57 protein-coding genes and 1 pseudogene (1 of these 58 running past the window's edge) are annotated in these 57671 nt (G+C 40.2%); 51 read left to right on the forward strand and 7 right to left on the reverse strand.

Translation table 11 applies throughout. From position 1 onward, the window contains the following. Positions 1-649: 649 nt before the first annotated feature. Both ABD985_RS14780 and ABD985_RS14785 read left to right on the forward strand, forming a co-directional pair. The gene (locus ABD985_RS14780) at positions 650-1339 is read left to right on the forward strand and encodes a Crp/Fnr family transcriptional regulator (RefSeq protein ID WP_345373010.1); all 690 of its coding nucleotides are present in this window, start codon (positions 650-652) and stop codon (positions 1337-1339) included. A gap of 301 nt (positions 1340-1640) precedes the next feature. After that, complete coding sequence (locus ABD985_RS14785; protein WP_345373012.1) at positions 1641-2915, forward strand: serine hydroxymethyltransferase; 1275 nt, start codon at positions 1641-1643, stop codon at positions 2913-2915. A gap of 61 nt (positions 2916-2976) precedes the next feature. Here the strand turns inward: ABD985_RS14785 and ABD985_RS14790 are convergent, their stop codons facing one another. The 3 genes from ABD985_RS14790 to clpB all read right to left on the reverse strand — a co-directional run bounded on the left by ABD985_RS14790 (position 2977) and on the right by clpB (position 7306). Beyond that, a complete protein-coding gene (locus ABD985_RS14790; RefSeq protein WP_345373014.1) occupies positions 2977-3546 on the reverse strand; it encodes a Crp/Fnr family transcriptional regulator in 570 nt (189 codons plus the stop codon). A gap of 133 nt (positions 3547-3679) precedes the next feature. Beyond that, on the reverse strand, positions 3680-4426 hold the full coding sequence (locus ABD985_RS14795) for a type 1 glutamine amidotransferase domain-containing protein (protein WP_345373016.1): 747 nt from the start codon (positions 4424-4426) through the stop codon (positions 3680-3682). Positions 4427-4690: 264 nt separating this feature from the next. Further along, entirely contained in the window at positions 4691-7306 is a 2616-nt protein-coding gene (gene clpB / locus ABD985_RS14800) for an ATP-dependent chaperone ClpB (protein ID WP_345373018.1), read from the reverse strand. Positions 7307-8062: 756 nt separating this feature from the next. Between clpB and ABD985_RS14805 the strand changes: the two genes are divergently transcribed. The 9 genes and pseudogenes from ABD985_RS14805 to ABD985_RS14840 all read left to right on the forward strand — a co-directional run bounded on the left by ABD985_RS14805 (position 8063) and on the right by ABD985_RS14840 (position 12387). Beyond that, complete coding sequence (locus ABD985_RS14805; RefSeq protein ID WP_345373020.1) at positions 8063-8203, forward strand: tyrosine-type recombinase/integrase; 141 nt, start codon at positions 8063-8065, stop codon at positions 8201-8203. A 106-nt stretch (positions 8204-8309) separates the two neighbouring features. Then, entirely contained in the window at positions 8310-8726 is a 417-nt protein-coding gene (locus tag ABD985_RS14810; RefSeq protein ID WP_345373022.1) for a hypothetical protein, read from the forward strand. Between the two features lie 45 nt (positions 8727-8771). Beyond that, entirely contained in the window at positions 8772-9164 is a 393-nt protein-coding gene (locus ABD985_RS14815; RefSeq protein ID WP_345373024.1) for a DUF1493 family protein, read from the forward strand. A gap of 44 nt (positions 9165-9208) precedes the next feature. Further along, complete coding sequence (locus ABD985_RS14820; RefSeq protein WP_345373026.1) at positions 9209-9679, forward strand: hypothetical protein; 471 nt, start codon at positions 9209-9211, stop codon at positions 9677-9679. A 139-nt stretch (positions 9680-9818) separates the two neighbouring features. Further along, entirely contained in the window at positions 9819-9971 is a 153-nt protein-coding gene (locus ABD985_RS14825; RefSeq protein WP_345373028.1) for a hypothetical protein, read from the forward strand. A gap of 23 nt (positions 9972-9994) precedes the next feature. Next, positions 9995-10717, forward strand: coding sequence for a virulence RhuM family protein (locus ABD985_RS14830; RefSeq protein WP_345373030.1), 723 nt, complete (start codon positions 9995-9997; stop codon positions 10715-10717). Positions 10718-10771: 54 nt separating this feature from the next. Then, positions 10772-10855, forward strand: a pseudogene (locus ABD985_RS21290) (Fic family protein); the annotation flags it as partial. Between the two features lie 225 nt (positions 10856-11080). Further along, complete coding sequence (locus tag ABD985_RS14835; protein ID WP_345373032.1) at positions 11081-11809, forward strand: YoaK family protein; 729 nt, start codon at positions 11081-11083, stop codon at positions 11807-11809. 59 nt (positions 11810-11868) lie between these two features. Next, on the forward strand, positions 11869-12387 hold the full coding sequence (locus tag ABD985_RS14840; protein WP_345373034.1) for a DUF6155 family protein: 519 nt from the start codon (positions 11869-11871) through the stop codon (positions 12385-12387). A 120-nt stretch (positions 12388-12507) separates the two neighbouring features. Here the strand turns inward: ABD985_RS14840 and ABD985_RS14845 are convergent, their stop codons facing one another. Continuing rightward, a complete protein-coding gene (locus tag ABD985_RS14845) occupies positions 12508-13044 on the reverse strand; it encodes a GNAT family N-acetyltransferase (protein WP_345373036.1) in 537 nt (178 codons plus the stop codon). A 291-nt stretch (positions 13045-13335) separates the two neighbouring features. Between ABD985_RS14845 and ABD985_RS14850 the strand changes: the two genes are divergently transcribed. The 27 genes from ABD985_RS14850 (at position 13336) to ABD985_RS14980 (ending at position 37216) form a co-directional block, all read left to right on the forward strand. Beyond that, complete coding sequence (locus ABD985_RS14850) at positions 13336-15606, forward strand: TonB-dependent receptor (RefSeq protein WP_345373038.1); 2271 nt, start codon at positions 13336-13338, stop codon at positions 15604-15606. 11 nt (positions 15607-15617) lie between these two features. Then, the gene (locus ABD985_RS14855; RefSeq protein ID WP_345373040.1) at positions 15618-16001 is read left to right on the forward strand and encodes a hypothetical protein; all 384 of its coding nucleotides are present in this window, start codon (positions 15618-15620) and stop codon (positions 15999-16001) included. Between the two features lie 152 nt (positions 16002-16153). Continuing rightward, positions 16154-16993, forward strand: coding sequence for a DUF4625 domain-containing protein (locus ABD985_RS14860; RefSeq protein ID WP_345373042.1), 840 nt, complete (start codon positions 16154-16156; stop codon positions 16991-16993). Between the two features lie 292 nt (positions 16994-17285). Next, positions 17286-17780: a hypothetical protein gene (locus ABD985_RS14865; RefSeq protein ID WP_345373044.1), complete on the forward strand. Its 495-nt coding sequence runs from the start codon at positions 17286-17288 to the stop codon at positions 17778-17780. A gap of 46 nt (positions 17781-17826) precedes the next feature. Next, on the forward strand, positions 17827-18420 hold the full coding sequence (locus ABD985_RS14870; protein WP_345373046.1) for a Tll0287-like domain-containing protein: 594 nt from the start codon (positions 17827-17829) through the stop codon (positions 18418-18420). 26 nt (positions 18421-18446) lie between these two features. Continuing rightward, positions 18447-18815 (forward strand): DUF2200 domain-containing protein, encoded by a 369-nt coding sequence (locus tag ABD985_RS14875; protein WP_345373047.1) that lies wholly within the window; start codon positions 18447-18449, stop codon positions 18813-18815. A 16-nt stretch (positions 18816-18831) separates the two neighbouring features. Continuing rightward, positions 18832-19716: a LysR substrate-binding domain-containing protein gene (locus ABD985_RS14880; RefSeq protein WP_345373049.1), complete on the forward strand. Its 885-nt coding sequence runs from the start codon at positions 18832-18834 to the stop codon at positions 19714-19716. 76 nt (positions 19717-19792) lie between these two features. Next, positions 19793-20719, forward strand: a complete 927-nt coding sequence (locus tag ABD985_RS14885; RefSeq protein WP_345373050.1) for a YeiH family protein — start codon at positions 19793-19795, stop codon at positions 20717-20719. A 21-nt stretch (positions 20720-20740) separates the two neighbouring features. After that, a complete protein-coding gene (locus ABD985_RS14890) occupies positions 20741-21472 on the forward strand; it encodes a hypothetical protein (protein WP_345373052.1) in 732 nt (243 codons plus the stop codon). Between the two features lie 173 nt (positions 21473-21645). Beyond that, complete coding sequence (locus ABD985_RS14895; RefSeq protein WP_345373054.1) at positions 21646-22104, forward strand: YehS family protein; 459 nt, start codon at positions 21646-21648, stop codon at positions 22102-22104. 316 nt (positions 22105-22420) lie between these two features. After that, a complete protein-coding gene (locus ABD985_RS14900; RefSeq protein WP_345373056.1) occupies positions 22421-23467 on the forward strand; it encodes a serine hydrolase domain-containing protein in 1047 nt (348 codons plus the stop codon). Between the two features lie 57 nt (positions 23468-23524). Continuing rightward, positions 23525-23962 carry a cupin domain-containing protein gene (locus ABD985_RS14905; protein WP_345373058.1) on the forward strand — a complete coding sequence of 146 codons (438 nt, stop codon included), beginning with the start codon at positions 23525-23527 and terminating at the stop codon, positions 23960-23962. 87 nt (positions 23963-24049) lie between these two features. Continuing rightward, the gene (locus ABD985_RS14910; RefSeq protein ID WP_345373060.1) at positions 24050-24733 is read left to right on the forward strand and encodes a haloacid dehalogenase type II; all 684 of its coding nucleotides are present in this window, start codon (positions 24050-24052) and stop codon (positions 24731-24733) included. 53 nt (positions 24734-24786) lie between these two features. Next, entirely contained in the window at positions 24787-25929 is a 1143-nt protein-coding gene (locus ABD985_RS14915; RefSeq protein WP_345373061.1) for a serine hydrolase domain-containing protein, read from the forward strand. A 356-nt stretch (positions 25930-26285) separates the two neighbouring features. Next, a complete protein-coding gene (locus tag ABD985_RS14920) occupies positions 26286-27392 on the forward strand; it encodes a DUF1254 domain-containing protein (RefSeq protein ID WP_345373063.1) in 1107 nt (368 codons plus the stop codon). Positions 27393-27398: 6 nt separating this feature from the next. Continuing rightward, positions 27399-28193, forward strand: coding sequence for a LolA-like protein (locus ABD985_RS14925; RefSeq protein ID WP_345373064.1), 795 nt, complete (start codon positions 27399-27401; stop codon positions 28191-28193). Positions 28194-28196: 3 nt separating this feature from the next. Further along, entirely contained in the window at positions 28197-28658 is a 462-nt protein-coding gene (locus ABD985_RS14930; protein WP_345373066.1) for a GNAT family N-acetyltransferase, read from the forward strand. A gap of 122 nt (positions 28659-28780) precedes the next feature. Next, the gene (gene ppk2, locus ABD985_RS14935) at positions 28781-29569 is read left to right on the forward strand and encodes a polyphosphate kinase 2 (RefSeq protein WP_345373067.1); all 789 of its coding nucleotides are present in this window, start codon (positions 28781-28783) and stop codon (positions 29567-29569) included. Beyond that, positions 29559-30140 (forward strand): methylated-DNA--[protein]-cysteine S-methyltransferase, encoded by a 582-nt coding sequence (locus ABD985_RS14940; RefSeq protein WP_345373069.1) that lies wholly within the window; start codon positions 29559-29561, stop codon positions 30138-30140. The genes ppk2 and ABD985_RS14940 overlap by 11 nt, the downstream gene beginning before the upstream one ends. A 166-nt stretch (positions 30141-30306) precedes the next feature. Next, on the forward strand, positions 30307-30762 hold the full coding sequence (locus tag ABD985_RS14945; protein WP_345373071.1) for a GNAT family N-acetyltransferase: 456 nt from the start codon (positions 30307-30309) through the stop codon (positions 30760-30762). Between the two features lie 16 nt (positions 30763-30778). Continuing rightward, complete coding sequence (locus tag ABD985_RS14950; RefSeq protein ID WP_345373073.1) at positions 30779-31255, forward strand: cupin domain-containing protein; 477 nt, start codon at positions 30779-30781, stop codon at positions 31253-31255. 34 nt (positions 31256-31289) lie between these two features. Then, positions 31290-31781, forward strand: coding sequence for a hypothetical protein (locus tag ABD985_RS14955; protein ID WP_345373075.1), 492 nt, complete (start codon positions 31290-31292; stop codon positions 31779-31781). A gap of 6 nt (positions 31782-31787) precedes the next feature. Beyond that, entirely contained in the window at positions 31788-32105 is a 318-nt protein-coding gene (locus tag ABD985_RS14960; protein WP_345373077.1) for an antibiotic biosynthesis monooxygenase family protein, read from the forward strand. Between the two features lie 51 nt (positions 32106-32156). After that, the gene (locus ABD985_RS14965) at positions 32157-32618 is read left to right on the forward strand and encodes an RNA methyltransferase (protein ID WP_345373079.1); all 462 of its coding nucleotides are present in this window, start codon (positions 32157-32159) and stop codon (positions 32616-32618) included. 174 nt (positions 32619-32792) lie between these two features. Then, positions 32793-33164, forward strand: a complete 372-nt coding sequence (locus ABD985_RS14970; RefSeq protein ID WP_345373081.1) for a MazG nucleotide pyrophosphohydrolase domain-containing protein — start codon at positions 32793-32795, stop codon at positions 33162-33164. 324 nt (positions 33165-33488) lie between these two features. Beyond that, positions 33489-35768 carry a catalase/peroxidase HPI gene (katG, locus tag ABD985_RS14975; RefSeq protein ID WP_345373083.1) on the forward strand — a complete coding sequence of 760 codons (2280 nt, stop codon included), beginning with the start codon at positions 33489-33491 and terminating at the stop codon, positions 35766-35768. Positions 35769-35983: 215 nt separating this feature from the next. Continuing rightward, complete coding sequence (locus ABD985_RS14980) at positions 35984-37216, forward strand: MFS transporter (protein ID WP_345373085.1); 1233 nt, start codon at positions 35984-35986, stop codon at positions 37214-37216. A gap of 36 nt (positions 37217-37252) precedes the next feature. Here ABD985_RS14980 and ABD985_RS14985 read toward each other — a convergent pair whose 3' ends face one another. Next, positions 37253-38890: an ABC-F family ATP-binding cassette domain-containing protein gene (locus tag ABD985_RS14985; protein WP_345373087.1), complete on the reverse strand. Its 1638-nt coding sequence runs from the start codon at positions 38888-38890 to the stop codon at positions 37253-37255. A 134-nt stretch (positions 38891-39024) separates the two neighbouring features. Then, positions 39025-39282 carry a DUF2492 family protein gene (locus ABD985_RS14990; protein ID WP_345373089.1) on the reverse strand — a complete coding sequence of 86 codons (258 nt, stop codon included), beginning with the start codon at positions 39280-39282 and terminating at the stop codon, positions 39025-39027. A 237-nt stretch (positions 39283-39519) separates the two neighbouring features. On the opposite strand from ABD985_RS14990, the gene ABD985_RS14995 reads away from it, so the two are divergent. From ABD985_RS14995 to ABD985_RS15055, 13 genes are all read left to right on the forward strand, one after another. Beyond that, positions 39520-40077 (forward strand): TrmH family RNA methyltransferase, encoded by a 558-nt coding sequence (locus ABD985_RS14995; RefSeq protein ID WP_345373091.1) that lies wholly within the window; start codon positions 39520-39522, stop codon positions 40075-40077. 374 nt (positions 40078-40451) lie between these two features. After that, the gene (locus tag ABD985_RS15000; protein WP_345373093.1) at positions 40452-41207 is read left to right on the forward strand and encodes a DUF1835 domain-containing protein; all 756 of its coding nucleotides are present in this window, start codon (positions 40452-40454) and stop codon (positions 41205-41207) included. Positions 41208-41212: 5 nt separating this feature from the next. After that, complete coding sequence (locus tag ABD985_RS15005; protein ID WP_345373095.1) at positions 41213-41620, forward strand: GNAT family N-acetyltransferase; 408 nt, start codon at positions 41213-41215, stop codon at positions 41618-41620. A gap of 107 nt (positions 41621-41727) precedes the next feature. Further along, complete coding sequence (locus tag ABD985_RS15010; protein ID WP_345373097.1) at positions 41728-43287, forward strand: arylsulfatase; 1560 nt, start codon at positions 41728-41730, stop codon at positions 43285-43287. 567 nt (positions 43288-43854) lie between these two features. Then, positions 43855-48762, forward strand: a complete 4908-nt coding sequence (locus tag ABD985_RS15015) for a 2-oxoacid:acceptor oxidoreductase family protein (RefSeq protein ID WP_345373099.1) — start codon at positions 43855-43857, stop codon at positions 48760-48762. 8 nt (positions 48763-48770) lie between these two features. After that, positions 48771-50120, forward strand: coding sequence for an electron transport complex subunit RsxC (gene rsxC, locus ABD985_RS15020; protein ID WP_345373101.1), 1350 nt, complete (start codon positions 48771-48773; stop codon positions 50118-50120). Then, the gene (locus ABD985_RS15025) at positions 50110-51126 is read left to right on the forward strand and encodes an RnfABCDGE type electron transport complex subunit D (RefSeq protein WP_345373103.1); all 1017 of its coding nucleotides are present in this window, start codon (positions 50110-50112) and stop codon (positions 51124-51126) included. The genes rsxC and ABD985_RS15025 overlap by 11 nt, the downstream gene beginning before the upstream one ends. Next, positions 51123-51824, forward strand: coding sequence for an RnfABCDGE type electron transport complex subunit G (locus ABD985_RS15030; protein ID WP_345373105.1), 702 nt, complete (start codon positions 51123-51125; stop codon positions 51822-51824). Before ABD985_RS15025 ends, ABD985_RS15030 begins: the two co-directional genes overlap by 4 nt. Continuing rightward, the gene (gene rsxE / locus ABD985_RS15035; RefSeq protein WP_345373107.1) at positions 51808-52482 is read left to right on the forward strand and encodes an electron transport complex subunit RsxE; all 675 of its coding nucleotides are present in this window, start codon (positions 51808-51810) and stop codon (positions 52480-52482) included. Before ABD985_RS15030 ends, rsxE begins: the two co-directional genes overlap by 17 nt. Next, positions 52482-53054 (forward strand): electron transport complex protein RnfA, encoded by a 573-nt coding sequence (locus tag ABD985_RS15040; RefSeq protein WP_345373109.1) that lies wholly within the window; start codon positions 52482-52484, stop codon positions 53052-53054. The genes rsxE and ABD985_RS15040 overlap by 1 nt, the downstream gene beginning before the upstream one ends. Before the next feature lie 12 nt (positions 53055-53066). Then, entirely contained in the window at positions 53067-53267 is a 201-nt protein-coding gene (locus tag ABD985_RS15045) for a hypothetical protein (RefSeq protein WP_345373111.1), read from the forward strand. A 34-nt stretch (positions 53268-53301) separates the two neighbouring features. Continuing rightward, on the forward strand, positions 53302-54159 hold the full coding sequence (locus tag ABD985_RS15050; RefSeq protein ID WP_345373113.1) for a ferredoxin reductase domain-containing protein: 858 nt from the start codon (positions 53302-53304) through the stop codon (positions 54157-54159). 340 nt (positions 54160-54499) lie between these two features. Then, entirely contained in the window at positions 54500-55363 is an 864-nt protein-coding gene (locus ABD985_RS15055) for an RnfABCDGE type electron transport complex subunit B (protein WP_345373115.1), read from the forward strand. A gap of 147 nt (positions 55364-55510) precedes the next feature. Here the strand turns inward: ABD985_RS15055 and ABD985_RS15060 are convergent, their stop codons facing one another. Further along, positions 55511-57671 carry the 3' portion of a DUF6923 family protein gene (locus tag ABD985_RS15060; protein ID WP_345373118.1) on the reverse strand. 1463 nt of this gene lie beyond the right edge of the window, so 2161 of the gene's 3624 nt are visible here — the last part of the coding sequence; its start codon lies beyond the right edge, outside the window — the gene reads right to left on this strand; it ends in the stop codon at positions 55511-55513.

The raw sequence follows: 57671 nt of genomic DNA on the forward strand, positions 1-57671 counted from the left end.
GCCACTCCTTATAAATTTAAAGCCTTATTCAGCACGAGATGTTGGATAAGGCTTTTTTTGTGTGAAATAATGAAACTTATGACTGCTCGCTTTACAGTAACATGAGATCATGTAAGGTTTTAGATCGATTTGAGCATTTATTTTCAATAAGGAAGTTTAGGTAAATGATTAAATAGTCATGCAAGGTTTGTTATTATTGTGTAAGTAAAATAGGGTAGATTATTCTCTTAATTCAATTACTTCTTGTTGAGATTATATTTTGTGGTTGAGAAGTCCTTCATGAGAGAAAATTTTATGGATACCCTTAGTAATAGGATTATTTAAGTAAATAATTGGAGACTAAATGAGGGAAGTCATATCCTATAAAGACTTTTGTCATATTTATAACTTAAATTCCTTAATAGCTTTGTCGCAGATAATTCTGATAATAATTTAAACACGGTCAAAGGCATGTTACTCTGGCTGTGTTTTTTCATTGAGGACTATTTTTCTAGCTATAATACTATTTCTCAGCGATAAGAGAATAAATAGGTATGCAAGCATACTTTATAATTCTGAATAAACGTAAAAATGTAAGAAATGGCTTTTGAAGAGTCTTATTGGATAGCTATTTTTAGAATATTATCAGAATCTATCCATACAAAAGACTATGAAATTAACACAATCTACTTGTAAGATTTGCAAGGGTAGTGAAAGTTCTTTGTTTTCTTGTTGTACACCTGAAGAAATCGAGAATTTAAACCTTGCAACTAACTGTAGTTTCTACAAAAAAGGTCAACCCGTATTCCAAGAAGATTCTATGCCAGTAGGCCTCTACTGTGTCAGTGAAGGTCTTGTTAAGGTAACCAAGCTCGGAAGTAATGGAAAAGAGCAAATTCTCAGAATTGCTAAGCCCGGAGATTTAGTGGGCTATAAGTCTTTAATCATGAGTATGAGATATAAGGCTTCAGCAATTGCAATTGAGGATTCATCGATTTGTTTAATTCCCAAATCCCAGTTTCAGGAACTTCTAAATTCAAACAGAGCATTTTATGATGGCATCATGCAACTGCTTTGTGAAGAAATCGATAGTGCAGAGACTAAAATTACAGATATTGCCTATAAACCGGTAAGAGGACGAATAGCAGAAGCATTGCTTTTGTTAAATAGTTCATTTGTCGATAAAGAACAGATTACCCTCACTAGAGAGGATCTGGCAGGTTTAGTAGGAACTGTAAAAGAAACGGCTATTCGAATTATTTCTGAATTTAAGAATGAAAATCTCATCGAGATTAACAAGCGGAGTATTAAGATTATTAATGAGCAAGGACTCAAAAAAATAAGTCACTTGTACGATTAAAGAATAGTACTAAAGTAAATAAAAAGGGAGTGGAAGTCTATAAATGATTTTCACTCCCTTTTTTTAGTTAATAACCTCCCTTAAAATGATTGAAACGTACTTGTAAACAGTGAGATGATTATAAAAAGTAAAAGAGTATGATAGAGATATTATTACTTTTCTTAGTTTTGTGCTGGATTTTAAGAATATTTACTAATTAGAGAGAAATAAGATTTTCTCTCACTGGGATATTCTAGTTAAGCAGATAGGGCAGAGGAGAGTTACACATATTGTTTAATAGTTATATTACAGCAGCTCGATTATGAAAAGAGACGAAAGAGTTTTTGACTTGATCGAAAGAGAAAGAAACAGACAAGTTTCAGGTATTGAATTGATTGCATCAGAGAACTTCACCTCTCCACAGGTAATGGAGGCTATGGGAAGTGTATTGACAAACAAATATGCAGAAGGCCTTCCAGGAAAAAGATACTACGGTGGTTGTGAAGTAGTAGATGAGGTAGAGACACTAGCTATCGAGAGAGTAAAAGAACTTTTTGGGGCAGAGTGGGCAAACGTACAACCTCACTCCGGAGCTCAAGCGAATGCTGCGGTGATGTTGGCTACTTTGAAGCCAGGAGATAAAATCTTAGGTTTTGACCTTTCTCACGGTGGACACTTAACACACGGTTCTCCAGTAAACTATTCTGGTAAATTCTACAATCCAGTATTCTACGGAGTAGAACAAGAGACAGGAGTAATCGATTGGGATAAAGTAGTTGATCAAGCAAGAAAGGAAAAGCCACAAATGATTATCTGTGGAGCTTCTGCTTACTCTAGAGAGTGGAATTACCAAGCTTTAAGAGAGGTTGCTGACGAAATCGGCGCAATCCTTTTGGCGGATATCTCTCACCCATCAGGGCTTATTGCTAAAGGCCTTTTGAATGATCCTTTGAAGTATTGTCACGTAGTAACTTCTACTACGCACAAAACGTTGAGAGGACCTAGAGGTGGTGTAATCATGATGGGACAAGATTTCGAAAATCCATGGGGATTGAAAACTCCAAAGGGTAAAACAAGAATGATGTCTTCTCTATTGGACTCAGGCGTATTCCCAGGTACACAGGGTGGACCTTTGGAGCACGTGATTGGTGCAAAAGCAGTAGCATTTGGTGAAGCATTGACAGATGAGTACTTGAACTATGTGAAGCAAGTACAGAAAAATGCGAAGACAATGGCAGAGCACTTCTTGGCAAAAGGATATGATATCATTTCGGGTGGTACAGATAACCACATGATGTTGATTGACCTTAGATCAAAAGGGTTAACGGGTAAGATCGCTGAGAATACTTTGATCAAAGCAGATATTACTATTAATAAAAACATGGTTCCATTTGATGACAAGTCTCCATTTGTTACTTCAGGTATGCGTATCGGTACGGCTGCTGTAACGACAAGAGGTTTAATTGAGTCAGATATGGGACGTATTGTAGAGTATATTGACCGTGTCTTGATGAACCACGAGAACGAAGGTGAGATCGTGGCAGTGAAGAACGAAATCAACGAGTGGATGCCTCAGTATCCTTTGTTTGCTCAATAAGCATATCAAATCGTTGATAATAATAAGAGGGAAGGCTAAATGTCTTCCCTTTTTTATTGTTCTATGAATTGTTGGAGTAAAGTCTACTAAGCGTTTCCCTTGAAACACCCAGATAAGCGGCTATGTATTTTTTTGGAATACGATCTTTCAAGGTTGGATAGAGACGAATAAATTCTTCATAACGCTCCTGAGGATTATTGGATAGGAGTGATAAAATTCGTTTTTGAAGAGCAACGTATCCATTGGTAATTTTTTGACGGAAGAAATATTCCATTTTATGTAAGTCTGTACATAGCTTTTCCCGATTGGCTAAGGAAATCTGAAGTATTTCACAGGGTTCCATGCAATCGACATTGATTGTAGCTTGTAGTGTATTGAAGTAGGCATCGTAATCAGCAACCCACCAATCTTCTATGGCAAACTGCAAGATATGTTCTTTGCCATCAGAATTGGTATAGAAGGCTTTGAGACAGCCTTTGATTACCCAATTATCATATTTATCATACTCTCCTTCTTGAACTAAATATTGGTGCTTTCGGAGGGACTTGTGTTCGAAGTGGGATAGTACATGTTCAAATTCAGTATCACTTAATGAGATGATTTTCTCTATGTGTTGTCGTAATGGGTGCATAAAGCATACGGTTGAGCATTAAACAAACATTAGACAAAAGTGAGGATAATATTTTGATCTATTATAGCTGAGTACAAAAAAAGCGACAGATATGTCTATCTGCCGCTATACTATTTGAATAAGAACAATCTTATTACTTGTTCTCTTGAAGTGTTTCTACAATTTTCTCCCCCAATAAGTGTGCTGAAGCAGGGTTTTGTCCGGTGATCAATCGACCATCCACAGATACTTTTTCTTCCCAGTTAGCAGCTTTATCTACTTTAGCTCCTCTTTCGATCAGTTTTGTTTCCAAGGCAAAAGGAACTACGTTATCTAGTTTCATCGCTTCTTCTTCCTCGTTGGTGAAGGTACTGATGGTCTTACCATCCACTAGATAGCTTCCGTCATTTAATTTGATGTTTACCAATCCTGCTGGTCCATGACATACGGCACTAACAACTCCTCCTTGCTCGTAAATATCAGCAGCGATATTCGCTAGTTTCTTATTTTTAGGAAAGTCCCACATTGTTCCGTGTCCTCCTGCATAGTGGATTACTTGATAGTCAGACACCTCAACTTGCTTTGGCTTAAGCGTATTATTGATCTTTTGCTGAAAAGTTTCGTCTTCCCATACTTTTTTGTTGATAGGATCTTCTAAGTCAAATCCATCTACAGGCACTTTGCCACCTTTAGGACTTACAAAGTCAATCTCGTAACCTGCTTTGGTAAGTACATCCCACGGGTGTGCTACTTCACTTAGGTAGTACCCTGTTTCTTTGCCAGTATTTCCTAGTTCTCCGTGACTAGTAACAACGAACAAAATTTTCCCTTTTGAATCTTGAGCTTGTACCCCAGTAAGCGCCCAAATACTTAGGATAAAAAATAAGAATAACTGTTTCATAATAATTATAGGTTTAATCCAATGATCTATTTCTATTTATAATCAGAGAAACACAAGGACAGTTCCTTACTTGTAGAGCTGCTGTATTTCCCTTTTGTTGACGATACAAAGGTCTATAAAATTTAAAGGGAGGGGAAGGAAGCTACGCACAAAAAAAATGTGATTTGGATCACACCAAATGATATGGTTCCAAACAAGCTCTTAATAAAAAAGGGAAGACTAGATGCTAGCCTTCCCCGTTGGTATTTGATGATAGGGCGTATCTTATAATGCCTCGTTTCTGAATACTATCTTATTATTGTCTACGTCAACGACCACTTTTTGTTCGTTATTGATGTCTCCATTTAGAATAGATTTGGAAAGATCATTCAATAAGTAGCGTTGAATCACCCTTTTGATTGGTCTTGCACCAAACTGAGGATCGTAACCAATATCCGATAGATAGTCCAATGCCTTGTCAGTCGCTTCAATATGGATATTATTCTGTAGCATACGCTTTTGAATATCCTTGAACTGAATACCGGCAATGATACGCATCTCTGCTTTTTCCAGTGGCTTGAACATGATCAGTTCATCGATACGGTTCAGGAACTCCGGACGTACTGACTTTTTCAGTAGGTCGAATACTCGCTCCTTGGTAGCCTCCAGGAAGAGTTGTTTCTCGTCTTCCTCCATCTCACGATTCTTGATATGCTCAAAGTCTTCCATAATCATATCTGACCCTATATTGGAGGTCATAATGATAATGGCATTCTTGAAGTCGGCAATGCGACCTTTGTTATCGGTTAAGCGACCGTCGTCCAGTACTTGTAGGAGAATATTGAAAACATCCGGATGGGCTTTTTCAATCTCATCCAACAGGATCACTGCATAAGGACGCTTTCTTACCGCTTCGGTCAACTGTCCTCCCTCATCGTACCCTACGTAGCCCGGAGGAGCTCCAATCAGACGGCTTACCGAATGACGTTCCTGATACTCGGACATATCGATACGAACCATCGCTTTCTCATCGTCGAAGAGATACTCCGCCAATGCCTTTGCCAACTCTGTTTTACCTACCCCAGTGGTACCTAGGAAGAGGAATGAACCGATTGGACGTCGAGGGTCTTGCAATCCGGCACGACTCCTACGTACAGCGTCAGACACCGCCGTAATCGCCATCCCTTGACCGGCAACACGCATCTTGATCTGGTCTTCCATATGCAAGAGTTTCTCACGTTCAGACTGCAACATCTTGCTGACAGGAATTCCCGTCCATTTGGCAACCACTTCAGCGATCTCCTCGGAGGTCACTTCTTGTTTTAATAGGCTATGACCTTCTTCATTGCCTTTACTAACAATTTCCTGCTGTGTTTCCAATTTTTGTTCCAACTCAGGGATTTTACCGTACTCTAACTCGGCAGCCAATCCAAGGTTACCTTCCCTTTTTGCTCTTTCGGCATCCCTTTTAGCATCCTCAATTCCTGACTTTAAGGACTTTAATTCCTCAATACTATCTTTCTCCTGTCTCCACTTGGCTTTCAGGTCTTGTAGTTTTCCATTGAGGTCTGCAATGGATTTGCTTAAATCTTCTTCCTTGAGGGTGTCCCCTTCCTTACGAATAGCTTCCCGCTCAATTTCCAACTGCATCACCTTACGCTGAATTTCGTCGATCTCTTCCGGCATGGAGTCAATCTGAATTCTCAGACGGGAGGCCGCCTCATCCATTAAGTCAATAGCCTTATCCGGCAATTGACGATCGGTGATATAGCGGTTGGATAATTCTGCCGCAGAAATAATCGCATCGTCCTTAATACGTACCCCGTGGTGCACTTCATACTTCTCTTTGATCCCCCTTAGGATAGAGATGGTATCCTCTACCGTAGGTTCATCGATATATACGGTCTGGAATCGTCTTTCCAGCGCCTTATCTTTTTCTACATACTTCTGGTATTCTTTCAGGGTAGTGGCACCAATTGAACGCAACTCACCCCTTGCCAAAGCAGGTTTCAGTAGGTTCGCCGCATCCATTGCGCCTTCTCCACCACCGGCACCCACTAGTGTATGGATCTCGTCAATAAATAGTACAATCTGTCCTTCTGCATCCACAACCTCCTTGATGACTGCTTTCAGTCTTTCCTCAAACTCTCCTTTGTACTTGGCACCTGCCACTAGCGCACCCATATCTAAGGCTGCTAACGTAATGTCCTTTAAGTTTTCCGGAACATCCCCTGAAGCAATACGTTGCGCCAGTCCTTCGGCAATGGCCGTTTTACCTACCCCAGGTTCTCCAATCAACATTGGATTGTTTTTGGTTCTTCTGGACAGGATTTGCAAAACCCTTCTAATTTCCTCGTCACGACCGATCACTGGGTCCAACTTCCCTTGCTTGGCAAGTTCCGTTAGGTTTTGTGAATAACGTTCCAAAGAGCGGTACTTATTTTCCGCATTCTGGTCGGTCACTTTACTATCTCCTCTCACTTCTTTTATCGCTGCTTTTAAATCTTTCTCATTATATCCTACTTCCTTCAGAATGGAAGCCGTTTTATCTTTTCCCTTGAATATCCCGATCAGTATATGCTCTACGGCAACAAACTCATCCTTCATATCCCGCATGATATGCTCCGCTTGCTGTACTGCTTGAATAGCATCATTGGAGAAATACGGATTTTGTCCCGAAGACTTCGGATAAGTCAGGATCAGGTCCGATATCTTTTGCGTTAACGTATTTTGATTCACCCCTAACTTCTTATTGATAAAAGAAATCAGGTTCTGATCATTTTCTATAATTCCTTTTAAGATATGCCCGGTCTCTATAATCTGCTGTTGGTTGCCTTGGGCAATGGAGGCAGCCTTCTGTATCGCTTCTTGCGATTTGATGGTTAGCTTGTCGAAATTCATATGAGTTATTTTTTAGGGGCGCGATGAATCGTGCCCGTACTATCCTTTATCTTTATTTATCTGCAATCATTATTGATCAAAAGGAGGGCCAATGGGATTTTTGCTGTCAAAGTAGCTTATGATGCGTGAGTTAATAGATTTTTGGCTGTCATTTTGACTTATTGTTTTCATATTCAGGGTTTTAGTAGGACTTTTTGTCATTTTATGGTTAAGTATTTTACTATCGACTTTCATAGGACAAGCTGTAAAAATATACCCTACTCTAAGAGTTCAGATTTTATCTTTTAGAGGAGTTAATAGTAAACACTACTGTAAGGTGATAAAATCGCTCTTAGAGTTTAGGTGTCCTTAGACCTTAATATTCTATATGGTCAAAGAGCGATTTTATCGGTGAGACCTCATTTTTTCGTTTATGGTGTAGTATCCGATAAAATCTGAATTCTTTGACCAGTGTAGATCTTGTATAACGTGTTTGACAAGAAGTGATAATTAAGGTATAAAAAATATATAGGGTCTGCTTATAAAAAGCAGGTTTCTATTTAATAAGCTGAATGTAGGCCCTTGCGTCACGCAAGGGTTTGCGTAACAATAGTGTTTCTAATAGCTGAGACACTCATATTTTCACAAACTTCTTTAGCAGAAGGAAAGGGAGTTCTTGGAGATTAAAGCGTTTATGCAGGCGTTAGTCGAAAAGCACAAAGGGATTTTTACTTTAATCAGAAGGCTAATGGTATTCGTTTTTTATGTGGAGGACTTTTGGCCATAGACTTATTGGAAGAAAGAACTGACCTTCGATATATACAAACTTTTTTGGGACATAGCTCCAAAAAAACAACAGAGATCTATCGGCATGTAGTGACAAAGAAATTGAATAATATCAAGAATTTACTAGATTAGAGATGAGAAGGGGATAAAAGCCATATTCTTTTATTTCCAATTATTTCAGGATAAAAGTGATCAGTGGCTTTTTTAAATTGTTGTGCTTCATTAAAATAATAATCGAATGATTGAAGAAATTTGGAGAAATAGATGGCTTTCATGTATTAATGAATTGACTTCGTTAAGACTCCAAAGAGAATCTTGGCTTGATAAGACTAACTCAAATCCACATTGGTCATTTGTAGAGTTCATGTGCTCCTATTTTGATGATTTAGGAATCGACAATAATTATGCGCATCAATTAAATAATGACTTGATTTCAAACAAAGAATTTGAAATAATAAAACCTTGGCATGAATTACTTGATAAATACAATTCGCCAAAAAATGATGATTATGATGTTGAAAAAATCCTTGAGGATAAGGAATGGCAACTGATCGTTGAGAAAGGAGTAAAAGTAAAAATTGAGTTGAGCAATTGTTTAAATGAAGCTGAAAATCAAATCTTGAATGAAGAAATAGACTATAGAAAATACAAGTAGTCAATTGTAATAAAAACAAAAGCACAACATTCAGTATCGAATTATATGAGTTGGCTTAATGAAATAAGGAATTTTCTAGAAGACTATTCAGGAGTGTATCCGGAAAATCCAGACATAGATATATGGAAAGATATGGGAATAGTTGGAGATGACTTTCATGAAATGATGGGTAAATACTCCAAGCAATATGATGTGGATTTAAGTAACTACCTGTGGTATTTTCATACTAACGAAGAGGGGCAGAATATTGGAGGATTGTTCTTCACTCCACCTAACGAAAGAGTTCAAAGAATCCCGGTAACGCCTCAACTATTAGCCAAATTCATTGAAACTAAAAAATGGGAAATTGATTATCCCGATCATAAGCTTCCAAAAACACGGATTGACTTGATCATTAACCTGTCCCTATTTGTGATTATAATTTGGATATTAAAATAAAAACTGCACACAACAATGGCAAAAAATCATAACCACCCTGGGGGATGACTATGATTTTTATCCTAATCGTTGTAGTCAATGTAAAGATGACACGGATAATTGACATAATACTTGCGATCATTGTAATCGGTGGACTATCATTAACCTTGCTTGTCGAGATAGCCAACCTAATTGGCTTTGGGACACAAGAATATTATTTACAGCACCCTGATTATCCAGAAGGATCAGAATTCAAAAAAGACCTCAAAAGCGGCTTTGCACAGTTGATATTTTGGACAATAATAACGGCAGGACTACTGACATTGAGCATTTATTCAAGAATTAAAAAGAAGAAAGGATTACTCAATCGGACAGCTTTAGCGACATTCATATTTGCGACTTACCTTCCCATACTGACAATATTGAACGGTCTGACAATAAGAGGGCTGATTATGGGAACTGTGACACTTGGACTCGCTGGACTAACACTGATAAAAATGATAAAAGAAAAAAGCATCGGCAAAAACACTATGTAAAAATGCATTAAAACGCATTTTACACTAAACGTTATGCTTAAAAATGATGAATACTAAAGCAATAATTGTTGGTAAATTTGATCTCGGATACATAGTAAAGCTCCCAAATCGAATAATAGCCCAACTGAGAGTTAACCACATGAAAGGAGAAGAGTTGGTATGCCATCTTGCTTCTGAAGAGGTTAAATTGTTTGATAAGGAAATAGAAGTTGATATAATCTATCAAGATGAAGAGCAAGTATATGTAAGTCAGTTATTTGATTTAGAGAGAGTTAAAAGGAAGGATCAATAGTTAAAGCTTAGAGAAAGTAATTCATGAATGAATCATCAGAGATAATCATTTTTACCCCTTCTTCTGGAGAGATTGAATTTAAAGTAGTTCTTGATCAAGAAGAAGACACAGTGTGGGTTTCTGAGCAACAAATGATAGACCTTTTTGGAAAAGCAAGAAGAACTATCGGTGAGCATATCAAAAACATCTATAAAGAAGGTGAATTAGATCGGGAATCAACTTGGCGGGAATTCCGCCAAGTTCGTCAGGAAGGAAATCGACAGGTGTCACGGGCAGTATCTGTCTATAATCTTGATATGGTTATCTCTGTAGGCTTTAGAGTCAAATCAAAAGTCGGGATAGAATTTAGACGATGGGCGCTTCAAAAATTGAAAGAATACCTAATCAAGGGTTATTCCTTGAACGAACAATTGCTAAATCAACAAAGGGATCGAATGCATAGATTAGAGTTTGAGATAGCTCAACTCAATCAAAAACTCCTCGACAATCAAAAAGAAATCACCACGGGTTTTCTGGAAATCATCTCTAACTATACCAGATCGTTCGAACTACTCAGCAAATACGATAACGAAGAGTTAACGACTTCAGGGCTAAATGAAGAAATTATCTATGTTATCAATTACGAAGATGTTAAGGGAGCCATTAAAGCATTGAAGGCAGGCTTGATGGAAAAAGGTGAAGCCAGTGAATTATTTGGTAATGAAAAAGATGACTCTTTCCAGGGAATATTAGGGAGTGTATCTTAAACAGTTTTTGGGCAATTAGCCTACCCAAGTATTGAAGAGTAAGCAGCTCAGTTACTTTATTCCGTTATCAAAGGTCATGTGTTTAGTGATGGGAATAAACGAATAGGTTCCTTTTTGTTCGTGTGGTTTTTGGAATAGAATGACTTTCATCTTAGAACTGATGGTCAAAAGAAAATTACAGACAATACGCTGGTAGCATTAGCCTTAGCTGTGGCGCAGAGTTTACCAGAACAGAGAGAGTTAATCATTAAACTAATAATCAACTTAATAAAAGCATAACATGGGCTATAAAATCAGGCTTGCTTTGCATCGCCCGATTTCTAGCCATATCGTTGACCATGAAAAAGCAACTAAGAAATAAAAATGTTTAGACATCAAGGCAAAAGGAGAACATTAAAACACAACCTGCAGATTGCAATGGTGCTATCATTGGTTGCCGGAATTGTGAATGTGACGGGTTTTTTGGAGTTTAACCGACTCACCACCAATGTGACGGGACATTTTGCCTTTTTTATCAATGATGTCTCCAATGTTGAGTATTGGAGGGGGATGGTGTATTTTCTTTATATTTTTTCATTTCTCTTTGGCTCATTTTCTTCGAGTTTGTTGATTGAGAAATTTAGAGAAAACAAAAAATTAAATGTGTTTGTCATACCCACGATGTTGGAGGTATTTATATTGATTTCAATCCCTATAGTCTATAATCTTTATCAAATAAAGTACCCTGATATCATTGTGTGTTCGCTGCTATTTGCCATGGGACTTCAAAACTCCTTTGTGACCAAGCTATCGGACGCTGTCGTGAGAACGACGCATTTAACGGGTTTATTTACAGATTTAGGAATTGAGCTGTCGCAATTATTTTTCCCAAAAACGCATTCACATCAAGCCAAGCTCAAAGCGACGATCAAGCTACGTATCTACATTGTTTCGTTTTTCTTCCTGGGGGGCTTAATCGGTGGTTTTTTATACTCGAGAATGGAGCTTAAACTTAATACGCTGATTTTTCCAGCATTGGTTTTGGTCATGAGTTTGTTGTATGATGATTTTAGGTTTAAAATTATCAAAGTAATAAGAAGATATAGGCGATGACAAAGCTCTTGTAGGTAGAGAGTTATAAGAATTTAAAAATCAATTAATCCATTTAAATCATGGGCCTTAGGGAACTAAAAAAAGAACTTAATAAACTCGACAAAAAACAACTTATTGATCTTGTCGCTGATCTGTATAAAAAGAATAAAGGAGCCAAGGAGTATCTTGATTTTTATGTTACCCCTAATGAAACGGAACTATTTGAGAAGTATAGGGACAAGGTTTTTGATGCATTTTATCCGAAGCGAGGAGGTCATTATTTGAATCTCAGGGAGGGTAAGAAAGCGATTAATGACTTTAAGAAATTGGCACCTTCGGCAGCCTTAGTTGCTGATCTTATGCTGTTTTATGTGGAAACAGGAGTGCAATTTACCTTAGAGTTTGGAGATATTGACGAAGCATTTTATTCCAGTATGACGTCTACTTATAGTGCTGCATTGACACTGATGGCCAAGGAAGATTTATTGGAGCAGTTTGCGGATCGGGCTGCACAAGTGGTTCAGGATACCCTTGATAAGGGTTGGGGTTTTCATGATACTTTATATAGTATTCATTGGGAGTTTTATCCTGAGCACTAGTGGAGCATTTTTAGTGATTAGTGGTTGGTGATTGGTTTTACTGAATATCTATACTAGTCACTAATCACGTATTTAATAATCGTAACTCCTTCTTCCTTAATCTCTTAGTGACCCATCCACTTACCAAAGCTCCGGATTATTCAGCGCTGCTACACAATAGGATTTTCCTTGGATGGATGTGATTGTATCTCCTTCCAACGATTGTGCGATCCACCCTTCCGGGTAGCTCAATTTTAATGGAGCAGGAATCACTTCTTCCGTGATGTGTTGGTAACCTACCTTGGAGTAGAAATTAATATCACCATAGGTGATCACCACCTGTACCCCTTCTTGTTTTAGCACTTCGTGGGCATATTGGATAACACGTTGCCCAACGCCTTGCCCTTGTACCTTAGTAGATACAGCAGCGGGGGATAAAATCCAGGCATTTATATCACTTTTTTCAAATCGAATTCTTGAAAAGAAAACACCTCCCACGATGTTTTCTCCTTCCCTTGTAATAAAGACTTTTAGGTATTCAGAAGGCGTTTGAAGGAGTTGTCGGACGAATGTGCCAATAGTATTCCCTTCTTCTGCTCCCTCAGCATCGGTAAAGGTTTGGGTGAATAGTTGAATGATTTCCTGATCGTTTCCGCCTGTATAGATTGAATTTTCCATGATTACTAAATTGATTGAATATTAGTGTGTGAATGTCGAATTGGAGTTTTTTGATGATATAGTTTATGCACAGGATCTTTCAAAGATCTTTTATAAATTTGCACCTAATTCCTGTATTATTACCTTGAAGTCATTAACTTCTTAAGAAAGAACGATACTTCTATTACCTAATTTATTTTGAACAAACACAGGCGATCCGAACTGAAGTTAACAAACTTATTCCCTTGGTTCCTATTACTTTGTATGTGGAGTATTCTGGGTACATCACCCTTATGCGCTCAAGAGAATTCCTTGACAATAAAGGTCCTTTCTCAAGGAAAAGGTATCGAAAATGTCAATGTCTACCTGAATCAGAAATACTATACCTCAACCAATAAGGAAGGGATATGCTATTTACCTATACAAAAAGCCACGCCTATTCTTCTCTCTCACTTGGGATATGAGACACTTCAGGATACCTTATTACCTTCTCAAGTATACAAAGAGTTTGCATTGTACCCTTCTGAAAAATGGTTGCAAACGGTACAGGTCAATAGTAACCACCACTCCGTACTTCAGGAAAAGCGTATTCTTAAAAATGAATTAGAGGAGCGTTTACAGCCTACCTTGGCACAATCCTTAGCGTATATTCCTGGCGTCAATGTGATTAGTATGGGCACCGGAATCAGCAAACCTGTTATTCGGGGAATGTTCAACAATCGGGTGCTCATTATTGAGAATGGTCTTAAGAAAGAAATGCAGCAATGGGGGAGTGATCACGGGATGATGGTTGACCCGCAGAGTGTCAATACACTTTCTATTATCAAGGGAGCTGCGGTACTTCAATACAGTGCAGATGGTGTAGGAGGTGTGATTGATATCAATACACTGGCATATCCTGAAAAAGAGGGAGTGACTGCTACATTGCAAAATACCTATCGTAGTGTTAATCATGAAATCGCAACTGCAGCAGAACTGCAATGGAGAAGGCAGCAATGGTTCGGGCAGGTTAATGTGTCAGGAACTTCCTTTAGGGATTATAAAGTGCCGGCCACAACCTTTGAATACAACGAGTACATCTTACCAATTTTTGATCAGCACCTCAAGAATACCGGAGGACAGCGCTACACTGTAAAGGGAGCATTGGGACATCATTCAGAGCAGTTCTCATGGGTTGTGCATGGAAGTGGTTATCAGGAGAAGTTGGGTATTTTCGCTGGTGCACATGGCGTACCCCGGGAAGAGGATCTTCTGGATGATGGTGACCGAAGAAATATAGCATTGCCCTCTCAAGAAAACAGCCATTGGCAGATTGATGCGCACTTTCATTCCCAGTTAAAGGAAGACCTATCTTGGGAGACAGATGCAGGCTGGCAAAGCAACTTACGTCTGGAAAAGGGACTGCCACATCACAATAATATAGATCTCTCTGGCAAAGACCCTTATCTGGAAAATGGCTTGCAATTGCATACCTATTCCATGAATTCTCGTCTGGTACAGAAGATGGATTTTTGGGAATGGAAAGGGGGGATTGCGGCAGGGCATCAATACCATCAGCGTAGCGGCTATGAGTTTCTTATTCCAGATTATCAACAGACGAACGCAGGGGTATATGTATTTACGACTTATACGCCTAGTACTGTATGGAATATTACTGGAGGGGTGCGCTACGATTTTACTCAATTGACTTATGAAGCTTTTGAGATGCCCCTGCGCAATGGACAATCGGAAATCGTAGGGTATACACCAAGGGCTTCAGACTATCAAGGGCGTTTTCATAATCTCTCATGGGTAGTAAGTACAGAACGACAGTGGGAGCAAGTTCAGGCAAGCTTTTCGGCAGGGAGAATATTCCGTACTCCGGCGATTAATGAGGTGGGGATTAATGGGATTCATCATGGAACATTCCGTCATGAGTGGGGAAACAAAGACCTTAATCCAGAGCGTGGCTATCAATTGGACTTGGGACTACAGTGGAAGCAAAGAGGAAGTGAATTATCCATAGCTCCTTTTTTCAACTACTTTGGCAACTATATCTATTTAAAGCCTTCAGGCAGTTTTCTAGCACCAGGTATGGAAAAGCCGCTTCCCGGTGCCGGACAAGTTTATACGTATACGGAGAGCAGCACTTTACATACAGGGTTTGAAGTCAATGCCCAGCAATCATTAACCAAGACCTATAGCCTTGTGGCTACCGCAGAGTATGTATACCATCAGAACCTGAGAACCCGGACGCCCATTCCATTTACACCTCCTTTTTCCACTACGGCAGAAATACGCTATAAAAAAGAGTTTCCTGTCCAGTGGATGAAGCACTTGCAGTATCGCATCAGTGGACGATGGACCGCTTCACAGCAGCGGGTGGATCGTAATGAGTTAATCACCGAAGGATACTTCTTAATAGATGCTCATATGGGAGGTACTTTTATGCTGTACCATTTACCTATAGAAATACAATTCAGCATCAACAATATTTTCAATACAAATTATCAAAACCACTTGAGTAGGTACCGTATCCTCAATTTACCAGAAGCGGGAAGAAATATGATGCTCACACTAAAGATCGCCTTGAATAAAGGATAATCCTCTCATCGATGAAGAAAGCATTCGTCTATATATTTGTGACATTCTATCTGTTCGCTTCTATACGTCCCCTTTTGGTGGTGATGGAAGATTGGATGGCACATGCTTTCTGGTTGACAGTGCACCAACACCATCATCATGCACAGGGCAATGATCACGTGCTTCAGGAACTCAAGGAAGAGTCTATCCATCAGCATGAGCATACCACACATTCACATAAAAAGAAAAAAGAAGAAAAAAAGCAGGAGGAAGTACTGATCAATCAGTTGATAGAGTGGTACTCCCATGCTTCTTTTCGGACAAAAAGAAAATATTTCCCACCAATAAATGGTAGTCCGTTAGAAGGCTATCCTTTCCGAATCACTCCTCCTCCAAAGGGTATTTCATTTATCTAATGGTCTCAGATAAATACTGTCTCTAAACACCTAATTATACGACAGCATCAATCTGAGATATTATCATATCAATGATTATTTAAAACATTTTGCATTCGCAAGAAGGGGTCCTTGTTGTGCTCTCTTGTGTATGCCTATAAATTAAAAGACGAATGAATACCAAAGTATATTATTTATTGGGATTGATCATCGGCCTTTTTTCGGCTTGTTCTGAACCTATTGAAGTAGACGTCCAAAGCCCTGTGATCAATACGTTTGCCATCAATGGTGCTTCTGAAGATATTCGTGTAAGTGTAGGGGAGGAAGTGAAGCTGCAATACAGTGTGAGTGACGACCAAGCGCTTTCTGAGATAAAGTTCTACATTCATAATGGTTTTGACGGACACGTACACCCGAATGCTCGACTGTCAGAGGATGCTCCGGTACCTTTTACGTTAAACGAAGTTGTAAAAGTGGAAGGATCGGCAGATGAAAATGTCTATACTTTTGTCCTTCCTGAAAATACGGCGGCAGGACCTTATCACATAAAAATGGACTTGATCGATAAAGAAGGTAACGAGGCACAGTTTGTAGAGCTGTTGATGGAAGTATATAGTAGCTCCCAGCCTACCCTGGAAATCAATACGCCTGTGGCGGGAGAGACATTGGAGCTGGAAATTGGAGATAGCTTTCCGATACAGGGAACCGCAGGAGATGTAGAAGGCATCTGGGAAATCCATATTGATTTATTGAAGAAGCACAATAATCACGCTTCAGGAAGGGTTGCCCATGAAGGGGCTGTTCTTACCAACGATATTGTGGAATGCCAGGGATTGCATACCTATCTGATTGATCATACTTTTACGATTATGGCTAAGACAGAGGATGGCGCTGCTGTAGAACTCGGTGAATATGAGCTTCAGATCAAGGTTTGGGATAATGATATGCAGCTTGAAGATTGGGATGGAGATGGGAATGTTAAGGTGATTTACCGAGACTTGCTGATCAAGTAGAAGTATAATGATAGGGTAAATAACCGCCATACTGCTAAAACGTCATGTAATGGATTCAACAGAGCCTTTTAGCAGTATGACGGTTATTTACTTAACTTTAATGAAGTAATTAGTATTAATGCTGACTCTTTTGATAGAGATGTCCTTTGCCGCGTAAAGGGAGTAATTCAATACATAGAATAATGAAGAATTATAAAGTATTAGGAGAAACGAATTTAGAGAAAATATTAGTGGCTTAGTTATGAGTGTATACAAACCGTTAGTCCAAACTTTAAGGTATCCAAGTTGGTCTATGAATGATATTTTTACAATACCATTAATATACTTTGTGTATTTCCTTATTCCAGTTCCGTTTGTATCATGGTGGTTAGTAATTCCAAGTGTTTTATCTTTAGGATCTTTGTATTCAATGATAACAAGGGATCGGTCAGTGCAAGTGATGGTAAATGAAAGTGGAATACTTTTTATTACAGAAGGTCTTGAATTTGAATGGAAGGGAATTTCTCATGCATCAGTTAGGATTCATAATATAAATTCATATTCAGCTGATAGTAATGGTTTTAAAGAATATTTACACGTGATTTACAAAGGAGATGAGTATGTAAAATTAATTGATGATTTTGAGTACAATACCCATTGGCTCAAAGATAGCTTTGAGTATTATGGGAAAAAAGGTATATGCAATTACCCATTTGCTAATGGAGAGCGAGCGTATACTATCTATAATAATGAGGAGGTGTATAATAGAACTAGACCATCTGAGCCATCAGGAGATTTTTTATATTAAAGTACAAAAAGATACCCCCTATTTGTTTATCAAAGCAATAAGTAACATGAAAACTACAATACTATTGATTCTACTAAGTGCTTTCTTAATCAGTTGTAACCAAAAAGAATCCTCTAAAGAAGAGAAGACGGAACTAGAGGTAGTTGCAGAAATGGCTCCCTTAGCATTAGGCAATACGATTGCAATGGAAACGCAAACGGTCTTGGCTCAAAATTTAATGAAGGCCATAAAGACTAAGGGAACAGTGCATGCCTTAGCCTTTTGTTCGGAGCAAGCAATTCCTTTAACCGATAGTGTAGCACAGTCGTTACATGCTTATATCAAGAGGGTATCCGATAAAAATAGAAACCCAAAGAATAAAGCGAATGCGACAGAATTGGCATATATCAACGCTTCAAAGGAAGCTTTAGCAAAGGGACAATCTATTGAACCAAAATTGATCACCACAGAAAATAGTGTGGTAGGTTACTATCCGATCGTAACGAATAGTATGTGTCTTCAATGCCATGGGCAGCCTGAGAAAGATATTGAGATGGCATCTTTGTCGAAGATTCAACAGTTATATCCGGAAGATAAGGCGACAGGGTATAAAGCAGGAGAGTTGAGAGGGATTTGGGTGATTGAAATGGATAAGAAGTAAAAAAACTTAACTGAAAACTATCAAGCATGAAAACTACAACAAAACATGACGAACGAATGGCAACGATGATTTTTGCCTCCGTGTATCCTCATTACGTGACCAAAGTCGAAAAGAAAGGCAGAACCAAAGAGGAATTGCATTTGGTGATTAATTGGCTCACCGGATTTGATGATGCTAAAATTCAACAGCTATTGGATGAAAAAGTAACCTTTGAGCAATTTTTTCAAGCGGCAGAACTTCATCCGAATATTCACCTGATAAAAGGGGTGATTTGTGGGTATCGCGTGGAGGAAATTGAAAATCCGTTAACACAAAAAGTAAGGTATCTGGATAAGTTGGTGGATGAGTTGGCAAAGGGAAAAAAGATGGAGAAAATTCTTCGTGAGGAAAAGTAGTAATACGAAAAGCTGAATGAAAACGAAAATCCAAATATTTCAAATTGTAGCGAAGCACCTAAGTTTTACGAAGGCCGCTGAACAGCTGTACCTCTCTCAACCGGCGATATCCAAGGCGATTAAAACGTTAGAGCAGGAGTTTAATACCACACTGTTTATCCGTAAGAGGAACGGCATTGAGTTGACGGATGAAGGCAAGTCTTTTTTGGTTTACGTGGATAAGCTTTTGGCCGTTTATGCAGAAATGGAGGAGGCTTTTACCCATAAGAAAGAGACGTTTCCTGAGCTGATCAAGTTGGGTGTCAGTACGACCTTGTCGAATTATATTATTCCTAAGGTGATCGCCAAGTTTAATCAGCAGTTTCCCAAGACGAGGTTTCATATTATTGATGGGAACACAGAGGAAATTCAGGAGCTGATTCTGAGTGGAGATATCGATTTGGCGATTACGGAGGGGAGCAGCTCAAATCCCAAGTTAAACTTTAAGAAGTTTATCAAGGATGAGATTGTATTGGTGACGAATGCCCACAACAACAGCTTTAAGAATGAGGTGATCGATCTGGAAAAGCTGCAGGAGATTCCCATTATTTCTAGAGAGCAAGGCTCAGGCACAAAGGAAATTATAGATGCTTTTCTATCAGAGTATGGGATTTCGAAGCTAAATGTATTGATTTCCTTTAATAGTACGGAAGCGATTAAGAATTACCTTTATCATTCGGATCAATTCGCTTTGGTGTCTATACATGCGATTACGGATGATCTAAACACCAACAAACTAAAGGTCATAGATATTAAGAATTTGTCGATTGAGCGATGGTTTTACTTTGTGAGAAGAACAGGGTATTTATCTAATACGACGGATTATCTGGAAAAATTCATCCGCACTAATTATAACTTTTAGTTATATCAAATAAATAATTACATTCCATAAGTGATAGTCTAAAAGAATACTTTTGTATCAACCAAATAACACTGATATGAAAGACTTTTTCTCAAAATCCATTTATTTTCTTGTAATTATACTGGCGCTGGGAGGCTTGATTAGTAGTCCTATCGCCCTACTTTTTGGTGTTATATTTAACTTCTTATGGGAAGCGCCTTTTAAAAAGTCTAACCCTAAAAACATTAACCTGTTACTAAAAATCTCCGTAGTGGGGTTGGGTTTTGGGATGTTGATCAAAGATACGCTACAAACAGGCAAAGAGGGATTTGGATTGACAATTGTCACGATTGTTTTTACGATTACGTTAGGCTTATGGCTGACAAGGTTATTGAAGATTGATCTTAAACTAGGACATTTAATTACCTCGGGTACGGCTATATGTGGTGGGAGTGCCATTGCAGCGATAGCTCCTACTGTCAAGGCCCAAGAGAAAACGATCAGTATGGCATTGGGGGTTATATTTCTGTTAAATGCAACAGCCTTATTTATATTTCCGAGCTTAGGGTATTTCTTTCATTTGACACAAGAGCAGTTTGGGTTGTGGTGTGCCGTGGCGATACATGATACCAGTTCGGTCGTAGGCGCGGCATTATCCTATGGAGACGAAGCTTTGCAGATTGCTACGACGGTCAAGTTATCCCGAACACTATGGATTATTCCTTTTGCCATGTTCTCTATGTTCTTATTCAAAACCAAGGGAGAAAAAATAAAAATACCTTATTTTATCCTGTTATTTTTACTGGCTATAGCGATTAACAGCAGTCATATTTTACCTGAAAGTACGACACAATTTATCGTTCTCATTTCGAAAAGATTGTTGGTAGTAACGTTATTCTTGATTGGATTAACGATTTCTACTAAAGATTTAAAGGCAGTAGGGATGAAGCCTATATTTTTAGCAGGGACACTATGGGTTGCGATATCTGTATTTTCGTTAATGCTTATTATGGTGAAACTTTAAAGCAATAAATAATCTGAATAAATGGATACAAGTATTAGACAGTTTTTTAGTAAAGAGGTATTACTCGTTATTTCCTTTTTTATTTTTTTAACCACGGCTTTGCAAGCACAAGAGCATTCTCCAAAACATACCAAGGATAGACCCTCCACACACGGAATGCTTCTTTTTGGCAATCATCAGATATATGCCTCTCATTTACCGATGTTTCATTCTCCGCACGATTATCAAGTCCTATTGAAATTGGAGCTATCGGAGATGGATAAAGAGCAGTTCTTAAAGGATAAAGCACAACACCCTCATTGGCCAACCTACACGATTGCTCCGGAAACATTTGTCCTTCCTGAGATGATCAACAATCCAAGACCTTTTAAGGTTAGCGTGTACAGAGGACATTTTGAAAGAGGGGGAGAGCTTCTTTTGGAAGAGATCACCGTTAAGATTAAGGAGGTAATTTACTTTGAGAAGTTCAATTCTAAAGCAGAGAAAGCAAAAAGTGCAGACTATATTTTATTGGGTGATGAACAAGAGCAATTTTTAGTGCATCGTATTTCTAATAAACCGGACTTTGAGCAGATTATTCAGGTAAAAACAGATGCAGTAGCATCGTTGGAAGATCAGCCGTATCGTATTCTTACAATCAATGAGGCACAGAATTCACCCATAGGGGTAAGTGGTAATCGTATCATCGTGGGACAAGATACTGTACAATTGTTGGAGCAGTTGTATCTGGAATTTGAAGACCTAAAACATTAGCAGAGATACAGTACTCTTGGAACGTAGAAGTAATCAAGCAGGAGTATAGTCGTTAAGATTGATGTTGTCTCACCATTTATGTTTATTGGTTATCATGTATTGTTTATAAACGATAACCAATAAACGGTAAGCCCTGTATTATTTCTTATTACCTTGTGAAAAAAAAGACCACTATGAATAATAATGACATCCTGCGCCGATTGCGCTACACCTTTGACCTGAGTGATCAACAAGTGATTGATATCTTCAAGCAGGTAGGACATACAGTAACCCGTCCACAAGTGGTGAATTGGCTGTTGCAGGAAGATCAAGAAGAATTTAAGTCCCTTAGAGATATAGAATTGGCTTTATTCCTTAATGGGTTTATTAATCTTAAAAGAGGAAAAAAGGAAGGACCTCAGCCTGAAGCCGAGGAGCGTCTTAACAATAACCTTATCCTGCGTAAGCTGAGAATTGCCTTGAACCTGAAGGATACCGATATGCTGGAGGTAATGGATCGAGCTAATTTTCCAATCAGTAAGCATGAGTTGAGTGCTTTCTTTAGAAAGCCGGGGCAGGGGCAATATAAATTGTGTAAAGACCAGATTTTAAGAAAATTCTTGAAAGGGTTACAATTGAAGTATAGACCTTGATATAGGTTGTCATGAGGTTTGAATAAACATGAGTTATCCCATATTAACATCTAAGGGGGTAACTCATGTTTTTTGTTTAAAAAGTGCCTTTATGTATTTAAAAATTAGGCAAATCCTTCAAAGCCTTGATTTTTTTGCTTCGTTTTTTCATCAAGGAAAAAATGAAGAAGCTCATAAAGGGCTTGTGAGATAGCTGTAAAGTGATGAATTCTCAGAAAACTAAGCCATTTGTTAATATGGGATGATTCATGTTTCTTCAAACTTAATCAGATTGGGACAACTGCTAAACGATAACTAACAAACCCTTAAATTACTTATGAACAAAAAACTACTACTCAGAATATTGCTATTTGGAGGGACAATAATCTCTCTTTTTTTTGTGCCTTGGATATTGATAAAAGCTTGGGTCATGCCATTGCCAGAATCCGTTCAGGAGCAATTAGATGAAGCCCTTACTTATGGTTTTGATGGTATAGTGGTATATATAGATCAGGGAGAAAAACAGCCGGAGTTTTATGCATCCGGTTGGAAAAATCGGGAAAATAAAACTCCTGCAGATCCTTATGCCTTATTCAAGATTGCAAGTATCGCAAAGTTATATGATGCGGTAGCCATTACGAAATTGGTGGGAGCGCAGCGTCTTTCTTTGGATAAAACACTGTCAGATTACTTTCCGGAGTGGACAGGGCGAATTGAATATGCGAATGAGATTACCTTGAGAACGTTGGTACAGCATAGAAGTGGTATTCCAAATTATACCAACTCACCCGGTTTTTGGGAGCACCCACCAAAAACGGTTGAAGCCACTTTAGGGCTTATTCTTGATCAACCTGCCAGTTTTAAGCCAGGGGAAGGGTATGAGTATTCCAATACCAATTACTTATTGCTTGCGGAGCTGATTAAGAAAGTAACAGGTTCTGATAAATCCCATTACATACGGGAAGCTATTTTAGCTCCTTTACGATTAAAGAATACATTTTTTTCTATTCATGAGATTAATATAGAGGAGCTGATGAGTGGATATTATGTAGGAATTGAAGAGGATATTAAGACCGTAGATTATGGTTCTATGGTTGCGACAGCGGAGGATGTTGGAATCTTCTTGCGTGCCTTAAATCAAGGAACCTTATTGAATAAAGAGGAACAAGCGATTTACTCGTCTATTTATAAATATGAGCATACGGGTCTGATTCCCGGATATCAGAGTATTGCTAAATATCATAAGAAGGAAGATATGGTCGTTATCCAATTTACGAATACGACGGATTTTAGTGGATATCAGTGGAGCTTGTCCGAGATAGTATATCATCGGATTATGAAAATACTCAAAAAAAGTTCATATAATAGTGGTACGATAGATTAATCCTTTTTCTCTTCTGTGAGACAACAGAATGGTCAAATATTTTACAGAAAATAAACCATGAATAGAAAACCCAAAATTATATCAACTGAAAGCTCGTCGGAGACCTTAATGGGAGGGCAACGACAAGTAATACTGACTTCGATGGAAACAGCAGGAGATGTGTATCTGGTACAAGGAATCATGCCAGAAGGGAGTGAAGTGCCAAAGCATGTACATGAGCTGGAGGATGAGATTTTCCACGTGCTAGAGGGAAATGTAGAGCTGATTCTTGGAGATGAAACCCTGGAAGCCCAAAAGGGTGACATCATTTATCTGCCTCGAGGGATTGCACATGGTATAAAAACGAAAGGACAGAAAACCGCGAAGGTATTGAACTACGTGATTCCCGGAAAAAATTTTGAAAACTTTTTTGAATCACTGAATAAAGTGGGGCCACAGATCAGTAAAGCAGAAAGAGATGCGATTGCACAAAAGCATAAGATAAGTTTCTTGTAAAGCGAAGTTTCCTAACAAAAAGTGATCGGATCAGTTAAAGCGATAGGGTATAAGGTTTAATAGATTTTTAATCTTAAATACTGTAGAATGATTGATCAAACAAGCAAAGCCGTATTCTTTGATATGAATGAAACCCTGCTAAACCTAGGGTTACTTCAAGAACAATTTGATAAGTATTTTGAGGATAAGTATGTCTTGAAATATTGGTTTGCAAAGTTACTCCATAGCTCCTGCATCATGGGGATTATGGAAGAATATGTAAACTTTGGAGAACTGGCGGGTGCGGCTTTGGAAAAGCTATTTGTTGAACATCATAAACCATTAAGTGAGGAGACAAAAGCGGAAATATTGGGAGCATTTAAGCGACTTCCTGCTTATGAAGATGTACGCCCCGCTGTTAATCAGCTAAGAGAAAAAGAAATTCGTGTTGTGGCTGTATCCAATTCCTCCTTAGCCATGATTAAGGAGCAGTTGACCAATGCGGGTATCATCGATCTTTTTGATGCTTACTACTCAGTAGATCTTGTCAAGAAGTATAAACCCTTTAATAATATATACCAAGCAGTTGCGCAAGAGGAAGGATTAAAGGTAGAAGACGTTACGATGGTAGCTACACACGACTGGGATCTTTTTGGAGCAAAAAAAGCAGGCTTGCAAACGGCCTATATCAAAAGAAAAGAAGCTATTTATCACCCTTATTATGCTCAACCGGATTTGGAAGCTTCAGATATGATGGATTTGGTGAAGCAAATTATAGAAATTAGCGGGTAAGATGATTGTATTTTTCTTTTACCCAAAAACTACACAAACACATATAAAAACTGATGAAACACCTACTTCTACTAATACTATTTCTACCCTATGTGTCTTGCGGACAAACTACTTCTAAAGCGGTTATGAAAGATACAGACTTTGATACCTTCTCGCTTGCCTTGGATTCACTTCGTAAGGCAAAACATATTCCTGGTCTTGCTGTAGCTATTGTAAAAGATGAACAATTGGCATGGTCTAAAGGGTATGGCAGTTCCCATTTTGATACAGGCGATGGAGAGCAGTTTAAAGCGGTAACAGGGGATACGCCTTTCTGGATTGCTTCAGTGACTAAAACTTTTATCGGATTGTTGTTTCTGCAATTGGAAGAGCAAGGAAAAATTAGTCTAGATGAAAAGATCAATGATATGCCCGGATGGGAAGGTTTCTGCAATTGGTTATCACATTCTAAGATAGTCTTTGGGAAGAATCTTCACTGCGATCAATCTATTACCCTTCAGAATGTTCTAAACCATACGGTCAATGGTGTGCCGGGACAGGCATTTCTCTATAACCCTATTATGTATTCACGCCTCTCGAGGTACTTGGAGTATAAGGCAGGTAATGATATTGGGGCGGCAGAGCGAGGACATAATACCATGGCACAGCTGTTGGAAACGAATATTCTTGGGCCAGCCGGGATGAGCAGAACCATGTCCAGTCAATGGCAACGAGAAAAAGCAACCGTCTTTTTTGATATGGCAGAAGGCTATAAATATGAGAATGGAAGATATGTGCGTATGATGCCACCAGAAAGACATCTGGCAGGAGGTGCAGGTATCGTATCCTCGGTAAATGACTTAGCCAAGTATGCCATCGCATTGGATAAAGGAACGTTGGCTTCAGAAACAGTGATGAAGGAGCTGTTTACTCCTGCGGTAGCTGCTGATGGCAAAGTATTACCGTATGCTTTTGGATGGTATGTACAGGAATATAAAGGAGAACAATTGATATGGCACGGAGGCTGGGATGAAGAGGCAGGAGCTTCTGCCTTGTTGCTGAGAGTTCCGGAAAGAGGACTGACCTTGGCTTTGCTTGCCAACAGTGAAGGTATGTACTGGGGGAATCCACTGGATAAAGCAGCCGTAGAACAATCGCCCTTTGCTCGTCTGTTTTTAGACCACTTTGTATTTGGAGAGCAAACGGCAGCTCAATAAAAGTTTATTCCTGTCGCAAAGATAACGCCTCGCATCACGGTGAAGAGATTGCGAACCAATAGTTTTTAAAGTAATTGAGATAGTAGCAACGATAGTTGGACAAGGTATATTCAAATAAAGGGTGAAGGAATAATGCTTCAGGTTGGGAGTATTATTTCTTTATCCTTTTTTTAATTGCAGCATTAGATTCAAGAAAATTATTCAAGAGGTAGTAGTGTGGCAGGATGGAACGATTGGAGTATTTATTCAATTATATAATGTAAGTGAATAAACACTCGATGCTGTTTTCTAAGACAGCCAATGTTTCACTGGATTCCTTTCGAATGAATAGAGGTTTCCTGTAAAAAGTAACCCAAATGAAAATTATAACTTCTAGTGCCCTATTACTCATTACAGCACTTATGGCTACCTCTTGTGGTGGTGCTAATCAAAATGAGGCAGAGAAGAATAAGGATAAGCAAGAAATATCCTACGCAAAAGAATATACCGATGACAAAAAAATAAAAGTAGATGAGTCCAACTTTACGGTTGCAGAGACGGACTTGTATATGCGTGATCACTCCAAAGATTATGAAGTGAATACTTTTCGGCATTCCCGAAAAATGTCAGACAAGGATAATCAGTTTGTGGTGCGTGAAAATCAGGATGTGATGTATTCTCATGCTGTAGTAGATATCTCAGAAGGAGCAACGTTAGTTAATCCGGAATGGGATGTATATTCCGTTATTCAAGTATTGGATGAAAATCAGTATACTATTGGTGTGGTATATCCGGGAGAATCCAAAACATTTACGACAGATGATGTAGCCTTGGGGAATCACTTATTCCTGAATATGCGCACTGGAGTACGTTCTTTGGATGAGGAAGGGTATAAGGAGGCGCATGAGCATCAGGACAAGGTAGAGATTCGGGCAAAGTCTAATAAGCCCTATAAAGAAAAGGGATTCGACTCAGTCACATTGGGTGAAACAAGAAAACGCCTAAAAGCTCGGATGCCGGAAGCTACAAAGCCGGAATACTACTTTGGAACAAAAGATGCCATAGACTCTGTACAGTTCTTAATTGCTTCGGCAGTAGGAATTTTTGGTCTTCCAGTAGAGCATGCAGCTTACTTGAATACCATTCAGCCACCGAAAGAAATTCAGGAGGGAAATTGTGGTTCATTAACCTTGCCGGTGCCCCCTATACAATTTGATAAGGGAGGCTTTTTCTCTGTGACTACGTATAATAAGGAAGGGTGGATTGCTACGGATAATTTTGCCTTGAATAACCGACAGGCGGAGGCCAATGAAGATGGTTCTTATACTTTTCATTTTAACTGTCCGGGGGAAAAAAATAATATAGACGTAGTGCCTGGTTGGGCAATTCTGATCAGGCTTTATCGTCCAGAAAGCAAAGAAGCTATTTTGGATTATATGAAAAAGGCAAATGAGACGGTGAAGTTCGAGTTATTAGAAAAATGATATGCTATGAAGACGATCATATCTTCCTTTTTGCTGCTGTGTATGTTCATGGCTGCTTGTAATCAGGAGATAGTAATTCGGGATTTCCAAAATAAAGGACATGAAATCATCTATAATATGGTGCAAAAGGTAGGCGACTATCAAATGCTTTTGGAGAGGGAAGATGTGGTATACACCTATACCTATACAACTGCAGATGGAAAGGAGGATGTTTCAACAGAGAAGTATATTTTCGATGGAGAATTATCTTATGGCCGATACGAAAAGCATGAGCGTACACTACCCCAGTTAGAAGGAACCATAGAGCAAGGATATGATGGAAAAGAGTATTGGTTAAAGCATGAAGGAAAGATTTTAACCGATGAGCAATTCTTGAAGCGTGTGGCCTTTAATCGCCCTACGAACTTCTATTGGTTTGCAATGTTTCAAAAGCTGCTAGACCCAGGGTTAAAGTACGAATACCTTGGAGAGGAGGAAGTGGAAGGAACTAGTTATGAGGTTGTAAAAGTCACTTTTGAAACAACCAATGAAAAACCTACCGATATTTATCAACTATACGTGAACAAGGAAACCGCATTGATTGATCAGTTCCTGTTTACGGTAGCAGATTTTGGTGTGATGGAAAAGCCTTATTTGATGAAACTGGAATATGAGGAAGTAGATGGAATGTTGATTCCTGCACATCGTCAATACAAACAGTCGACTTGGAATGCGGAGGTAAATGAAGAACCCTGGACCAAAGTGGAGTGGTCGGAGATTAAATTTAAGAATGATTTAAGTAAAGCAATTTTTGAAAAGTAAAGAATGATAATCAGAAAAGGTCATGTCAGTGACATGATAGAACTACAAAAGCTATTCACCGATACGATAAGGGAGATTTGTCGTACAGATTACAATGAACGACAAATAGATGCTTGGTGCCGTGGAGTAGAGAATACAGAACGTTGGCAGAAAATGCTGGAAACACAGTTTGTAGTGGTGGCAGAAGAAGAGAAAGTTATAGGATTTTGTTCATTGGATCATGGAAATCATATTGACTTTTTATTTATCCATAAAGATTACCAACGAAAAGGAGTCGCCCATCAGCTTTATGATGAAATAGAAAAGGAGGCTAGAAGACTGCAGCAAGTGGCACTAACCTCCGATGTGAGTAAAACAGCCCGACCATTTTTTGAACGTATAGGGTTCAAAGTGAAGAAAGAACAAGAAGTGAGGATTAGAGATGTAGTATTGACAAATTATAAAATGATCAAGTCGATTCAATAAGGATCGACTTTTTGGTGAAATAGAGTTTGAAAATGCCAAAATAATCCATCAATTAAAGTAGAAGAATACTATCTTGATAACCCAAATATCCTATTATTCATCTCCTTTAAAATAACACAAACATGAAATTACACTCGATAGAACACGATGAGGAATATATCAAGCTACAGACTGAAATGGTCCGTATGCAAAACTGGTTGATCGAATCTGGTAAAAGACTGATTATCGTTTGTGAAGGACGTGACAGTGCCGGAAAAGGGGGAGCGATTATGCGTTTTATCCGCTTTATCAATCCTAGAAACTATAGAGTAGTAGCCTTGAATAAACCCACAGAGGCAGAAAGGGGACAGTGGTATTTCCAACGTTATATTCAGCATTTTCCAAGTCCGGGAGAAATAGTCTTTTTTGATAGGAGCTGGTACAATAGAGCGGTGGTAGAACCCGTGATGGGCTTCTGTTCACAAGAACAGTATGATTTGTTTATCAAACAGGTGGTACAATTTGAGAATATGTTGGTGGAAGATAATTTGATTATGTTCAAACTATGGTTCTCTATTGATAAGAAAGAGCAAAATATTAGACTGGAAGAACGAAAGTCCAATCCATTGATCAGTTGGAAACTAAGTACTGTAGATATGCAGGCACAGTTGAAGTGGGATGATTTTACCAAGTATAAGGAGTTGATGTTTGAAGCAACAGGTACGAAAAATTCTCCTTGGGTAGTGATCAAAGGAAATGATAAAGATTTGGCCCGCAAAGAGGCCATGCGTTACGTATTGAATCATATTGACTACGATCAAAAAGGGTTAACTGGAGTAAACCTGAATTATAATTCAGCAGCGATAACGACGATTGATAGTAAAGAGAAAGCAAAAGCATTGGCCAATAATAGTAATAAGAATGGGGATTAATTTTTTTGAGGACTATAGAAGTTGGATTGAACAATCTTCCCTAAAATTTAAAAGTGAGCAAACCATCTATATAACAGATTTAATGTCGCCCATTGGATCGATATTGATAGCCGCAACGGAAGAAGGAATCTGCCTATTGGAATTTGCAGATCGTCCAACATTGGACGTAGAATTACAAAAGTTACAGCAGAAGCTAAAAGCCAATATTGAAGTAGGAGATCATAGGTATCTGTTACAGGCCCAAAAAGAGTTAAAAGAATATTTTGAAGGGGGGCGAAGCAATTTTGAGGTACCTCTGCATTTGATAGGGACTACTTTTCAGCAAGCTGTATGGGATACGTTAAAGGATATTCCATTCGGTACCACATCAACTTATCTGGAACAGGCAAAATCGCTTTCAAAAGAAAAAGCCGTCCGGGCAGTCGCATCTGCCAATGGACAAAACAGGATATTGCTGTTGCTTCCTTGTCATAGAATTATTGGAAGCAATGGGAATTTAGCAGGGTATCGAGGGGGAGTAGATCGAAAAAAGTGGCTGCTTGATTTTGAGAGAAACACTATGAAAAACTAAACGATAAAAATGAATATAGATAATCTGAAATTTCCGGTTGGAGAATGTGTAGTCAATAGAGCTCCTGATGCTGCTCTCATTGCTGAATGGATACAAGAAATGGTATAGCATCGAATGGAATATATACAACGGAAACTCCACCCATAACTCATTAAGAGGTCACAGTATGATCAGAATAGAACGAACAAACTCAGAGAATACCGATTTTCAGCAATTAGTATTGGAATTGGATAAGGATTTGGCAATCCGAAATGGAGAAATGAATGACTTCTTTGCTCAATTCAATAAAATAGACAAGATACAGCATGTGGTGGTAGCTTATGAAGGAGAGCAGGCAGTAGGTTGCGGTGCCATGAAGCCATTGGAGACAACCATCATGGAGATTAAACGAATGTTTGTTCCTGCGAATCAAAGAGGAAAAGGAATTGCCTCGAAAGTGTTGAGAGAATTAGAGCAATGGGCGAGTGAGTTGGGGTATGAAAAATGTCTGTTGGAAACGGGAGATAAAATGCCGGAAGCGATTGGACTATACAAGAAGAATGACTTTAAAGTTATTCCCAATTATGGACAATATGCTGAAGTAGAAAGCAGTATCTGTTTTGAAAAAATAATTACGATATAACTCAAACTAAACATCAATGAAACAAGCAATTTACTCGGTAACATTACTATTCATAGTATTTATGGTGGGGTGTAAACCTTCAACAGCACCTGTAGAAGAAATGCAGTTTTCGGAAGGAGAGGTGCAGCATGCTGTATACGCTAATGAAATCCAATGGCAACCTTGTCCTCCCAACTTACCTTCTGGCTGCGAAATGTTTCTTTTGGAAGGTAACCCAAAGGGGAATGGCTTATTCTCTGTTCGATTCAGGGTACAAAAAGGATTTGAGATGCCTGCCCATACACATCCTCAGAACGAAAGGGTAACGGTATTGAGTGGGCAAATGTCGGTAGCGTTTATTACTGCAGGTAAGGAACAGCAGGCAAAACATTTTGGTCCGGGGGATTACTATATTAATGCCAAGGGATCAACACACAAGGTCTGGGCAGATACTACTTCCGTTATTCAAATTACAGGAATAGGACCTTGGAAAGCTGAATTGATTGAAAATTAAGGTTGCTATTTTTTTATCTACCAAAAACTATTTCATGAAACTATCATTGCTTTGCATGCTGTTATTGTTGGCATGTAGTATGGGCATTTCACAAGTAAATGTCGTGAATCGATCCCGTTATGAGCATGTGGAAGAGGTAATGACGTATATGTCAGAACAACTTTTATTGGATACTGTCACAGTTTTATTAACGCATCAAGGATATGCTACTTTAGCACAAGGACATGAAGATTATGCTATCCTTCGAAAGTTAAGTCCACGACTTTACCGTATTTACCTCTCCAAAAGGATTCCCAAATATTATATTAGTACGGTTTTAACACATGAACTGGTACATATTCAGCAATATCAGCTAGGAAAGTTATTTTTTCTGGACCAAGAGAAAAGAAAGCTATCATATAATGGAGACGTGATAGATTTGGGTCTTTACGAATATAAGGATCGACCACATGAGATAGATGCTCAACAGAAGGCAGAGTATTTGGTCATTGTGCATAAAAAAGCTTTGAAAAAAGTATTGAAATAAATTGGTATGATAGCAAAAACACCTTTACCACCTTACTATGCGGTGATTTTTAGTAATCTGAGAACAGCCGTTGAAGAAGGGTATTCCGAAATGGCCACCTTAATGGTAGAACTAGCAGAACAGCAAGAAGGCTTTTTAGGAATAGAGAGTGTGCGAGAGGATTTAGGAATTACAGTGTCTTATTGGCAAGACTTGGACTCTATTCGAAACTGGAAAATGCATGTAGACCATCAGGTGGCACAACAAAAGGGGAGAACAGATTGGTACAAGGCTTATAAAACCCGAATAGCCAAAGTGGAAAGAGATTATGGGTTTGAGAAGTAGGGAACAGTTGTATGTGTGGTTTGTGCAACGGTTCTTATAAAAACGCTTAATATGAAAAGAAACTGGGAAGCAAAAGATGAACGCTACTTTGGGATTGGTATCTATCAGCCCAAAACAGAAGAGAACATAGGAACGTTATGGCGAACAGCCTATGTTTATGGAGCGAGTTTTATTTTTGTGATTGATGCTAAATACAAGAAAAAAAGTAACGATGTATTGAAGGTATGGTCTAAGATCCCTCTTTTCCAGTTTGAGTCTTTAGAGGCATTTCTTTCGACCGTACCCTATAGTTGTAAGCTGGTAGGAATAGAGATGGATGATCGGGCACAACCTATTAAAACTTATCAACACCCTGATCGTTGTCTATATGTTCTAGGTTCAGAGAATAATGGGTTGCCTAAAAAGATTATAGAGAAGTGTCATGATCTAATTTATCTGCCGGGTGAAACCTCTTTGAATGTAGCAGTGGCAGGGAGTATCACTATTTTTGATAGAATCAATAAACTATCATAGAGACACATTACCAAGGCGTCTAATGGCTAGCACACTGGTCTTAAGCTCCTACTTAAGACCTAAAGCGGGTTTGCACTGTACTTACACACTTATGAGATAGCCTCTAAAGACTAGCTAGCCCTCCTTTTCCTTGCTTTAATAGAATATTGTCCATCAAAAATTGTCAATAACAAAATGGAGTCATTTGAGAAGTTATTACAAATCGCCAAAAGAAAAGCGCGATTTGACCAAAAAAGCAACTGGTCTAATGGATCAGCAACTTACCTTTCCGAGATTAAAAAAGAAGTAGATGAAGTAATCGAAGAAATTCCTTTAAAACGTCGATGTTACCTGGAAGAAGAACTCGGAGATGTATTGTGGGATTATCTGAATATTTTACTGGCATTGGAGCAGGAAACGGATATTAGAGTAAGCTCGGTGCTGGATCGTGCCTGTAAGAAATATGATGAACGTATCTCCGGAATTGAGTCAGGGCAATCGTGGGATGAGGTGAAACAGCGACAGAAAATTATCTTGGCACAAGAACAAGAGAAGGAAATAAAATAATAAATAAGCGAAATATTAGGAACGATCGCTTGGGCTAATGACTTGTTTATAAGATTCGGTCTCTTTATATGAAGAGAAGATAGAGTAAGGTGCATTACTACTATTTATGTGGCCATCAACGGGATAGTATATGGTTTATCACTTATCGTTTATAAACAATAACCGATAAGCGATAAACATAAGCAAGTAATGTGATAGAGTTCATCTTAACCACCATAGTTGAATCCTTGTCCCCTTAGTAGTGTTATTATTTCACAACAGCGAGAAAATAAACCTTATACGGTGAACGATCGCAGATACAATTGTATAACGAAATAATAACCTATGAAACATGTATGTTTAATACTATCATGCCTATTGATCACCACTATTGGTTTTGGACAGGAAGCTTCACATGAAAAAAAGGAAGGAAAGTGTCCTGTGATGCATGGTGAGACACAAAACCCTCCTCAGGACTATCCTACACCAGCCAAAGAAGGAATGACCAATAAAGATTGGTGGCCCAATCAACTTGATCTTAGCGTGCTGCGACAAAATGCAGCGAAGTCCGATCCTATGGGAGAAGCGTTCAATTACGAGGAGGCATTTAATAGTTTGGATTATGAAGCCTTAAAAGAAGATATCCGTCAGTTGATGACTGATTCTCAGGATTGGTGGCCAGCGGATTATGGACATTATGGAGGACTATTTATCCGAATGGCTTGGCATAGTGCGGGGACGTATCGTACCGGAGATGGTCGTGGAGGATCAAGGGAAGGGCAGCAACGTTTTGCCCCACTCAATAGCTGGCCAGATAATGCTAATTTGGATAAGGCTAGGCGACTTCTTTGGCCTATTAAGAAGAAATATGGGAATAAAATTTCTTGGGCAGATTTGATGATCTTAACTGGAAATGTTGCCTTGGAGTCTATGGGGTTTGAAACCATAGGTTTTGGCGGTGGCCGTACAGATGTATGGGAACCCAACAGTAATGTGTACTGGGGACCAGAAAGCAAATGGTTGGCCGATGAACGATATACTGGTAAACGTAATTTAGAAAAGCCGTTAGCAGCGGTACAGATGGGATTAATCTATGTCAATCCAGAAGGACCTAATGGAAAACCAGATCCAGTGGCTGCTGCAGTAGATATTCGAGAGACATTTGGTCGAATGGGGATGAACGATGAGGAAACCGTTGCCTTGATAGCTGGTGGACACACATTGGGAAAAACCCATGGAGCGGGAACTCATGATCATATGGGACCAGAACCGGAAGCCGCACCTATAGAAGAGCAAGGTTTCGGATGGAAGAGTACTTATAAATCCGGAAAAGGGGCTGATGCGATTACTTCCCCAGTAGAGGTCATATGGACTACTACACCAGTACAATGGAGTCACGGCTACTTCAAAAGCTTATTTGAGAATGAATGGGAACTGACCAAAAGTCCCGCCGGAGGACACCAATGGGTAGCGAAAGATCCCAAGGTAATGGTACCCGATCCATTTGATTCTACCAAAATGCATAAGCCAACCATGCTGACAACAGACCTGTCGTTAAGAGAAGATCCTGCCTATGAGAAAATTTCCAGAAGATTCATGGAAAACCCAGAGGAGTTTGAAAAGGCTTTTGCTCGTGCCTGGTTTAAACTGACCCACCGTGATATGGGACCTAAAACTTTATATTTAGGACCAGAGGTTCCAGAAGAAGATTTTATATGGCAAGATCCTATTCCAGAAGTCAATCATGAGTTGATAGATGAAAAGGATATCAAAGGCTTAAAGGATGAAATCATGAAATCCGGACTAACTGTAGGGGAGCTGGTTTCTGCTGCTTGGGCTTCGGCATCCACATTTAGAGGAACAGATATGAAAGGGGGAGCAAATGGTGCTCGCATTCAGCTGGAGCCTCAGAAAAACTGGGAAGTCAATAACCCTAAGCAATTGGATAAGGTATTAACAGCACTAGAAAAGATACAGGAAGACTTCAATAAGAAAGGAAAAGGTAAGAAAGTTTCTTTGGCAGACTTGATAGTTCTGGGAGGTAATACTGCCGTTGAGAAAGCCGCTAAGGATGCGGGTTATGAAGTGGAAATTCCTTTTGTTCCCGGACGTATGGATGCGACTCAGGAACAAACAGAAGTAGAGTCTATGGCTGTGTTGGAACCTATGGCCGATGGTTTCCGAAACTACCTGAAAACAAAGTATACCTATACCACGGAAGAACTTCTGATAGACAAAGCACAATTGCTAACCCTTACACCTCCGGAACTAACGGTTTTAGTAGGAGGGATGAGAGTGCTGGATACGAATTATGATGGTTCTAAACATGGGGTATTCACACATAGTCCGGGTACTTTAACGAATGATTTCTTTGTCAATTTATTGGATATGAGTACAGAGTGGAAAGCTACCTCTGATACTAAAGAAGAGTTTGAAGGTAAAGATCGTAAAACCGGAGAAGTAAAATGGACGGCAACACGTGCCGACTTGATTTTCGGTTCTAACTCAGAGCTGAGAGCATTAGCAGAGGTATATGCCAGCGATGATGCGAAAGAAAAATTCGTCAAAGACTTTGCAGCAGCATGGCATAAAGTGATGATGTTAGACCGCTTTGACGTGAAATAATTTTTAATGATCAATTTTCAATGATTAGTCATTGAAACTGCTGATACTGGTCGTAGGGTACTCCCTACGACCAACATGCATTTTCACCGAGGGTCCTCCCTCGGTTTTTTTATAAGCATTCCCATATCATATTTAAATTATGTGACTAAGCATACCAATTCTTCACTTTGATTATTAGATCTTTGTTCCCTATCAAATAAACTAAGGAACAAAGAATGACAACGCAGCAGGTACAGCTTGGGCTCAAAGAAAACTGGAAGCAATTTTTACTTTTAGTGATCATCAATGCCTTCGTAGGGGGTATGGTGGGTATGGAAAGAACCATCTTTCCACAGTTTGCAGAACTGACTTTTGGGGTAGCCTCCAAGACCGCAATCCTTTCGTTCATTACCGCCTTTGGAGTATCCAAAGCATTGGCAAATTACTATACAGGTAAGTTGGCTAATCGTTTTGGAAGAAGAAATTTATTGATTTTAGGATGGCTGATCGCTATACCTGTACCATGGGTACTAATGTACGCCAGCAGTTGGAATTGGGTGGTATTGGCTAACATACTATTGGGGGTAAGTCAGGGTTTAACCTGGAGTAGTACAGTCGTGATGAAGATTGATCTAGTAGGGGAGAAAGATCGTGGTTTTGCGATGGGATTGAATGAATTTGCAGGATATTTTGCGGTAGGAGTAGTCGCATTCTTGACGGGGTATGTAGCCAATGAGTATGGAGTAACACCTTATCCTTTTTATATCGGTATCGCGATTTCGGTAATCGGTTTTATTTTATCCCTATTATGGGTAAAAGACACCAGTACCTTTGTACATAAAGAGAGTGCAACCAACAACACAGAGCAACTGAAGAGTGTCTTTATAGAAACCACTTTCAAGAATAAAACCTTAAGTGCCGTGACACAGGCAGGGTTAGTGAATAACCTGAATGATGGGATGATTTGGGGATTATTGCCTATACTTCTGTTAGGTTGGAGTTACAGTAATGAAAATATGGGAATCATTACCGCTATCTATCCGGGAGTATGGGGAATAGGGCAGTTATTCACAGGGAAAATGTCGGATCATTACTCCAAGAAAGGAATGCTGTTTTGGGGAATGTTGATGCAAGGTGTCGCCATCTGTTTTATCCCTTATTTCAGTAATTTTTACGTATTGGCAGGGATTGCAGCGGTATTGGGATTAGGAACAGCTTTGGTCTATCCTACTTTTTTGTCCACAATTGCACAGGCAACGAGCCCTCAACAAAGAGCAGAAACGATCGGCACATTCCGATTATGGAGAGACTTGGGGTACGCGTTTGGTGCAGTGATCTCAGGAATTACGGCAGACTTGTTTGGAGTAGAATATGCGGTGTTACTGATTGGAGAACTGACGGTGGTTTCCTCGATGATTATCAAGTTCCGCATGCCTAGTGATAAGTTAAAAGTGATGAGTTATGAGTGAAAATTTAACTCATAACTCATCACTTTTAACTCATAATTATTTAAGGTCTAGTGCAGCAATACTCTTAATACGATTTCTTTCCAAAAAGTCATCAATCGTTTCAAAGTGCTCAATCACACGTTGCTCCTTAAATTCAAACACCTTATTGGATAGTCCTTGCAAGAAATCCCTGTCGTGAGAGACAAGTATCAGGGTACCATCAAAAGCTTTTAAGGCATCTTTTAAGACATCCTTAGAGCGTAAATCCAAGTGGTTGGTAGGCTCATCGAGAATCAGTAGGTTGACAGGCTCCAGAAGAAGCTTCACCATGGCCAGACGAGTTCTTTCTCCTCCGGATAGTACACCTACTTTCTTATCAATATCTTCTCCACTGAACATAAATTGTCCCAGAATATTCTTGATTTGTGTACGAATATCTCCTTCAGCCACTTCATCAACAGTTTCAAAAATCGTTAGGTTAGGATCTAGTAATGAAGCTTGATTTTGGGCAAAGTAACCTACCTTGGCGTTATGTCCCAAAGCACATTCCCCTCCATCTACTTCTATTTCTCCTAGAATCGCTTTGAGCATGGTGGATTTACCTTCTCCATTTCGTCCTACAAAAGCAACCTTTTCACCTCTTGAGATGGACATATTAGCATCCTTGAAGACCACATGCTCATCGTAAGATTTTGATAGTTCTTTTACCGTAACTGGATAATCTCCTGAGCGTGGTGCCGGAGGGAACTTCAACTTAAGCGCAGAGTTATCTACTTCATCCACTTCTATAATATCCAGTTTTTCGAGCATACGCTCACGGGATGACACTTGATTGGTTTTGGAGTAAGTGCCTTTGAAACGCTCAATGAAGGCCTTGGTTTCTGCAATGAATTTTTGCTGTTCCTCGTACGCTTTCATCTGTTGCTCTCTACGTTCTTTACGTAGCTCCAGATAGTGAGAGTATTTAGCCTTATAGTCATAAATACGTCCCATCGTTACTTCGATCGTACGGTTGGTGATATTGTCAATAAAGGCTCTATCGTGGGAGATTACCATAACGGCATTTGCCTTATTGACCAAGAAATCTTCCAGCCAGATCACTGATTCGATGTCAATGTGGTTGGTAGGCTCATCCAAAAGGATAAGGTCAGGTTTCTGCAAAAGAATTTTCGCCAGCTCAATACGCATACGCCACCCTCCACTGAACTCATTGGTTTGGCGGTGCATATCTTCCTGCTTAAAGCCAAGTCCTTTCAGGGCTTTCTCTACTTCTGCATCATAGTTGATTTCCTCTAGTGCATAGTATTTTTCGCCAAGGTCAGAAACACGCTCAATGATTTTCATATACTCTGGACTTTCGTAGTCCGTACGTGTTTCCAACTGCTTGTTCAGGTCTTCCATCTCCTCTTTCATATCGAAGATATGCTGGAATGCCTTGGCAGTTTCTTCAAAGACAGTGCAGTCATCTTCCGTAAGAAGATGTTGAGGAAGGTAGGCAATAACGGTGTCCTTTGGGGCAGTGACCTTTCCTTTACTCGCTTTTTCTACACCAGCGATAATCTTCATCATGGTAGATTTTCCTGCGCCATTTTTACCCATTAGGGCAATTTTGTCGGTAGGGTTGATCGCAAAGGAAACATCACTAAATAGGGTGGAACCACTAAATTCTACACCCAAATTATCTATAGAGATCATACGTTTTATCTTAATTTTAGGACAAAAGTAAGAAAAAAATAACCCCCAGAGGAATGAAGAATTTTCAATTATCAATTTTCAATGATTAATTTTTAATAATTGAAAATTGATAATTAATCATTGAAAATTAAAAACTAAGCGTGTGAGTTACAGAGCTTCATAGTAGGGTGAAGGTGGATAAAACCTTCTTCATCTACAATTATTTTGTTTCTGTCCAGAAGAAATTCAAGAGCTTCTTCCGGATCAAAGGGAATACCTGAACAAGCAGAATGCTGTACATCTTCTCCAAATTGCCCTTTGATAACAGAAGGAAGCTGATCTGCTTTCACTTTTTGATCTCCCAGTTTTTCAATAAGGAAAATAACTTGATGTATATGAATAATGTTACTCATCGTTAGCCTTTGATTTGGTTACAAAATGACAAAGCTAGGAGAGAGGGGTGTTATTTTTGGTGAGTTGGCACATTGGTTTTACATGATCTTTATCTCTGATAATGAATGTGTTTTTAATTTTCAATAATTGAGCTGCTCCAAGAGAATTGATCATTAATCATTGAAAATTAATAATAGTTATCCATCTTCAAAAAATGAAAATTGAAAATTAATCATTGAAAATTGAAAACCGTGAAAATGGAGAATCACATAGAAGCAGCAAATAAACGTAGCCCGGAGGAGATGGAAAAACATAAATGCTCTAACCTGATAGCGGTATTGGAAGAACCCAACTTTATTATGAATATCGGTAATGTGATCCGCAATGTGAATGCATTAGGGGTGGAGCGATTATATGTCGTGGATAGTAAGCACCTTTTGGAGGACGATATTGCCGTAATGCGACAGCGAAAATCCTTATTGAAACATTCAGTCTCTGCGATCAAGTGGACAGATGTCCGAAGATTCGACAGTACAGAAGAATGCTTAAAGGCACTGGAAGCAGAAGGCTTCGTTTCGATTGTGACATCTCCTCACATAAAAGGAAAAGACAATGTGTTGTTGCATAAAGGAAGCTATACACAGGAAAAGCTTGCCGTATGGTTTGGGAACGAGTCCAATGGTGTCAGTGATCTGGCGGTAGAGCGTAGTGCCTTTTGCGTAAATATGGAAATGTTTGGAATGGTGGAGAGTATGAACCTGGCTACTTCTACGGGCATTGTACTTTATGAAGTGACGAAGCAACGGAGGTTTTAATTTTCAATGATTTAATTTTCAATTATTGATATCTAACGATATGATGTAGGTCCTTGTCTGCTCCTAGTTCAAGAGTTCAGTATTGATAGGAGGAACGACTATCAATACGCTCTTGGACTAGCGCAGTACGCATTAGACTTGACTGAGGTAGTAAACCGCTTGGTCCAAGAGCAATTCCGTACTCGTACCTCGTTCGGAATTTGAACTCTTGAACCAGTTCACTACTTTTCCCTGCTTATTAACAATTAACCGTGATAAACTCTATTGAAAATTAAACACCCTCATGAGGTAACAGTGCTTCAAGTAAACTCCGATTGTAAGCCCTGACACCAATTGAAAATTAAATCATTGAAAATTAATAATTAAAACGGCCCATGAAACAACAAGTGCATATTCTTAATGGAGACGCCTTAAAGGAGCAGTTTCCAGCAGGGATAACAGGAACCCAAATTGTAGCAAGGGAATGTCTGGTTGACGGGGATGTGAAAGGAGAGACGCTGAAGGAGTTTTTCCAAACCAGAGCAAGCTTTATTGCAGGCTTGGGATTAGGAGAGAAAGCAGAAGATTACTACCAAAAGGTAGTACCCGAGTTTGAACAGATGCAGCAAATTCCTGAAGGGACAGAGATTAACCTATGGTTTGAGGATGATCTTTTCTGTCAGGTGAATTGCTGGTTTGTAAGTTATTTGTTGCTACAAACTTATGGGACCGATAGAGCTGTTTTTTTGGTGCGACCTCCAAAGCTTACCCCTTACGGTTTCGGAGCGTTGACAAGACAAGGGCTGCAACAGGCCTTTAAAGGTCGACTTCCTTTGATACATCAGGAGAAATTAGCACTTCTTTGGGTGTATTATCGAGATCAAAATACAGAAGGACTACGAAAGGTAGGACAAGAGCTGCAAGCGGTTTATCCTTTTATTCTTCCGGCGGTAGAAGCGTATATAGCTAGTTTACCCACACCAGAAAGTTTAGGCAGGCCGAAAGAAACGCTCCTTGCAATTATGAAAGAACTGAACACGAGAGAATTCGGTCTCGTATTCCGGGAGTTCTGCCAGCGGGGAGCAATTTATGGGTTTGGGGATTTGCAGGTCAAACGGTTGTATGATGAATTAATTCGGGATATTTTTTAAAATATATGGAAATAAAAAAACTAAACAGCAAAGCAACCTGGCCCTTAAGACACAAAGTCATGTGGCCCAACAAACCGATCGAATATGTTCAACTCCCCAATGATCAGGAGGGGCTTCATTTAGGACTCTTTATAGAGGAAAAGCTCGTTTCTGTAATCTCTGTGTTTGTCGAAAATGGGGAAGCACAGTTCAGAAAGTTTGCTACCGATATGGAAGAACAAGGGAAAGGGTATGGAACAAAACTGCTGACCTATTTACTAGATTACCTAAAGCAAGAGGGCGTAAAGAAGGTCTGGTGCAATGCCCGTGTAGAGAAAGCTTTCTTTTACAACCGTTTTGGCTTAAAAGAAACGGAGCAGCGTTTTTCCAAAGGCGGTATAGACTATGTAATAATGGAGCAAGTTTTTGAGTGATTTCGTAGTGTAAGTTTATTTAGTTTGTGATAGGGTTTTTATTACTTGATAGGTGCGTGGAACTGCTTTGATGTACTTCCAATCTTTAACCATTATCATGTATCATAATGAACCTATTGAGACTGACGTATAGCCTGTTTGGGGTTATGTTAATTTATGCGATGCCTTTAAATGAATGTGTCGCACAGAAAAAGCCTAATATATTGATCATATTCCCCGATGATGTGGGATGGCAAAACCTAAGTGTTTATGGACATGGCACGATGGGGTACCGAACCCCGAATATCGATAGAATTGCAAAGGGAGGCGCTATGTTTACTGATCATTATGCTCAGCCATCCTGTACAGCAGGGAGAGCGGCGTTAATTACAGGGCAATACCCTATAAGAAGTGGGATGACTACTGTGGGACGACCAGGAGCAAAATTGGGATTGAAGAAAGAAACGCCTACGTTAGCGGAGGTACTTAAAGCAGAAGGGTATGCCACTGGGCAGTTTGGTAAAAACCATTTGGGAGACCGCAATGAACACTTGCCGACAATGCATGGTTTTGATGAGTTCTTCGGAAATCTTTACCACCTGAACACGGAAGAAGAATTTGAGCAAAAGGATTATCCTCAAGATCCTGAGTTTCGAAAAAAGTTTGGTACGAGAGGAGTTTTACACACTTATGCAACAGATAAGGATGATCCCACCGAAGATCCTCGATTTGGAAAAGTAGGGAAGCAGCGCATAGAAGATACGGGGCCACTTTCCAGAAAAAGAATGGAAACCATGGACGAGGAATTCTTTGACGCTTCTATCAATTTCATGAAAAAGGCGAAGAAGGACAATAAGCCATTTTTTGTGTGGTTAAATCCTAGTCGTATGCATATGTTTACCCACTTAAAGCCAGAAAGCCGCTATTTGGCACTTCCACATACGACAGAACATGATTTCTATGGAAGTGGTCTGATGGAGCATGATCAGCAGGTAGGGAACTTGTTAGATGAATTGGAGAAAATGGGCGTGTTGGAAAACACAATCATTATTTATTCTACCGATAATGGTCCAGAGCATAGCGCACGTTTACACGGAGGAACCACTCCATTCAGAGGAGAAAAAATGACCACTTATGAAGGAGGCGTAAGGGTACCTATGATGGCCATGTGGAAAGGCAAAATTCCAGAAGGTCAAGTATTGAATGGCATTCAAGCACACATGGATATTTTTACCACATTGGCTGCTGCTGCAGGGGTAGAGAATGTGGCAGAAAAAATCAAGAAAGAACGGAAACAGTTTATTGACGGGGTCAATAACTTGGATTATTGGATGGGGAAAACAGAGGAGAGTGCCAGAGATAATTATTTGTATTATTATGAATCAAGCCTTAAGGCGATTCGGATAAAGCAATGGAAATTACACTTTGAAACAAGTGAGGATTATTATGCGGTGTATACCAAGCAAAAATTTCCAATTATGTACAACCTTCGTTTAGACCCCTTTGAGAGTTTTGATAATCTGACGGATCGCTCTGATATCCTTCAACGAAAACAATTTCTGAATGAGCCTATTCAGGAACTTATTCAAGAGCATGCCAAATCATTGCAGGAATATCCTCCTGTACAAAAAGCAGCCACCTTTGATTTCTCAGAACTGATCAAGGAAATGCAGCAGGGTAAGCAGTAAAAGATAGTTTTTAGCAGTTTAGTAAAAGCTTCAACCATAAGAAAGGTTGGAGCTTTTATTTTGTGTGGATAATCGGTGAATTATTTAGATAATTTCTAAAATAGGTGTTTTTAATACACTTTTTAATGAGTGAATGCTTTTTGTGCGATAATTTTATAATACAATTAATTATTAGAATAATAAATCTGTAACTGTTTATATTTTAGTGTTTTATTTCGAGTACTACTTTTTTTATGAATTGGAATTCTGCAATTAATTATTACTTGGTTGACTTTCGTCACTATTTCTACCTGACCCCCATCATCTGAAAGAACTCCCTCGATCTTAAATTTAAGGTATTGATATCGTGATAGATAGTAACACGAATACCTATCAATTTATGCAGGCCCAATGAATTTTATGTGCTGTAGAAGGTCGCTAACGCTATCCGAGTATAAGGATAGCATTGGTTACCGCCCCTAACGAGACACATCCTGATTTCCTACCCCGATGTGCTCACCGAACGAACAAAGTTGCTTCATACCTGCCCTCTGAAAACGAAATACCAAAACATTTAAGCACAGAACCATGAGCACTAACACATCCTCTAAAAAAATTAAGTATCCGGGAGTTCGAGTAGCAATGGATGGTAATACCGCAGCCATTATGTGTGAGCGGGAATCCAGTGATGCTGCGGGAGCGTATCCTATTACCCCTTCTACCCAGATGGGAGAGTATTGGGCAGAAGAAGCTGCCAAAGGTCACCTGAACATTTCCAATAAGCCTTTGATCTTTATAGAACCTGAAGGAGAGCATGCGGCGGCAGCCGTTACAGCAGGGTTATCTATGACAGGACAGCGTGCAGCGAATTTCTCCTCAGGGCAAGGGATTGCCTATATGCATGAGTCCCTGTATGCGGCAGTAGGAAAACGCTTGACCTATGTCTTGAATATAGGAGCAAGGGCAATGACAAAATCTACCCTCAATGTACATGCAGGACATGATGATTACCATGCGGTAGATGATACAGGATTTTTCCAGCTTTTCGCAAAAAAAGCACAGCATGTGGCAGACCTGAACATCATTGCCCATAAGATTGCGGAGATGGCACTTACGCCAGGAATCATCGCACAGGATGGCTTTTTAACCACTCACTTGATTGAGTCCATGAACTTACCGGAGCGAGAACTGATCAGGGAGTTTTTGGGAAGACCGGATGATATCATTGATACTCCAACGCCTGCACAGCGCATCATTTACGGAGACCAAAGAAGAAGAATTCCGGAAATATGGGATGTGGATAATCCACTGATGGCTGGAATTGTTCAAAACCAAGATTCTTATATGCAAAGTGTGGCAGCCCAGCGCCCATTCTTTTTTGACCATATTCAGGAAATTACCGATCAGGCCTTTGAGGAGTTTTATACACTTACCGGAAGAAAGTATGCTCGGGTAATGACCTATAAGGTAGAAGATGCAGATTACCTGATTGTGGGGCAAGGGAGTGTGGTGTCCAGTGCAGAAGCAGTCGTCGATTATATAAGAGAAACGAGAGGATTGAAAGTAGGGGTCGTGGACTTGGTGATGTTCCGTCCGTTTCCATCAGATTATATCAGTCATATCCTGAAAGGAAAGAAAGGAGTGACAGTATTGGAACGATTGGATCAGCCGTTGGCAGAGGATTTGCCAATGATGCGAGAAATCCGCTCGGCACTTTCCAAAGGATTGGAGAATAGTGCTTACAAAAAAGATAAGCCTTTCCCTGCCGTAGCCACGATTAAACCGAACGAAATGCCTGCCTTATATTCTGGTTCTTTCGGAATGGGTAGTCGTGATTTGCAGCCGGAAGGTATTATAGGAGCCATAGAAAATATGTTAGGCGATGGAGCGCACAAGAAACGATTCTACCTTTCTATTGATTTTATCAGGGAAGTCGCCGTGACTCCTAAGCAGCGTTTGTATCAGGAAACTATTTCAGAAGCATACCCTCATGTGAAAGACTTGTCAGTAAGAGGTTCCGAGAATCCAAACCTGATGCCAAAGGATGCGGTAACGGTACGTTTCCATTCCGTTGGAGGATGGGGAGCAATTACTACTGGTAAGAACCTCGCCATGACGCTATTTGATTTACTAGGATATGATATTAAGGCAAATCCTAAATATGGCTCAGAAAAGAAAGGACAGCCAACGACATATTACTTGGCGGCAGCACCGGAGCCTATCCGTATCAATTGCGAATATTACTTTGTAGACGTAGTACTTTCTCCGGACCCGAATGTCTTTAAGCATACCAATGCGATTGCGGGGTTGAAGGATGAAGGGTGTTTTATTATTCAAAGTGATAAAGCAACACCAGAAGAGGTTTGGGCAACAATTCCTAAGCACTATCAACGCCAGATTATAGACCGTAATATCCATGTCTTTTATATCGATGGATTTAAGATCGCCCGTGAGGAAGCAACCGACCCGGAATTGCAGCTACGTATGCAGGGAATAGCTTTCCAGGGAGCATTTTTCTCAGCCTCTCCACTAATGGAAAAAACAGGATTAAATCCAGATACCTTATTGAAGGCGATTGAGGATCAGCTACAGCATAAATTCGGAGGAAAAGGACAACGAGTAGTGGACGATAATATGCGGGTAGTGAAGAGAGGATTTGATGAAGTTCATGAAATTACTTGTAAGGAACTGGATAATGAGGAAATCTTGGAGCTGCAGGAAGAAGAGATCAGTTTACCAAGTATGCTGAAAGAATCTCCTCAGAGTGAATCCAAATTAAGTGATATCCACCGTTTCTGGGAACAGACAGGGAGCTTCTATGCGAAAGGACAAGGGAATGATAATATCACCGATCCATTTATAGGGTTATCTGTGATGCCGGCTACGACTTCCCTCTTCAGGGATATGACCGGTATCCGCTTCGAGCATCCGGAATGGATTCCGAATAATTGTACGGCTTGTGGTAACTGTTATGCGGTATGTCCGGATACAGCCATACCGGGTTTGGTAAGTGAGCTTTCCGATGTGCTGAACACGATTGTGAAGCGAGTGAATAAGAAATACGGAAAAGCAGAATTCTTACCAAAAGAAATCAGAAAGCTGGAAGGACAGATCCGTAAACTGTTTGAGCAAGGAGATAAGAAGAAGACTGTGAATGATCACATACATACGGTACTGGATGAGAAGATCTACGATGCAGAAACACCAATGGAGGTGGTGAAAGAACTGGAGTGGTTTAAGGAAGAGTTGGGAGACTTTAAATTTGCACTGACACGCCCTTACTTTGAACTGCATGAGAAAAAAGAGAAAGGAAGTGGAGGCTTATTCAGTATAACCATAAACCCCCAGACTTGTAAGGGGTGTATGGAGTGTGTGAAAGTTTGTGAGGATGATGCCTTGCAAATTGTCCCTCAGACAGAAGGCTCTGTGATCAAGCTAAGACAGGAGTGGGACTTGTGGAGAGATTTGCCAAATACCCCTCAGAAATATAATAGGGTAGATGATCTGGAAGAGAAAATAGGACCGCTGGAAACGATCCTATTGAATAAGGATGCCTATTTGAACTTTGCCAGTGGAGATGGAGCATGTTTAGGGTGTTCGGAGAAGTCCGTTGTGCACCTCTTTACGGCTACCGTTGAGTCGCTAATGATGCCGAGAGTCGAGAAGCACTTGAAGTATCTGGAAGAATTGATTGCCAAGCTGGAAAAACATATACAGCTAAAACTGATGGATACTGTCAATCTGAATGATCCGGACCTAATGGCTAATATCGTGAATGATATGCAGGATACGGATCTGACGATGTCAGGAATTACGAGTCGTATTGAGTCTGCCAAAGGTACGCAACCGATTGATCAAGGTTGGTTTAGGCATGTGACTCAGCTATTGGCAGAGCTGAAGCGACTGAAGTGGAAATACACCAATGGAGTTTCCGGAAAAGGTAGGGCGAATATGGGGATGACCAACGCTACAGGTTGTACGTCAGTGTGGGGTAGTACGTATCCGTTTAATCCTTATCCATTCCCTTGGGCGAATCACTTATTCCAGGACTCGCCGTCTTTAGCGATGGGTATTTTTGAAGGCCATATATCCAAGATGGCAGAAGGCTTTAAGGCCGTTCGTAAAGCAGAGCTGGAGCTGAAAGGAGAATATAGCCCAGAGAAACACGATGACTTCTTTACTTACTTCACCTGGCAGCAGTTTACGGATGAGGAATGGAAGTTGTGTCCTCCAGTAGTGGCATTGGGTGGGGATGGTTCTATGTATGATATCGGGTTCCAGAACCTTTCCCGATTGATGGCCTCCGGTAAGCCAATCAAGGTAGTGGTAGTCGATACTCAGGTATATTCCAATACAGGTGGACAGGCGTGTACGTCAGGCTTTATTGGTCAGGTATCGGATATGGCGCAATATGGTAAAGTATGGCAGGGTAAACCGGAGCCTCGTAAAGAGATTGGTTTAATTGCTATGGCACACCGCAATACTTATGTGATGCAAGCCACACTTTCCAACACAAGCCATATGATCGAAGGCTTTATTGATGGCTTGATGGCGAAACGTCCGGCATTATTCAATATCTACACGACTTGTCAGCCAGAGCATGGGGTAGCGGATGATTTGGGTGTACATCAGGCAAAACTGGCGGTAGAATCCCGTGCTTACCCAGTCTTTAAGTACAATCCTGAGTTAGGTGTGAAACCTTATGAAGCATTTGACCTTAGTGGTAACCCTGATCAGGATAAAGACTGGCCTACTTATCAGTTGAAATATCTGGATAATGGGGTAGAAAAGCAGATGGAGATCGAGATGACCTTCGCAGACTTTGCCATTACCGAAGGAAGATTCAGAAAGCATTTCCGAAAAGTCCCAAGAGATGCTTGGAATGAGAATATGATTCCTTTGGCGCAGTTCCTTGAATTATCTGTGGAAGAGCGGGAAGGGAAGTATCCATTTATTTGGGCGGTGGATAAGAAGCAACATTTGGCGAGAGTCCTTGTAGCAGAACCAATGGTACATTCTTGTGAAGAAAGAAGAGACTTCTGGCATATGCTAAAAGCGTTGGGAGAGCAACCAGAAGTGAAAGAAGTAGATACTACGCAGGTCAAAGCTGAGATCGTACAGAATATCGCTCAGGGATTAATGAAACTGGCGAATGGCGATGGAGGAGAGTTAAAAGATCTGGTAATGCCTGTAGTTCAGGAGCAAAAACAGGAAACAGGACAAGAAGTATCCTCTTCTAATGAGGATTTTATTTCTCCCTGGATAGAGACAGACCTCTGTAGCGGGTGTGATGAATGCATCAAAGTCAACAATAAGGTGTTTGCTTATAATGCAGACAAGAAAGCAGAGATCATCAATGTAGCGGGTGCTCCTTTTCAGGACTTGGTGAAGGCAGCGGAGAAGTGTAGCCAGGGAGTCATTCATCCGGGAACACCTAAGGACCTGAATGAGAAAGACCTGAAAAAATGGATCAAAAGGGCGGAACGTTTTAACTAGGTGACCTTATGAAGTTATTTAATTTTAGAAAAAATACCTTCAAACACGGGATCCACCCTCCGGAGCACAAAGTGGAAACGAACGGACTTAAGATCCGTCAGTTTCCCTTTGCTCCGGTGATGATTCTTCCATTGGCTCAGCATATAGGTGCAGTGGCTGAGCCGGTGGTAAGGGAAGGACAGGAAGTAGTCAGAGGACAGCTATTGGCGAAAGCCAGTGGCTTCGTATCGGTTCCTTTGCATGCGCCGGTATCTGGTGTGGTCAAGAAGATTCAGAAGGTTCCTACAGTAGGAGGAAAGATGGTGGATGGGATTTATCTGCAAACTTCTCCTTCTTCAGGACAAACGGTAAGGGAAGGTAAACCTCTACCATTGTCAACCGCTAGTTCGGAGCAAATCCTGAAAGCCATACAGGATGCCGGTATTGTGGGATTGGGAGGTGCAGCATTTCCAACGCATGTGAAACTGAAAGTGCCGGATGGAAAAACATGCCATACCCTTTTGGTGAATGGCGTAGAGTGTGAACCATTTCTGACGACTGACCATAGGGTAATGCTGGAGCAATCGGATGATATCCTGATGGGGTTACGGTATTTACTGAAAGCTACGGGGGCACAAGAGGCGATTATTGGGATAGAAGCTAATAAACGTGATGCGGCAGAACATTTACAATCGGTGATTCCGGATGATCTTCCCGTAAGGGTGAAGGTCGTTCCGGTAAAATATCCTCAAGGCGCAGAGAAGATGCTGATCACAGCAGTTTTGGGAAAAGAGGTGCCCTCTGGCGGTTTACCGATTGATGTGGGTGTGGTCGTGGTGAATGTTGCCACGGCAGCAGAAATTGGTCGGTTATTACCACATGGAAAGGGAATACAGGAGCGGGTAGTCACGGTGACGGGACCAGGGGTAAAAGCAAAAGGAAATTATCTTATTCCAATTGGTACGCCATTACGTTTTGTCTTGGAACAAGTAGGGGTAGAGGATAATATCAGTGAGGTGTATATGGGAGGCCCTATGATGGGAATGGCGGTATCGAATCTGGATACTCCTATTGTCAAGGGAACATCCGGTGTGGTCGTATTTACGAGTAAAGAGGTCAAGCACGAACAGGAGGTGTACCCTTGTATTCGCTGTGGTGCCTGTGTAGAGGCTTGTCCTTTATCCTTGAATCCTTCTGTGATGGGAATGTTGGCAAAAAATAAGGCTTACGATACGATGGCAGAGGAAGAACATTTGATGGATTGTTTTGAATGTGGTTCCTGCTCCTTTGTATGTCCTTCCCATATTCCTTTGGTACAGTACTTCAGGCAATCGAAACAGTTTTTGAGAAACCGAAAACAGAAAGAACATGCTGACTAAAACATTACATATTAGTACTTCTCCTCATTTGGTGAGTGGGAGGAGCACAAGCATGATTATGCGACATGTGGTTTATGCTTTGCTGCCGATCGCTGCATTCTCGGTGTATGTTTTTGGGTTGAGCGCATTACTGTTGTTGCTGGTGACGGTAGGTTCTTGTTTACTGACAGAGCACTTATTATGCTATTGGAGTGGCAAACGTTCTACCATAGGAGACTGGTCGGCTATTATCACGGGATTATTATTAGGAATGACATTGCCACCGGCATTTCCGTTATGGATGGCCTTTGTCGGAGGGGTAATCAGTATTGCTTTGGGAAAGTTTGCTTTTGGAGGATTGGGGTATAATGTCTTTAATCCGGCTTTGGTGGGAAGAGCCGTATTACAGGCAGCCTTTCCGGTGGCGATCACCTCCTGGAGTTCACCAATGTTGGAGGAGCGCTTTTTCACGTTACCTTCTTCGGTGTTGACCTTCCCGTTTATGCAACCTGTATTTGATGGGATGTCGGGAGCGACCCCACTATCAGCCTTTAAGTTTGATCATGTAGTCACGGAGCTTCCTGCCTTGGCCTTGGGTATGGTGAGTGGTTCCGCCGGAGAGACCAGTGTACTGTTGATCATATTGGGTGGGGCCTATTTGGCTATCCGTAAAATGATGAACTGGAAAATTCCTGTAACCATTCTGAGTACCGTATTTCTGTTCAGTGCGCTGCTGTATGGTATAGATGCTGAAACCTATCCATCACCTTTCTTTATGTTGATGAGTGGAGGTTTAATGTTGGGAGCGGTCTTTATGGCTTCTGATATGGTGGGATCACCGATGACTACAATGGGGATGATTGTTTATGGGGTATTTATAGGGATAATGGTGGTTGTGATACGGCTATGGGGAGGCTTGCCGGAAGGAGTGATGTATGCTATTCTATTGGGGAATGCCCTCACTCCTCAGTTGGACAAACTGATTAAGCCTAGAGTTTATGGTACATCAAAACGGAAAATACTATGAATAAAGTTCACAAAGATATTCCGAAACAAGCACAGACCTCTTCCTCTAAAATGCTTTTGGCAATGGCAGGGATAGGGGCGGTATGTGCATTGTTGATCGCTTTCGTTTTTGAGACCACTTTACCCAGAAGAGAGTCCCTAAAAGAAGAAGCATTGCAGCAGGCCATCTTTAAAGTGGTTCCGAATGGAAAAAAGTCTATTGCCTTTGTTTTGAACGACGAAGGTATATTGGCTCCGTTAGGTGATGGAGAAAAAGGAGAGGTCGCTTTGTATGCTGCTTATGATGATAATGGTGTATTGCAAGGGGTGGCGATAGAGGCAACAGGACAGGGATATGCAGATCTGATTAAGGTCTTGTATGGGTATAGTTTAGAAAGGGAGGCTATTGTAGGACATTATGTTTTGGAAAGTAAGGAGACTCCGGGATTAGGAGATCGCATAGAGAAAGATGAACGCTTCTTGACCAATTTTAAAATGCTAAGTGCGAGGTTGGACGCTTCAGGAAAGCAACTGCTACATCCGATTGTCACGGTAAAAGAAGGAAGGAAGCAGCAGACTTGGGAGATCGATGGAATGACGGGAGCAACAATCTCTTCTCGGGCGATAGGAGATATTTTGAATAAGAGTTGCCAACAGATGCTGCCTTTAGTACAGGCTCAAAAGGAACAAATACAAAATGCTTATGGAAACCTTAACTAAAGTAGCACCAAAGAATACGCCTGATTCCTCTCCAAAAAAGAAGGGAAGGAAGCCTGCGGACCTGCTGAGTAATGATGAGTTTATCAAGGGGTTATGGCGGGAGAATCCAGTATTTGTACAAGTATTGGGGATGTGTCCGGTATTGGCAGTAACCAATACGGCAGAGAATGCTTTGGCGATGGGATTGGCGACGTCTTTTGTATTGCTGATGTCCAATGTATTGGTGTCTTCACTTCGGAATTTTATCCCTAAAGAAGTACGTATATCTTCCTATATCCTGATCATCGCCACTTTTGTGACCATTATTGATTATGTGATACAATCCATCAGTGTAGAGTTACACAAGAGCCTGGGGGCCTTTATCTCCCTGATTGTGGTCAACTGTTTAATTCTAAGTAGGGCAGAGGCTTTTGCCTCAAAAAATACGATAGGAAAGTCAGTCAGTGATGCCTTAGGTATGGGAATGGGATTCACTTTTGCCTTGCTGTGTTTGGGAGTGGTAAGGGAGTTACTGGGTAGTGGAAGTATTTTTGGCTGGCAGTTGATGATGGATAATTTTCAGACCTGGATCATTATGATTCTTCCGGCCGGAGGTTTTTTCACCTTAGCATTATGGCTTTTACTGTTTAATGGTCTTCAACTTAAAAAATCAAAGTAATGGATGCTTCATTATGGAAAATATTTATAGGAGCCAGTCTGATCAACAACTTTGTGTTGGCCTATTTTCTGGGAATATGTCCCTTTTTGGGAGTATCGGGTAAGTTATCCACAGCGACGAAAATGGGAGCGGCAGTGATGTTTGTAATGTTGATCGCTTCTGTTTGTGCCTATGGGATTAATGCTTTGTTGGCAGCGATAAATGCTCCTTTTCTGAGCTTGATCAGTTATATCGTGGTGATCGCATCTACGGTACAATTGGTAGAGATGTTTATCAAGAAAATGAGTCCGGCCTTGTTTCAGTCTTTGGGAATATTTCTTCCCTTGATTACGACGAACTGTGCTATTCTTGGATTAGTATTATTCCAGACTAGTAAAGGATATGGTTGGCTGCAAAGTATTGTATTTGCCTTGGGGGCAGGAGTTGGGTTTACCATAGCTCTCGTATTAATGGCAGGGTTACGGGAACGACTGGACTTTGCCGAAACACCCCATATGGTAAAGGGAGTTGCCCTTACTTTATTGGTTGCAGGTATATTATCTCTATCGTTTATGGGTTTCTCTGGATTATAAGAAGTGAGAGATATGATGTCTTATTTTACGTCAATTGGATTCATAGTACTTATCCTACTTTTCTGGGTAGGTATACAAGCTGCCTGGAAAGTCTTGTTTTCTGACTATAGACAAGAAGAGGATGCTTTAGCGAATAGGTCTTCTTGTGCAGGGTGCAAATGTAAAACAGATGTCTGCAAAAGGAAGGTGAAAGAGAATGTATATCATCTCTAAAATTTAAAAATTCCACATTAAAAATTTCAATGCCATGACACAAATCGCTGATTACAATGTCGATCAAACTTATTCCGCTAAGGTAAGACGTACGATGCGTCTCACACCGGAAGATACTGAGGAGGTAAGAGAGATTGTTTTGGAAGTATTGGATCCTGATTTTGAATGTCAGATCAACCAAAGTTTTGGAGTATTGGTCAGAACCTCTGACCTATTTGGAAAGATGCATCAACACAGGCTGTACAGTGTGGCTGATGTTCCTAAAAGAGAAAATGGAAATCAGGTGATCACATTATTGGTAAGACGATGTGATTACGTAGATGAGTTTAGTGGAGAGCTATACAAAGGAGTATGCTCCAATCATCTGTGTAACTTGAGAGAGGGTGACTTGCTCACGATTACAGGGCCTTATGAGATGGCATTCCAGATACCGTCATCTAATACTGCAAATATACTGATGATAGGAATAGGAACAGGTATTGCACCTTTCCGGGCATTTACCAAAAGTCTCTATGGACAGTATGCCGATTGGAAAGGTAAGGTAAGGTTGTACTACGGAGCAAACAGTGGCTTGGAAATGCTTTACCTGAATGATGCCAAAGGAGATTTGACTAATTACTATGATCAGAAATCATTTGAAGCTTTCAAGGCTGTAAGTCCAAGACCAAAATGGGCAGATCCTATAGCATTGGATGAAGTATTAGAAAGTCAAGCAGAGGAAATCAAGGAAATGCTGGCCTCCAGTAATACCTATGTATATGTAGCGGGACATGAACGCCTAAGACATAATATGGATAAAGCATTTACCACGATTATGGGGTCATGGGAGGATTGGCTAAGCAGAAAAGCAGAATTGATTGCTGGCAATAAATGGGCAGAAATCATCTACTAGCCAGTTGTTCATGTTGTTTAGTTGAGCTTCGCTCGTTCATATTGTTTAGTTGTTATATAGAGTTTAAACAACAGTAATGTCATTGACCTAGTGAGATAGAAGGCATAAAAATTAAATTTCTATTCTGATGATACAATGTAGCCCCTTGCCTCACGCACGGTCTGTAGGACAAGGGGCCACGGAAGAATAGTATACCGAATAGCTGAACAACTAAACATCATGAACGAGCGAAGCTCCACTAAACAATATGAACAAAAAGCCTCAACTCACCAAAGGTGAAACTCAACAGCCCGAAGGGCTACTCAACCAGCCGCGTAAGCGGCCTCAACAATAACCGCCTATGTCTATTTTAACTGCATTTATCGCTTTGGGAGGACTGACGTTACTTCTCGCCTTACTGCTCGTAGTAGCCAATAAGAAACTATATGTATACGAAGATCCTCGCATTGATCAAGTAGACAATATGCTTCCGCATGCCAATTGCGGTGCCTGTGGTTTTCCGGGATGTCGACCATTTGCAGAAGCATTGGTGGCTCAAAAGACTGCTCCTTCTAAATGTACTGTCAATACGGAAGAGGGCAAGCAAGCTATAGCTGCTTACCTGGGAGTAGCATCTGGTGCTGAAGAAAAGCGGGTGGCTCGTTTGGCCTGTGGAGGAGGAGATAATGTCGCTTATCGCAATGCTCAATACCGAGGAATGACAAGCTGCCAGGCAAGTGCTTTAGTAGCGGGAGGAGATAAGGATTGTACCTGGGGATGTCTAGGACTGGGGGACTGTGCCGTATCCTGTACATTCGGAGCGATAGAGATGGATGCCAATGGGCTACCAAGGGTTAATGAGGATAAGTGTACCGCTTGTGGGGATTGTGTAGATGCTTGCCCTAAAGGCTTGTTCTCTATAGAACTAGCGGAGAACCGATTATGGATTAATTGTAAAAGTAAGAAAGAAGGAGATGAGGTATTGACTGCTTGTCAGGTAGGATGTACGGCTTGTGGAAAATGTGTAATGGATGCAGCTGGATTAATTCACATGCAAGACAATTTACCGGTGATTGATTATCAAAAAGGACAATTGACTCAAGAACCAATGCAGCGATGTCCAACCGGTGCAATTGTTTGGCTAGATAAGGAAAAAGGAATTGTCAAGGGAGAAGGGGCGAAAAAGATAATCAGGAAGGAAGCTTTGGGTAATCATTGTTCGTAGTGCTACGTATCTCATACACTGAGGCAAACTTGTTCTCATAATATAAAAAGTAAGGACACGCACGACATATACTGCCAATAGCGTGTCCTTTTTGTGAAATGTAATCAGTACTCTGCACTCTATGCAAGGTGAATATTCACACCTTTTTTATTCTTTAATCACTTTAAAGCTATCAATCACCCCAGTAGAATCGTTCTCGAGTACGACCTGATAAATACCAAATGGTAGACCACTGATGTTAACAATCGCCTCTCCTTCAGTCAGAACCTGACGATCAACCACTTTTATGCCACTGGTATTATACAAAGTCACATAAACTGCTTCACTGACCTGCTTATCTACTAGTGTTACATTCAAGGTATTTACTGCTGGGTTAGGGTAGAAGTTAGCGACCCTGGTATTAGAATTACCAGCATCTGTACTGATGATGAATTTCACTTGCTTGAAGCAACGTTCTCCACTACAAAGTAGGGTATATGCCTTTAACACATAGAAGCCTTCTTCATTTACCGTTAGACCTACGTCTGAACGGAACTCATATGGAGGATTGGCATTAATCGTTTCTGAATCTATTAATACCTCAACTCCATTTTCCACTCTATACAAATCAAAATCGACAATATGTGGGGCTTCCACCCAATCTTCTAGTCTTAGTGATGGATAGAAGGTCGTTCCTGGTGCATAGGTTTGTAGATTATCGATTCCCTGAATAGACCAAATCAAATCATCACAGACTTGCTCGGCACCCTCTCCTGCGACAAATTGTAACTGATAGAAGCATGTACCATCATTACCAAAGTCAGCATAGAACTTCACTTTCATTAGGGAGGAGCGATCTGCAGTCCACTGGAAGTTGAACGGTGCGTTCGTATCTTCACTGACTAGGATCTCATTCTCTGTTCCTAGTCCCACTACTTCAAACAATCGGTACGTGATTTTATTTGGTACACGAGGCCAACCGTCCGTGTTAACCGTGATATTCAAGGTATCTCCCAGTTCGATGGCATGTCCTTCATGCACACCTTCCAACTGCCAGTCGAGCGTTTCACAAATCGGGAATGGATTAGAGGATCCCTCTCCGTTGACATAAAACAACACTTGCTTAAAGCAAACCTCTCCGCCCGGTAGATGGACATAGACTTTTACTTTGTATATACCTCCAACTGTTGGAACAAAGGCTGTGCTATCATTGTACTGATAAGGAGCAGTATTGTCTAAGTATTCATCCAGTAAGTTTTCTTGTGAACCTTCCTGTTTATATATTCTGAAGATTACCTTCTCAGGAGTAGGGGTCCAGTTATCAGACAAAGCGCTGAAGTATAGTGATTCGCCTTTATCGTAATACTCTCGGGCTATCACCCCATCAATTGACCAGTTTAATACACCGCAATTGCCGTCTACTGCAGAAACACTGAATGGAATTTCATAGCAGCAGTTAACAGTATCTGGGGCATATGGAGGAGCAAATTGCTGACACACCTCTAAACTGTAATCCCCAGCTCCACTATCGATAAAATCAATACCTTGCTCATCGAATATATAAGGAACGGTAGTATCTGTTTGGAAATTGACGATAGTCTTCACATTTCCATCGATACGATATAAAGTGAAACTTACTTGTTCTGAAGAAATCGCACGTTGATCTTCTTTATTTAGAGAAATATAGAGGCGTTCATCCTGACGGTATGTTACATCGTATTCTACACCAGAGAACTTCCAATATTGTTTCAGTGCGTTACACTTAAAGTCTACGACCTCTACAAAAACCTCTGCTCGTAAGCTTTCACATCCGGTGCTATCAATGGTACAGCTGACATAGAAGGTAGTGCTTTCTTGTAAAGTATCTGTCAAGAAGCTATTTCCTATGGAGATAATATCATTAGAACTTTCTGAAGTATACCAGGTATAGGTTACACCGGCTGCACTATCTGCAAATTCTAATAAAGCCTGCGTTCCAATACAGATACGTTCATTAATTGCTGCAGGAGTATCTGGAATCGTATTACCTCCTCCAATCGTTATTGTTTCTACACTTGTACAACCATTTGCATCGGTGACGGTTACGTCATAGGTACCTGGATCTAGATCTAGGCGATCTTTCGTGGTAGCTCCGTCGGACCAAAGGTAAGTATAAGGGGTAGCACCTCCTGTGATAGACAGTATCACCGAGCCTTTTCCATCATTGTCGCAAGTCGCATTTTGAAGATCATCTATCGTGATTCCTAGGGCAGTATTCTCCGTAATGTCAAAGGAAAGCATTTCTGAACAGAAGCTTACGACATCGGTCACTGTGACACTATAAGACCCT

The organism is Algivirga pacifica (genome assembly GCF_039543525.1).
In the GTDB taxonomy this organism is placed as follows: Bacteria; Bacteroidota; Bacteroidia; order Cytophagales; family Flammeovirgaceae; genus Algivirga; species Algivirga pacifica.

Excerpts from the sequence above, each read along its gene's own strand:
- ABD985_RS14905 (WP_345373058.1), top strand. The coding sequence starts at position 23,525 with ATGAATAGAAAACCCAAAATTATATCAACTGAAAGCTCGTCGGAGACC.
- ABD985_RS14865 (WP_345373044.1), top strand. The coding sequence starts at position 17,286 with ATGAATGATATTTTTACAATACCATTAATATACTTTGTGTATTTCCTT.
- ABD985_RS14830 (WP_345373030.1), top strand. The coding sequence starts at position 9,995 with ATGAATGAATCATCAGAGATAATCATTTTTACCCCTTCTTCTGGAGAG.
- ABD985_RS14860 (WP_345373042.1), top strand. The coding sequence starts at position 16,154 with ATGAATACCAAAGTATATTATTTATTGGGATTGATCATCGGCCTTTTT.
- ABD985_RS14915 (WP_345373061.1), top strand. The coding sequence starts at position 24,787 with ATGAAACACCTACTTCTACTAATACTATTTCTACCCTATGTGTCTTGC.
- ABD985_RS14785 (WP_345373012.1), top strand. The coding sequence starts at position 1,641 with ATGAAAAGAGACGAAAGAGTTTTTGACTTGATCGAAAGAGAAAGAAAC.
- ABD985_RS15040 (WP_345373109.1), top strand. The coding sequence starts at position 52,482 with ATGGATGCTTCATTATGGAAAATATTTATAGGAGCCAGTCTGATCAAC.
- ABD985_RS14855 (WP_345373040.1), top strand. The coding sequence starts at position 15,618 with ATGAAGAAAGCATTCGTCTATATATTTGTGACATTCTATCTGTTCGCT.
- ABD985_RS14980 (WP_345373085.1), top strand. The coding sequence starts at position 35,984 with ATGACAACGCAGCAGGTACAGCTTGGGCTCAAAGAAAACTGGAAGCAA.
- ABD985_RS14890 (WP_345373052.1), top strand. The coding sequence starts at position 20,741 with ATGGATACAAGTATTAGACAGTTTTTTAGTAAAGAGGTATTACTCGTT.
- ABD985_RS14870 (WP_345373046.1), top strand. The coding sequence starts at position 17,827 with ATGAAAACTACAATACTATTGATTCTACTAAGTGCTTTCTTAATCAGT.
- ABD985_RS14930 (WP_345373066.1), top strand. The coding sequence starts at position 28,197 with ATGATAATCAGAAAAGGTCATGTCAGTGACATGATAGAACTACAAAAG.
- ABD985_RS14885 (WP_345373050.1), top strand. The coding sequence starts at position 19,793 with ATGAAAGACTTTTTCTCAAAATCCATTTATTTTCTTGTAATTATACTG.
- ABD985_RS14810 (WP_345373022.1), top strand. The coding sequence starts at position 8,310 with ATGATTGAAGAAATTTGGAGAAATAGATGGCTTTCATGTATTAATGAA.
- ABD985_RS14895 (WP_345373054.1), top strand. The coding sequence starts at position 21,646 with ATGAATAATAATGACATCCTGCGCCGATTGCGCTACACCTTTGACCTG.
- ABD985_RS14875 (WP_345373047.1), top strand. The coding sequence starts at position 18,447 with ATGAAAACTACAACAAAACATGACGAACGAATGGCAACGATGATTTTT.
- ABD985_RS14795 (WP_345373016.1), bottom strand. The coding sequence starts at position 4,426 with ATGAAACAGTTATTCTTATTTTTTATCCTAAGTATTTGGGCGCTTACT.
- clpB (WP_345373018.1), bottom strand. The coding sequence starts at position 7,306 with ATGAATTTCGACAAGCTAACCATCAAATCGCAAGAAGCGATACAGAAG.
- ABD985_RS14900 (WP_345373056.1), top strand. The coding sequence starts at position 22,421 with ATGAACAAAAAACTACTACTCAGAATATTGCTATTTGGAGGGACAATA.
- ABD985_RS15045 (WP_345373111.1), top strand. The coding sequence starts at position 53,067 with ATGATGTCTTATTTTACGTCAATTGGATTCATAGTACTTATCCTACTT.
- ABD985_RS14820 (WP_345373026.1), top strand. The coding sequence starts at position 9,209 with ATGACTATGATTTTTATCCTAATCGTTGTAGTCAATGTAAAGATGACA.
- ABD985_RS14835 (WP_345373032.1), top strand. The coding sequence starts at position 11,081 with ATGTTTAGACATCAAGGCAAAAGGAGAACATTAAAACACAACCTGCAG.
- rsxC (WP_345373101.1), top strand. The coding sequence starts at position 48,771 with ATGAAGTTATTTAATTTTAGAAAAAATACCTTCAAACACGGGATCCAC.
- ABD985_RS14815 (WP_345373024.1), top strand. The coding sequence starts at position 8,772 with ATGAGTTGGCTTAATGAAATAAGGAATTTTCTAGAAGACTATTCAGGA.
- ABD985_RS14925 (WP_345373064.1), top strand. The coding sequence starts at position 27,399 with ATGAAGACGATCATATCTTCCTTTTTGCTGCTGTGTATGTTCATGGCT.
- ABD985_RS14880 (WP_345373049.1), top strand. The coding sequence starts at position 18,832 with ATGAAAACGAAAATCCAAATATTTCAAATTGTAGCGAAGCACCTAAGT.
- ABD985_RS15055 (WP_345373115.1), top strand. The coding sequence starts at position 54,500 with ATGTCTATTTTAACTGCATTTATCGCTTTGGGAGGACTGACGTTACTT.
- ABD985_RS15005 (WP_345373095.1), top strand. The coding sequence starts at position 41,213 with ATGGAAATAAAAAAACTAAACAGCAAAGCAACCTGGCCCTTAAGACAC.
- ABD985_RS14970 (WP_345373081.1), top strand. The coding sequence starts at position 32,793 with ATGGAGTCATTTGAGAAGTTATTACAAATCGCCAAAAGAAAAGCGCGA.
- ABD985_RS14995 (WP_345373091.1), top strand. The coding sequence starts at position 39,520 with ATGGAGAATCACATAGAAGCAGCAAATAAACGTAGCCCGGAGGAGATG.
- ABD985_RS14960 (WP_345373077.1), top strand. The coding sequence starts at position 31,788 with ATGATAGCAAAAACACCTTTACCACCTTACTATGCGGTGATTTTTAGT.
- ABD985_RS14985 (WP_345373087.1), bottom strand. The coding sequence starts at position 38,890 with ATGATCTCTATAGATAATTTGGGTGTAGAATTTAGTGGTTCCACCCTA.
- ABD985_RS15025 (WP_345373103.1), top strand. The coding sequence starts at position 50,110 with ATGCTGACTAAAACATTACATATTAGTACTTCTCCTCATTTGGTGAGT.
- ABD985_RS14780 (WP_345373010.1), top strand. The coding sequence starts at position 650 with ATGAAATTAACACAATCTACTTGTAAGATTTGCAAGGGTAGTGAAAGT.
- ABD985_RS14845 (WP_345373036.1), bottom strand. The coding sequence starts at position 13,044 with ATGGAAAATTCAATCTATACAGGCGGAAACGATCAGGAAATCATTCAA.
- ABD985_RS14940 (WP_345373069.1), top strand. The coding sequence starts at position 29,559 with ATGGGGATTAATTTTTTTGAGGACTATAGAAGTTGGATTGAACAATCT.
- ABD985_RS14825 (WP_345373028.1), top strand. The coding sequence starts at position 9,819 with ATGAAAGGAGAAGAGTTGGTATGCCATCTTGCTTCTGAAGAGGTTAAA.
- ABD985_RS15000 (WP_345373093.1), top strand. The coding sequence starts at position 40,452 with ATGAAACAACAAGTGCATATTCTTAATGGAGACGCCTTAAAGGAGCAG.
- ABD985_RS14965 (WP_345373079.1), top strand. The coding sequence starts at position 32,157 with ATGAAAAGAAACTGGGAAGCAAAAGATGAACGCTACTTTGGGATTGGT.
- ABD985_RS14910 (WP_345373060.1), top strand. The coding sequence starts at position 24,050 with ATGATTGATCAAACAAGCAAAGCCGTATTCTTTGATATGAATGAAACC.
- ABD985_RS14920 (WP_345373063.1), top strand. The coding sequence starts at position 26,286 with ATGAAAATTATAACTTCTAGTGCCCTATTACTCATTACAGCACTTATG.
- ppk2 (WP_345373067.1), top strand. The coding sequence starts at position 28,781 with ATGAAATTACACTCGATAGAACACGATGAGGAATATATCAAGCTACAG.
- ABD985_RS14990 (WP_345373089.1), bottom strand. The coding sequence starts at position 39,282 with ATGAGTAACATTATTCATATACATCAAGTTATTTTCCTTATTGAAAAA.
- ABD985_RS14945 (WP_345373071.1), top strand. The coding sequence starts at position 30,307 with ATGATCAGAATAGAACGAACAAACTCAGAGAATACCGATTTTCAGCAA.
- rsxE (WP_345373107.1), top strand. The coding sequence starts at position 51,808 with ATGGAAACCTTAACTAAAGTAGCACCAAAGAATACGCCTGATTCCTCT.
- ABD985_RS14790 (WP_345373014.1), bottom strand. The coding sequence starts at position 3,546 with ATGCACCCATTACGACAACACATAGAGAAAATCATCTCATTAAGTGAT.
- ABD985_RS15030 (WP_345373105.1), top strand. The coding sequence starts at position 51,123 with ATGAATAAAGTTCACAAAGATATTCCGAAACAAGCACAGACCTCTTCC.
- ABD985_RS14955 (WP_345373075.1), top strand. The coding sequence starts at position 31,290 with ATGAAACTATCATTGCTTTGCATGCTGTTATTGTTGGCATGTAGTATG.
- katG (WP_345373083.1), top strand. The coding sequence starts at position 33,489 with ATGAAACATGTATGTTTAATACTATCATGCCTATTGATCACCACTATT.
- ABD985_RS14950 (WP_345373073.1), top strand. The coding sequence starts at position 30,779 with ATGAAACAAGCAATTTACTCGGTAACATTACTATTCATAGTATTTATG.
- ABD985_RS15050 (WP_345373113.1), top strand. The coding sequence starts at position 53,302 with ATGACACAAATCGCTGATTACAATGTCGATCAAACTTATTCCGCTAAG.
- ABD985_RS15010 (WP_345373097.1), top strand. The coding sequence starts at position 41,728 with ATGAACCTATTGAGACTGACGTATAGCCTGTTTGGGGTTATGTTAATT.
- ABD985_RS15015 (WP_345373099.1), top strand. The coding sequence starts at position 43,855 with ATGAGCACTAACACATCCTCTAAAAAAATTAAGTATCCGGGAGTTCGA.
- ABD985_RS14840 (WP_345373034.1), top strand. The coding sequence starts at position 11,869 with ATGGGCCTTAGGGAACTAAAAAAAGAACTTAATAAACTCGACAAAAAA.